The 57,671-nt window shown below is 50.1% G+C and carries 57 protein-coding genes and 1 riboswitch (2 of these 58 running past the window's edge); of the genes, 46 read left to right on the top strand and 11 right to left on the bottom strand.

Going from position 1 to position 57,671, the window contains the following annotated elements; all coding sequences use genetic code 11:
* The 3 genes from feoB to HMPREF9469_RS03315 form a co-directional block, all read left to right on the top strand.
* Window positions 1–783, top strand: partial view of a ferrous iron transport protein B gene (gene feoB, locus HMPREF9469_RS03325; protein ID WP_007859146.1) — the 3' portion only. 1,248 nt of this gene lie to the left of the window's left edge; 783 of the gene's 2,031 nt are visible here — the last part of the coding sequence; the start codon falls outside the window, past its left edge; its stop codon occupies window positions 781–783.
* Window positions 784–796: 13 nt separating this feature from the next.
* Window positions 797–1,102, top strand: a complete 306-nt coding sequence (locus tag HMPREF9469_RS03320; RefSeq protein ID WP_007859145.1) for a DeoR family transcriptional regulator — start codon at window positions 797–799, stop codon at window positions 1,100–1,102.
* Window positions 1,103–1,263: 161 nt separating this feature from the next.
* Window positions 1,264–3,567 carry a bifunctional diguanylate cyclase/phosphodiesterase gene (locus tag HMPREF9469_RS03315; RefSeq protein WP_040415450.1) on the top strand — a complete coding sequence of 768 codons (2,304 nt, stop codon included), beginning with the start codon at window positions 1,264–1,266 and terminating at the stop codon, window positions 3,565–3,567.
* Window positions 3,568–3,768: 201 nt separating this feature from the next.
* Here the strand turns inward: HMPREF9469_RS03315 and HMPREF9469_RS03310 are convergent, their stop codons facing one another.
* Window positions 3,769–4,530 carry an AIM24 family protein gene (locus HMPREF9469_RS03310; RefSeq protein WP_007859141.1) on the bottom strand — a complete coding sequence of 254 codons (762 nt, stop codon included), beginning with the start codon at window positions 4,528–4,530 and terminating at the stop codon, window positions 3,769–3,771.
* Between the two features lie 469 nt (window positions 4,531–4,999).
* Here HMPREF9469_RS03310 and HMPREF9469_RS03305 point away from each other — a divergent pair, with 469 nt between their 5' ends.
* Both HMPREF9469_RS03305 and HMPREF9469_RS03300 read left to right on the top strand, forming a co-directional pair.
* The gene (locus HMPREF9469_RS03305) at window positions 5,000–5,899 is read left to right on the top strand and encodes a MerR family transcriptional regulator (RefSeq protein WP_007859140.1); all 900 of its coding nucleotides are present in this window, start codon (window positions 5,000–5,002) and stop codon (window positions 5,897–5,899) included.
* 87 nt (window positions 5,900–5,986) lie between these two features.
* Window positions 5,987–6,757 (top strand): hypothetical protein, encoded by a 771-nt coding sequence (locus HMPREF9469_RS03300; RefSeq protein WP_007859138.1) that lies wholly within the window; start codon window positions 5,987–5,989, stop codon window positions 6,755–6,757.
* A gap of 35 nt (window positions 6,758–6,792) precedes the next feature.
* Here HMPREF9469_RS03300 and HMPREF9469_RS03295 read toward each other — a convergent pair whose 3' ends face one another.
* Window positions 6,793–7,152, bottom strand: coding sequence for a VOC family protein (locus HMPREF9469_RS03295; protein WP_007859136.1), 360 nt, complete (start codon window positions 7,150–7,152; stop codon window positions 6,793–6,795).
* 167 nt (window positions 7,153–7,319) lie between these two features.
* Between HMPREF9469_RS03295 and HMPREF9469_RS03290 the strand changes: the two genes are divergently transcribed.
* Entirely contained in the window at window positions 7,320–8,231 is a 912-nt protein-coding gene (locus HMPREF9469_RS03290; RefSeq protein ID WP_007859135.1) for an AraC family transcriptional regulator, read from the top strand.
* 87 nt (window positions 8,232–8,318) lie between these two features.
* Here HMPREF9469_RS03290 and HMPREF9469_RS03285 read toward each other — a convergent pair whose 3' ends face one another.
* A complete protein-coding gene (locus HMPREF9469_RS03285; RefSeq protein ID WP_007859134.1) occupies window positions 8,319–8,669 on the bottom strand; it encodes a hypothetical protein in 351 nt (116 codons plus the stop codon).
* A gap of 298 nt (window positions 8,670–8,967) precedes the next feature.
* Here HMPREF9469_RS03285 and HMPREF9469_RS31050 point away from each other — a divergent pair, with 298 nt between their 5' ends.
* The 6 genes from HMPREF9469_RS31050 (at window position 8,968) to HMPREF9469_RS33295 (ending at window position 15,930) form a co-directional block, all read left to right on the top strand.
* Window positions 8,968–9,516, top strand: a complete 549-nt coding sequence (locus HMPREF9469_RS31050; protein ID WP_007859133.1) for a C40 family peptidase — start codon at window positions 8,968–8,970, stop codon at window positions 9,514–9,516.
* A 56-nt stretch (window positions 9,517–9,572) separates the two neighbouring features.
* Window positions 9,573–10,274: a response regulator transcription factor gene (locus HMPREF9469_RS03275; protein ID WP_007859132.1), complete on the top strand. Its 702-nt coding sequence runs from the start codon at window positions 9,573–9,575 to the stop codon at window positions 10,272–10,274.
* Entirely contained in the window at window positions 10,271–11,674 is a 1,404-nt protein-coding gene (locus HMPREF9469_RS03270; RefSeq protein ID WP_007859131.1) for a sensor histidine kinase, read from the top strand. Before HMPREF9469_RS03275 ends, HMPREF9469_RS03270 begins: the two co-directional genes overlap by 4 nt.
* A 355-nt stretch (window positions 11,675–12,029) precedes the next feature.
* Window positions 12,030–12,674, top strand: coding sequence for a GNAT family N-acetyltransferase (locus HMPREF9469_RS03260; protein WP_007859130.1), 645 nt, complete (start codon window positions 12,030–12,032; stop codon window positions 12,672–12,674).
* 69 nt (window positions 12,675–12,743) lie between these two features.
* The gene (locus HMPREF9469_RS03255; RefSeq protein WP_007859129.1) at window positions 12,744–13,655 is read left to right on the top strand and encodes an NAD(P)-dependent oxidoreductase; all 912 of its coding nucleotides are present in this window, start codon (window positions 12,744–12,746) and stop codon (window positions 13,653–13,655) included.
* A gap of 334 nt (window positions 13,656–13,989) precedes the next feature.
* Window positions 13,990–15,930: a hypothetical protein gene (locus HMPREF9469_RS33295; protein WP_007859127.1), complete on the top strand. Its 1,941-nt coding sequence runs from the start codon at window positions 13,990–13,992 to the stop codon at window positions 15,928–15,930.
* A gap of 146 nt (window positions 15,931–16,076) precedes the next feature.
* Here HMPREF9469_RS33295 and HMPREF9469_RS03240 read toward each other — a convergent pair whose 3' ends face one another.
* From HMPREF9469_RS03240 to HMPREF9469_RS03230, 3 genes are all read right to left on the bottom strand, one after another.
* Window positions 16,077–17,840, bottom strand: coding sequence for a sensor histidine kinase (locus HMPREF9469_RS03240; RefSeq protein ID WP_227883999.1), 1,764 nt, complete (start codon window positions 17,838–17,840; stop codon window positions 16,077–16,079).
* Window positions 17,841–17,994: 154 nt separating this feature from the next.
* Window positions 17,995–20,874: an ICP22 family protein gene (locus HMPREF9469_RS03235; protein WP_007859123.1), complete on the bottom strand. Its 2,880-nt coding sequence runs from the start codon at window positions 20,872–20,874 to the stop codon at window positions 17,995–17,997.
* On the bottom strand, window positions 20,871–21,590 hold the full coding sequence (locus HMPREF9469_RS03230; RefSeq protein WP_007859121.1) for a LytR/AlgR family response regulator transcription factor: 720 nt from the start codon (window positions 21,588–21,590) through the stop codon (window positions 20,871–20,873). Before HMPREF9469_RS03230 ends, HMPREF9469_RS03235 begins: the two co-directional genes overlap by 4 nt.
* Window positions 21,591–21,805: 215 nt before the next feature.
* On the opposite strand from HMPREF9469_RS03230, the gene HMPREF9469_RS03225 reads away from it, so the two are divergent.
* The 30 genes from HMPREF9469_RS03225 (at window position 21,806) to HMPREF9469_RS03080 (ending at window position 47,806) form a co-directional block, all read left to right on the top strand.
* On the top strand, window positions 21,806–22,540 hold the full coding sequence (locus tag HMPREF9469_RS03225; RefSeq protein ID WP_007859119.1) for a LytR/AlgR family response regulator transcription factor: 735 nt from the start codon (window positions 21,806–21,808) through the stop codon (window positions 22,538–22,540).
* A gap of 127 nt (window positions 22,541–22,667) precedes the next feature.
* Window positions 22,668–22,994, top strand: a complete 327-nt coding sequence (locus HMPREF9469_RS03220) for a hypothetical protein (protein ID WP_007859117.1) — start codon at window positions 22,668–22,670, stop codon at window positions 22,992–22,994.
* A gap of 37 nt (window positions 22,995–23,031) precedes the next feature.
* Window positions 23,032–23,871 (top strand): MerR family transcriptional regulator, encoded by an 840-nt coding sequence (locus HMPREF9469_RS03215; RefSeq protein ID WP_117450713.1) that lies wholly within the window; start codon window positions 23,032–23,034, stop codon window positions 23,869–23,871.
* 215 nt (window positions 23,872–24,086) lie between these two features.
* Complete coding sequence (locus HMPREF9469_RS03210; RefSeq protein WP_007859113.1) at window positions 24,087–24,929, top strand: MerR family transcriptional regulator; 843 nt, start codon at window positions 24,087–24,089, stop codon at window positions 24,927–24,929.
* Between the two features lie 464 nt (window positions 24,930–25,393).
* On the top strand, window positions 25,394–25,681 hold the full coding sequence (gene eutM / locus HMPREF9469_RS03205) for an ethanolamine utilization microcompartment protein EutM (protein WP_007859111.1): 288 nt from the start codon (window positions 25,394–25,396) through the stop codon (window positions 25,679–25,681).
* Between the two features lie 49 nt (window positions 25,682–25,730).
* Window positions 25,731–26,750: a DMT family transporter gene (locus tag HMPREF9469_RS03200; protein WP_007859109.1), complete on the top strand. Its 1,020-nt coding sequence runs from the start codon at window positions 25,731–25,733 to the stop codon at window positions 26,748–26,750.
* A 4-nt stretch (window positions 26,751–26,754) separates the two neighbouring features.
* Window positions 26,755–27,042: a hypothetical protein gene (locus tag HMPREF9469_RS03195; RefSeq protein ID WP_007859108.1), complete on the top strand. Its 288-nt coding sequence runs from the start codon at window positions 26,755–26,757 to the stop codon at window positions 27,040–27,042.
* 14 nt (window positions 27,043–27,056) lie between these two features.
* On the top strand, window positions 27,057–27,353 hold the full coding sequence (locus tag HMPREF9469_RS03190) for a BMC domain-containing protein (protein ID WP_007859107.1): 297 nt from the start codon (window positions 27,057–27,059) through the stop codon (window positions 27,351–27,353).
* 39 nt (window positions 27,354–27,392) lie between these two features.
* Window positions 27,393–27,713, top strand: coding sequence for a BMC domain-containing protein (locus HMPREF9469_RS03185; RefSeq protein ID WP_007859106.1), 321 nt, complete (start codon window positions 27,393–27,395; stop codon window positions 27,711–27,713).
* Window positions 27,710–29,221 (top strand): aldehyde dehydrogenase family protein, encoded by a 1,512-nt coding sequence (locus HMPREF9469_RS03180; RefSeq protein ID WP_007859105.1) that lies wholly within the window; start codon window positions 27,710–27,712, stop codon window positions 29,219–29,221. The genes HMPREF9469_RS03185 and HMPREF9469_RS03180 overlap by 4 nt, the downstream gene beginning before the upstream one ends.
* A gap of 21 nt (window positions 29,222–29,242) precedes the next feature.
* Window positions 29,243–31,810 carry a choline trimethylamine-lyase gene (gene cutC, locus HMPREF9469_RS03175; protein WP_007859104.1) on the top strand — a complete coding sequence of 856 codons (2,568 nt, stop codon included), beginning with the start codon at window positions 29,243–29,245 and terminating at the stop codon, window positions 31,808–31,810.
* 31 nt (window positions 31,811–31,841) lie between these two features.
* Entirely contained in the window at window positions 31,842–32,795 is a 954-nt protein-coding gene (cutD, locus tag HMPREF9469_RS03170; protein ID WP_007859103.1) for a choline TMA-lyase-activating enzyme, read from the top strand.
* Between the two features lie 73 nt (window positions 32,796–32,868).
* Window positions 32,869–33,222 (top strand): BMC domain-containing protein, encoded by a 354-nt coding sequence (locus tag HMPREF9469_RS03165; protein ID WP_007859102.1) that lies wholly within the window; start codon window positions 32,869–32,871, stop codon window positions 33,220–33,222.
* On the top strand, window positions 33,219–33,734 hold the full coding sequence (locus HMPREF9469_RS03160; protein ID WP_045092126.1) for a EutP/PduV family microcompartment system protein: 516 nt from the start codon (window positions 33,219–33,221) through the stop codon (window positions 33,732–33,734). The genes HMPREF9469_RS03165 and HMPREF9469_RS03160 overlap by 4 nt, the downstream gene beginning before the upstream one ends.
* Window positions 33,735–33,779: 45 nt before the next feature.
* Window positions 33,780–34,922 carry a 1-propanol dehydrogenase PduQ gene (locus HMPREF9469_RS03155; RefSeq protein ID WP_007859100.1) on the top strand — a complete coding sequence of 381 codons (1,143 nt, stop codon included), beginning with the start codon at window positions 33,780–33,782 and terminating at the stop codon, window positions 34,920–34,922.
* Window positions 34,919–35,548: a hypothetical protein gene (locus HMPREF9469_RS03150; protein ID WP_007859098.1), complete on the top strand. Its 630-nt coding sequence runs from the start codon at window positions 34,919–34,921 to the stop codon at window positions 35,546–35,548. The genes HMPREF9469_RS03155 and HMPREF9469_RS03150 overlap by 4 nt, the downstream gene beginning before the upstream one ends.
* Entirely contained in the window at window positions 35,530–36,372 is an 843-nt protein-coding gene (gene eutJ / locus HMPREF9469_RS03145) for an ethanolamine utilization protein EutJ (RefSeq protein ID WP_007859095.1), read from the top strand. Before HMPREF9469_RS03150 ends, eutJ begins: the two co-directional genes overlap by 19 nt.
* A gap of 57 nt (window positions 36,373–36,429) precedes the next feature.
* Window positions 36,430–36,735 carry a BMC domain-containing protein gene (locus tag HMPREF9469_RS03140; protein ID WP_007859090.1) on the top strand — a complete coding sequence of 102 codons (306 nt, stop codon included), beginning with the start codon at window positions 36,430–36,432 and terminating at the stop codon, window positions 36,733–36,735.
* Window positions 36,729–37,004 (top strand): EutN/CcmL family microcompartment protein, encoded by a 276-nt coding sequence (locus HMPREF9469_RS03135; RefSeq protein ID WP_007859088.1) that lies wholly within the window; start codon window positions 36,729–36,731, stop codon window positions 37,002–37,004. Before HMPREF9469_RS03140 ends, HMPREF9469_RS03135 begins: the two co-directional genes overlap by 7 nt.
* Window positions 37,005–37,052: 48 nt before the next feature.
* The gene (locus tag HMPREF9469_RS03130) at window positions 37,053–37,694 is read left to right on the top strand and encodes a cupin domain-containing protein (RefSeq protein WP_007859087.1); all 642 of its coding nucleotides are present in this window, start codon (window positions 37,053–37,055) and stop codon (window positions 37,692–37,694) included.
* A 10-nt stretch (window positions 37,695–37,704) separates the two neighbouring features.
* A complete protein-coding gene (locus HMPREF9469_RS33290) occupies window positions 37,705–38,394 on the top strand; it encodes a BMC domain-containing protein (protein WP_007859085.1) in 690 nt (229 codons plus the stop codon).
* A gap of 25 nt (window positions 38,395–38,419) precedes the next feature.
* The gene (locus HMPREF9469_RS03120; protein ID WP_007859083.1) at window positions 38,420–40,045 is read left to right on the top strand and encodes an acetaldehyde dehydrogenase (acetylating); all 1,626 of its coding nucleotides are present in this window, start codon (window positions 38,420–38,422) and stop codon (window positions 40,043–40,045) included.
* A 15-nt stretch (window positions 40,046–40,060) separates the two neighbouring features.
* The gene (locus HMPREF9469_RS03115; protein ID WP_007859081.1) at window positions 40,061–40,747 is read left to right on the top strand and encodes a phosphate propanoyltransferase; all 687 of its coding nucleotides are present in this window, start codon (window positions 40,061–40,063) and stop codon (window positions 40,745–40,747) included.
* A 37-nt stretch (window positions 40,748–40,784) separates the two neighbouring features.
* A complete protein-coding gene (gene eutM / locus HMPREF9469_RS03110) occupies window positions 40,785–41,069 on the top strand; it encodes an ethanolamine utilization microcompartment protein EutM (RefSeq protein WP_007859079.1) in 285 nt (94 codons plus the stop codon).
* 136 nt (window positions 41,070–41,205) lie between these two features.
* Window positions 41,206–41,412, top strand: a riboswitch (cobalamin riboswitch).
* A gap of 336 nt (window positions 41,413–41,748) precedes the next feature.
* On the top strand, window positions 41,749–42,804 hold the full coding sequence (locus HMPREF9469_RS03105) for a sirohydrochlorin cobaltochelatase (RefSeq protein WP_007859077.1): 1,056 nt from the start codon (window positions 41,749–41,751) through the stop codon (window positions 42,802–42,804).
* 63 nt (window positions 42,805–42,867) lie between these two features.
* Window positions 42,868–43,881 (top strand): hypothetical protein, encoded by a 1,014-nt coding sequence (locus HMPREF9469_RS03100; protein WP_007859074.1) that lies wholly within the window; start codon window positions 42,868–42,870, stop codon window positions 43,879–43,881.
* The gene (locus HMPREF9469_RS03095) at window positions 43,881–45,071 is read left to right on the top strand and encodes an ABC transporter substrate-binding protein (protein WP_227883997.1); all 1,191 of its coding nucleotides are present in this window, start codon (window positions 43,881–43,883) and stop codon (window positions 45,069–45,071) included. Before HMPREF9469_RS03100 ends, HMPREF9469_RS03095 begins: the two co-directional genes overlap by 1 nt.
* Before the next feature lie 24 nt (window positions 45,072–45,095).
* Window positions 45,096–46,115 (top strand): FecCD family ABC transporter permease, encoded by a 1,020-nt coding sequence (locus tag HMPREF9469_RS03090; RefSeq protein WP_007859072.1) that lies wholly within the window; start codon window positions 45,096–45,098, stop codon window positions 46,113–46,115.
* 31 nt (window positions 46,116–46,146) lie between these two features.
* Window positions 46,147–47,247 carry an ABC transporter ATP-binding protein gene (locus tag HMPREF9469_RS03085; protein ID WP_007859071.1) on the top strand — a complete coding sequence of 367 codons (1,101 nt, stop codon included), beginning with the start codon at window positions 46,147–46,149 and terminating at the stop codon, window positions 47,245–47,247.
* 193 nt (window positions 47,248–47,440) lie between these two features.
* Window positions 47,441–47,806 (top strand): response regulator, encoded by a 366-nt coding sequence (locus HMPREF9469_RS03080; RefSeq protein WP_007859070.1) that lies wholly within the window; start codon window positions 47,441–47,443, stop codon window positions 47,804–47,806.
* Window positions 47,807–47,922: 116 nt separating this feature from the next.
* On the opposite strand, the gene HMPREF9469_RS03075 is transcribed toward HMPREF9469_RS03080, so the two are convergent.
* The 4 genes from HMPREF9469_RS03075 to HMPREF9469_RS03060 all read right to left on the bottom strand — a co-directional run bounded on the left by HMPREF9469_RS03075 (window position 47,923) and on the right by HMPREF9469_RS03060 (window position 51,327).
* Window positions 47,923–48,756: an EFR1 family ferrodoxin gene (locus tag HMPREF9469_RS03075; protein WP_007859069.1), complete on the bottom strand. Its 834-nt coding sequence runs from the start codon at window positions 48,754–48,756 to the stop codon at window positions 47,923–47,925.
* 61 nt (window positions 48,757–48,817) lie between these two features.
* Window positions 48,818–49,225: a MerR family transcriptional regulator gene (locus HMPREF9469_RS03070; protein WP_007859068.1), complete on the bottom strand. Its 408-nt coding sequence runs from the start codon at window positions 49,223–49,225 to the stop codon at window positions 48,818–48,820.
* Window positions 49,226–49,249: 24 nt separating this feature from the next.
* Entirely contained in the window at window positions 49,250–49,645 is a 396-nt protein-coding gene (locus tag HMPREF9469_RS03065; protein WP_007859067.1) for a hypothetical protein, read from the bottom strand.
* Window positions 49,646–49,668: 23 nt separating this feature from the next.
* Window positions 49,669–51,327, bottom strand: a complete 1,659-nt coding sequence (locus HMPREF9469_RS03060) for a Na/Pi cotransporter family protein (RefSeq protein WP_007859066.1) — start codon at window positions 51,325–51,327, stop codon at window positions 49,669–49,671.
* Between the two features lie 223 nt (window positions 51,328–51,550).
* On the opposite strand from HMPREF9469_RS03060, the gene HMPREF9469_RS03055 reads away from it, so the two are divergent.
* From HMPREF9469_RS03055 to HMPREF9469_RS03040, 4 genes are all read left to right on the top strand, one after another.
* The gene (locus tag HMPREF9469_RS03055) at window positions 51,551–51,877 is read left to right on the top strand and encodes a hypothetical protein (protein WP_157140247.1); all 327 of its coding nucleotides are present in this window, start codon (window positions 51,551–51,553) and stop codon (window positions 51,875–51,877) included.
* 84 nt (window positions 51,878–51,961) lie between these two features.
* Window positions 51,962–52,900, top strand: coding sequence for a hypothetical protein (locus tag HMPREF9469_RS03050; protein ID WP_416387693.1), 939 nt, complete (start codon window positions 51,962–51,964; stop codon window positions 52,898–52,900).
* Window positions 52,901–53,086: 186 nt separating this feature from the next.
* Window positions 53,087–53,569 carry an amidase domain-containing protein gene (locus HMPREF9469_RS03045; RefSeq protein ID WP_195415296.1) on the top strand — a complete coding sequence of 161 codons (483 nt, stop codon included), beginning with the start codon at window positions 53,087–53,089 and terminating at the stop codon, window positions 53,567–53,569.
* Between the two features lie 332 nt (window positions 53,570–53,901).
* Complete coding sequence (locus tag HMPREF9469_RS03040; RefSeq protein WP_040415434.1) at window positions 53,902–56,340, top strand: response regulator; 2,439 nt, start codon at window positions 53,902–53,904, stop codon at window positions 56,338–56,340.
* Here HMPREF9469_RS03040 and HMPREF9469_RS03035 read toward each other — a convergent pair.
* Window positions 56,337–57,671, bottom strand: partial view of a response regulator gene (locus HMPREF9469_RS03035; RefSeq protein ID WP_007859058.1) — the 3' portion only. It continues 1,185 nt past the right edge of the window; the window shows 1,335 of its 2,520 coding nt (coding positions 1,186–2,520); its start codon lies beyond the right edge, outside the window — the gene reads right to left on this strand; the stop codon is at window positions 56,337–56,339. The genes HMPREF9469_RS03040 and HMPREF9469_RS03035 overlap by 4 nt on opposite strands.

The raw sequence follows: 57,671 nt of genomic DNA, 5'->3' as shown, positions 1-57,671 counted from the left end.
ATCGATAACTGGGGGCAGAGGATCCTTACCATTGCTCTTGCCTGGGCAGTGCCCTGCGCGGCGACCTGGGCCATTGTACCGGTGATATCCAGCGTATTCTTCGGGTCCTGGGCGCCTCTTGTAATTGTGGCGATCTTTGTTGTGGCCCTTGTACATATGTGGATCACCTCCAAGGTGTTTGGCCGTTATCTGATAAAAGGGGAGCGCACAGGACTTATTATGGAGCTTCCGCCTTACCACAGGCCCAGATGGGGCAGCCTGTTCCGGTATGTGTTTGGCAGGACAAAGGACGTGCTGGTACGGGCGCTGAAGGTGATACTGATGATCTCCCTTATCTTCTGGCTGCTGTCCTACACTTCGGACGGCAATGTGGAGCGCAGCGTGATCTACCGGGTTGGCACCTTTATTGAACCGGCGACCCGTATCTTTGGATTGAGCTGGCAGACATTTCTGGCCTTTGTCTCCTCAGCGGTGAGTAAGGAGGCGGCCCTGGGGGTTCTCAGCTCTCTCTATGCGGGAACGGGCACGATTTTTGCCTCAACCGTAGGCGGAGCGGAACAGGCAGCCAATCTGGGGGAAATATTGGCAGCCAATATCGGGCGTGCAGAAGCTCTTGCATTTATTTTTGCAGTCACCTTTAATATCCCCTGCATTGTGGCAGTGGCCTCCACCTATCAGGAGACCCACTCCGCAAAATGGACAGGAAGGATTGCCCTGTACTATGTGGGAATGGCCCTTCTTATGTCGTTTTTGGTGTACCATGTGGGTGTGATCCTATTCTGACAGGAGGATGGCTGTGACAGGACTTTTGAGATTATTGAAGGAGGGCAGGGCCTGGTCCGTGGAAGAACTGGCCGGCCGGCTGGAGACCAGCCAGGAAGACATCAGACGCCAGGTGGAGTATCTGGAGCATACGGGCTTTCTTCGCAGATTGGACAGCATGGGACGGTGTGCCGCGGGATGCGGTTCGGCCTGCGGTTCCGGATGCACACGGGGCCTGGGGATGTCCGGGATGCCGGTGATGTGGGAGGTTATAAGCAAATCTGAGTACCAGGAGATTCCGAGAATACACTATTGCAAAGAGGAGAATGCATTGTTATAATAATACTGAATTGAAAAGTGATGCTGCGGTTTTCAGCTCATTATGATCATGAGGGCTTGGGCAGACTGTTATCAGTCTGCCTTTTTGGTATTTTTGATGGAAAAGGGAGCCACTGCCCTTGTCCGCTGAGGAGCGGATTCTGTCGGGCATATAAAGGAGGAATGGCTTTGGAAGAGGGGACCATAAAAAAGCAGATCATCCTATCCGGAATTTTGGTTGCTGTCATCAGCGGAATACTGATGTTCATAGGCTGTGTTGTCTATGGAAGCATAAAGGGCGCCCAGGAAAAGGAAGCACAAAAATACATGAGAGAGGTCGTGTCGCAGTATAGAAGTATTATCACGGCGCAGATCGATGGTGACCTGCAGACCCTGGATGCACTGGCTGCCTTTGTAGGGCAGGATGAGACAGTGGACTTTGACTTTATACTCCCGCGGCTGGAAGTGGAAAGCCGCCGCAATGACTTTGTACGCATGGGGTTTATATCCACGGATCGGAAGGGGTATCTGATGGATACGAATGGGGAGAAGCGCTATGATATTGATTTAAGTGACGAAGATTTTATACAGGAAACCCTATCCGGCAAACCTGTGGTATCAGAGATAACAGAGGACAGATTTTCAGGTGAGGCCGTTGTTTTTTATGGGGTTCCGGTCACACATAATGGAAATATAGTGGGGGCCATCACAGCCACCCGCCTGGCCTCCGGCTTTTCTGAGATTATCAGCGGGGAGATATTTGGCGGTGCTGCCTATATCCATGTGGTGGATTCCCAGGGGAATTTTATCCTTCGCTCTGAGCATGCAGTCATTGACAGACCCCTGAATAATGTTTTTGATGACGGGGAGATTGCGGAACAGACCCGTTTGTCCATACTTTCCGATATGGCAAGGGGAGGGGATTCCTTTGCCACCTTCCGGTTCCGGGGAAATGACTACTGGGCCACCTTTATTCCGGTTGGGATCAATGACTGGCAGATCTTCTGCCTGGTTTCCCATACGTTCCTGAATCATAATTTCAGTGCGCTGTTCACCGTATGCCTGTGCGTCATGGCCTGTATATTGGCTCTGTTTGTTGTATTGTTTTTGTATATTTACAGTATTTTAAAGAAAGGGGAAAAGACGCTTCAGGTCCTTGCATATAAAGATATTCTTACAGGGGCGGATAACCGGAACCGCTTTGTCAAAGACCTGCCCGACATGCTCCAGGAGCCATGGGACCATGCCATGGTATTGATGAACATTACGGGATTCAAATTCGTCAATGAATTTTTTGGATTTGAAAGGGGAGATCTCCTGCTAAAGCATATTGCAGGCGTATTTCATGCTAACATCAAGGAGGGGGAGCGCTTTTACCGGGATAGTGCGGAACATTTCGGTATGCTGACCCGCTATGACAGCAAAGAAGCGCTGATTGCCGGAATTCAGAAAATACAATCTGAGATCAATGCTTACACGGTGAGCCCCAATCAGGATTACCACATAAACTGTAATTTCGGGATTCATGTAATACGTGCCGGGGATGCAAAGGCCAACGGACTATCCCCGGATGCGGTGATCAACGGCGCGCAGCTGGCGCTTGACAGTGTGAAGGGCAATACAGCCATCCTGTTTGCGTTTTATGATGAAACCATCCATGAGAAGGCCCGTAAAAAAACAGAGATTGAAAGTCAGATGCATTCGGCCCTGTCCAACGGGGAATTCCACATGTATCTCCAGCCAAAGTATTATCTGAGTGATCCCAATGGGGAAGGTCCGGCACAAGAAGACACGGTATCAGGAGGACCTGTTCTGCACAGTGCGGAAGCACTGGTGCGCTGGTATTCAGGAGATGGGACCATACACTATCCGGATGAGTTCATTCCAGTGTTTGAAGAAAATGGATTTATTACAGAGCTTGACATGTATATGCTGGAGGAAGCCTGCAGGAAAGTTTCATACTGGATCCGGCAAGGATATAAAGCAGTCCCCATTTCTGTAAATCAATCCAGAATCTTTTTCTATGATGAGGAATATCTTAATAAGTTCCATCAGATTGTGGACCGTTATCACATCGACCCGTCCCTGATCATACTGGAAGTGACAGAGAGTGTGGCTATGAGTAATTTAGAACAGGTTAAGATGGTCATTAAAAAGCTGCATCATATGGGATTTTCCATTTCCATGGATGACTTTGGAAGCGGATATTCATCCCTTAATACACTAAAGGACCTGGATATTGCGGAGCTGAAGCTGGATAAGGAATTCCTGTCCGAACAGTCCACATCACCCAGGGGCAAGGTGGTCATTGAGAGCATGATCCACCTTGCAAAGTCGCTATCGATCACAACGGTTGCGGAGGGAATTGAGAATGAGATGCAGCTGGAATTTTTGCGGTCCATAAGCTGCGATATCGGCCAGGGGTATTATTTTGCAAAACCAATGCCCATAGAGGAGTTTGAACAGTCCATCCTTCAGATTACATAAATCAACCCGGCAGACAGGCAACGGAATCCAGGGAATCAGAACCCCTTCCTGAGACAATTGAGATCATAATAGAGACCAGACGTTTCAGGTGACATTGGAGCCCCTGGGGGAAGCAGGCAGTCGAAGACGTCCAATAGACAAGTTGATGCATGTCAGGCGCAGCGAAAAGCTGCGCCTGTTGTTTTGTATGGACAAATGGTATTATTTTGCAACAGGGGCCAGAAGAACCTTGCCCGTGCCGCGGTATACATTGACCAGGCCTTCCCCGGAGGCCGCGGATCCGATCAGGGATTTGCCGGAACGCTCCACTGTAAAATTGAGGCTGCCGCTCCAGGCGATTGCCATGTTTCCATCTATCTTAAGTACATCGTTGTCCAGGGTTATCTCCACTAATTCTTCTCTGGGGCAGGGGGACTCCAGACAGAGGACTCCGCTGCCGTTAATGCCCAGGTTAAACAGGCCTTCCCCGCCGGCCACGGCAGAGGAGAGATTGGAACGCATGACCGCTTTATGCTTTAAATTGGAATCGCATGCCAGGAACAGCCCGTCATCCAATACAATGGAGCCATTCCAGTCCGCCAGGTCAAGCAGGATGATATGGCGATAGGTTGGCTCCAGTACCATTGTGCCATCACCTGTGTATTCCGGCTTTATTGCACTTTCGCCAGTTACTTTTCCACGGACTGCTTTGCCGAATAAGTCGCCCACTCCTTTAATTCCAGTGGTGGCATTTACATTTCCTACCATCCACTGCATGGCGCCGGCCTGGAGGGTGATGTCAGCCTTACTCAGGTCGCATACCACCTGGCGTTTGCGGACATTCATGGCCGCGCTGAAGTAAGCGGTTGCAGCGTCCGAGGGCATAACGCTCAGATCCCTTTGATATTCGATTACAGTAAAGGGACCTAACTGGTCAAGTATTTTGACATCATCGTTATTCGTGAAGTTTGAAATATGATACATGATAGCATTCCTCCTAAAAGTATAAGTAGTTTATGTATGTTTTTGATAATAAGCTAATTTAACTGGAAAAAATAGTAGATAAAGTATTAAATTTTTTAAAATGAATGTTCAAAAATTCCTTGACCCTCACGTTACGTGATAATATAAGATAAGGATACCCTCAGTGGACAAGGGGATACACGCCCCAACCGCCGTCTTTTGGCGGCTGGCCGCGTTAACGTCAGTCGGCGTACGTCCAGTACGCCTCCATCCGTTGCCTTACCAGCCACCAAAATACGGTGATTGGGGTCCGAAGGAGTTTTGCGCCTCAGATTTGTGATTCTGCAAGGCACTGGAACGAGGCGTACTGGACGTACGCCGAGCGACAGTAACGCCGCAGAATCACAAATCTGTGGTGCAAAACCGCGTGTCCCCTTGTCCACTGAGGATAAAAATATATCTTTTATAAAAAAAGATTGGAGCTGATAAGATGAGAACCGTAAAAGAGGTTGCCCGGCTGACCGGTGTCAGTGTACGCACGCTGCAGTATTATGATGAGATCGGTGTATTCAGGCCCACCAGGGTTACGGATGCGGGATACCGCCTGTATGATGACGAATCCCTGAATACCCTGCAGCAGGTCCTGTTTTTTAGGGAGCTGGATTTTCCCTTAAAAGACATAAGGATCATTATGGAAACACCTGGTTTTAACAAGATAGAAGCATTCCAAAAGCAGAAAGCCCTGTTAAAGGCAAAGCGGGACCGTTTGGACCGTTTGCTGGACCTGCTTGACAGGCTGGAGAAAGGGGAGACGTGTATGAGCTTTAAGGAATTTGATCTTAGTGAGTATCTGCATATATTGGAGCAGTTCAGGAATGAAAATATGGAGGAAGTTATCCGTCATTGGGGGAGCGTGGAGGAATTTGACCAGTTGATGGAACGCATTAAGGACCACGAGTCCAGCATTGCACAGGACGCAATTAAATATTACGGCAGTGTGGAGGCCTATGTGGAGGCCATGAAGGACAGCATGGAGCATTTCTCGGAAAATATGGAAAAGATGGAGCAGATCAAGGAAAAGGGATATGTGGAGAGAAATCAGATCCTGATCGAACAGCTGTTAAAGGATCTGTCAAAAGATCCGGGATCAAAGGAAATCCAGGACATAATCGGCCAGATGATGAACCTGTTGGATGAGGAGGACAAGCCGGACATGGATCTGGGAGAAAATTATTGGGATGTCATGATCGACAGCTACCTTCATAATTCAGCCCTGATAGAAAACATGGATAAAAAATATGGGAAGGGCGCTTCCGTATTTATGGGGAAGGCGCTTTCCTGCTATATGGAAACATCAGGAAAATGTCATAGAAAAACCAGAGAACTGTAAGCAAAGATTAAAGCTTGAAGGAAAGAAACCTGATATAGTAAAACCAGAAACTTATCTGCCTTTCAAAGGCAGGAGAAAGGCGGATCTATGAGGAGATATACCAGGTTATTTTTCCTTCTGGCCGTTGTGTCAGCGCCTGTCACAGGCTGTGGGGGAAGCAGGACGGAAAAGCCGGTGGCTGCGTTAAGTGAGCTGAATGGGCTTACCGAGGAACAGATTGAGGAAAAAATAATTGGCCTTGAGCAATCAAAGATTGCCGAGGCCTGGGGAGAACCGGTCATGTCGCTGTTTGGCATGGACGGGGATATGTATGAGCTGGATAAGGACAAAAAGGGCCTGATCGTGTATTATGGCGGAGACGGCCGCAGGGTGGTGGATGTCAGGCTGAGCGAAAAGGAAAATGATACCTCCCAGGAGACGGAGCAGTCGGCTCCCTCCATTACGCTTAGGGATGTCCTTTCCAGTACTATGAATGAATTTATAGTTACATCAGGAAATTATACATGGAATTTCAAAAAAGGGGATGAGATGACCGGGGTGATCGCCTGCGGCGCTCATCCTCTGTATGAAGCAAAGGACAAGGAACCCTTAAAACTTCCGCGGTATAGTGGATCTGATCATGTAACCTACAGCATTTCCTGTACCCCAATGCCCAGCCGGGTCACGGTGTATGAATATTCCATAGAGGATCTGGAAGGATCAGATGTCCAGCCCATATCAAGCAGGGCGTATGAGGAGGCCCTGCTGCCTGAACTGAAAGCCGGACGGGTGTACGAACTGTTTGCCCAATGGGACGAGGAGGAACTGGAAAAAAATGGAGGGTATGGAACAGCCAGTTATGTGGTGGTGACGGAATGAAAAGGATCGGCCGTGAGAGGCATCCCAATGCAGGATCACGCGATCAATTCCACAATATTGCCTTCCGGGTCATAGACACTGCTGCTGTAATGTGAGGATCCGGACAAATGTGGTTCGCAGATCACCTCGTGGCCTTCCAGGACCAGCCGGCTGGTCAGGATATTGACACGTTTTCTGCTGCCCAGTCTGAACGCCAGGCTGACTAACGTCTGAACACCGGAGGAATTGGGAAGGCTCCGGCTGCCGGACATTGGTCCCCTGGGCATTAGTTTGATCCGGAAGCCGCCCTTAAAGCACAGAACAGTCCCCTCGCTGTCCGCCACAGCGCCCAGGTATTTTATATAAAAATCCTTCATCTGCTCCGGGTTGCCGGATGAGATTACGATATGGTCCATTTTCACGTTTATCATCTCACTTTTTATAAAGTTTTCTTGTTTCTCTTACTTTTTATATTATAATAAAATGAGGATCATTTCTAATGAAATGCAAGCCAAAAATAACAGAATCTTGTCATTTTGCATGACATGCAGAGGAACACAGGAGGACACACGGGAGAACAGAAATGCAGCTGAACTATCTTGAGGTAAATGGAAATCTGGAGGAGGTCACATGCCACGGGTCACCGGCATTTCCCATGGAAGTCTATCTGGACAACCTGGACCTATATCCAAATCGGATGATCCCGTGGCATTGGCACCGGGAACTGGAATTTGTATATGTTTTAACCGGGACCATTGAATTTCAAACGGGTGCCCGGATCTATGTGATCTCTGAGGGGCAGGGAGGTCTTCTTCCGTCTAATATGCTTCATATGGTAAATCCTTACCGGCAGCAGAGGGGAAGCACTTACTGTGCGGTGCTTGCTGATCCGTATCTGCTCCATGGACTTTCCGGCGGCGCGGTTGAAACACGGTACGTGTCATCCCTTACCGGTTCGGGGGAAGATTTCTTTTTGTTTGACAACAGCTGTTCTTGGCATGGGAAGATCCTGGACTTTATCCATGAGATGTATTTGTGTGACGTAAACCGTCCCGCGGGTTATTTGTGGAAACTGCAGATCCTGGTCCAGCAGTCAGGGCTCACCCTGTTTGAACATCTTGACGAACACCTTGATACAAACCAGGGAAACCACAGTCCCTGTGAGGACATCCGGTATCAGAGAGTCCGTGCCTGTCTGGAATATATCCATCAGGAATATGCAGGAAAGGTCCGTCTGGAGGATATTGCAGATGCAGCCTGCGTCAGTGTCAGCGAGTGCTGCCGCGATTTCAGGCAGGTCCTTGGACAAGCGCCCGTGGACTACCTTATTTCTTACCGCGTCCGTATGGGAGAATATCTTTTGGCTCATTCTGATAAGAGTGTGCTTGAGATCGCCCTGGCTGTGGGATTTTCTGGAAGCAGCCATTTTTCCAATACATTCTTCCGGTACAGGGGATGCACACCTTTGAACTACAGAAAAAGGGGAGGAAAATAAATTGACCCTGAACTGCCAAATCCCTGCTGTCCAATTATGGAAAGCAGGGATTTGATCAACGGTTATTGATGGTGCTATTAATGCTGTTTATTGATGGTGTCTTCTTCCGGCCGAATGGCTGTGTGATGTGCTGTGGGACCGGGAACCATCTGTCCGGCCGCAGTTACCGCGGGAAGATGTGTGGCTGTGGGTTCCGTCAATGGTGCAGTCCGCAACAGGGCAGCCGGAATTGTGCTCATGGCCGCCGTCAATGGTGCAGCCTGTAACGGAGCAGCCGGAGTTGTGCTCATGGCCGCCGTCAATGGTGCAGCCTGTAACAGGGCAGGCGGCAGTTCCGGTATAAGCCCCTGGGGTCGCCGGACCATTGGCAGCCAGGGAACTGATGGGGAAAGCGAACACAGCCAAAACAGTTAATGCAGTGATGATTTTTTTCTTCATATCTAAGACTCCTTTTCTCGCCGGATGTAAACTATTTGGCAATTGGCGGCATTTTCCGCCGCCGTATCAAAGACAGCCGGCCGATGTATCAAAATATATCTGACAAATGTGGGGATAATATGGGGAATCGGATATTGCCCTAAACACCATATATCCGCCATGTTTTTTCATACAATGAAAGTATATAACAACCCTGCTGGTTTGGAAAGAGGAAACTATAAATAATCATATAATCCCCACATTCTTGAGGTAAATTGTAACAGAAATGTAACAATTACGAAAAGAAATGGAGACACTTATGAGAAGAATGAAACTGACAGCAGCTTTTACCGTATTGTTTCTGGCCGCCTCAAATCCTTATACCGTGAAAGCAGATACAATAATAGTTGAAAAACCGTCCATTGTGATGGATGAAACTGAAAAAACAGAGGAACCGGCCATTGACATAGACCAGCCTTCCACGCAGGAGATCCAAGAGGACATTGTGGAAATTCCTCAGGTCAGCACAGGAGAGCAGGTAGTGGCCTACGCATCCCAGTTTGTAGGGAATCCATATGTTTACGGCGGAACCAGTCTGACCAATGGCGCGGACTGTTCCGGATTTGTGATGAGGGTGTACGAGCAATTCGGCGTTTCCCTGCCCAGAACATCCAGGGCTCAGGGACGTGTGGGGATGGATGTGGGCGGTCTGGAACATGCGCAGCCGGGGGACATTGTCTCCTACAGGGGACATATCGGCATCTATAAAGGACAGAATCAGCTTGTCCATGCCAGCAATGCCAGGGAGGGGATCACCATTTCACCGGCAAATTATAAGCCAATCTTGTCCGTCCGCCGTGTGGTATAGTATAATAAATATTTGTGCGCCTCCTGAAAAGGCGGAAGTTTGAATCGGAGGGAAAGATGAAATGTCCAAGAACCATCCTTATTGTGGATGATGAAGAAAAGATAGTGGAAGTCCTTCAGGTCTATCTGAAAAAGGAAGGATATCAGGTGCTGTGCGCTTATGACGGTACCACGGCAATGAAATTGTTTAAGGAAAATGAGGTTTCATTGATATTGCTGGATCTAATGCTTCCGGATATTATGGGGGAACAGGTCTGCAGGTCCATCCGCACGGTTTCCCGTGTTCCCATTATCATGCTGACTGCCAGAACGGAAGAGGCTGATCTGATCAACGGGCTTCAGATGGGGGCGGATGATTATATTTTCAAGCCGTTCAGTCCAAGGGCTGTGGTTGCAAAGGTTGGGGCTGTTTTGAGAAGGGCTGAGGGGGATGAACTGACCAGCCTGCCGGTATCCTATAACCAGGGAAAACTGGTCATTGATTTTGACAATATGATTGTGAAGGTGCAGGGAAAAGAGACCGACTTAACCCCAACGGAATTAAAGATCCTGACCACCATGGCCAAGGCCCCTAACCGTATTTTCACAAGGGAGCAGCTGATTACCTATGCACTGAATGACGACTTTGACGGCTATGACCGGAGCATTGATACATATATCAAAGGAATCCGGTCGAAGATCGAAGACGACCGCAGGTACCCTTCCTATATCCTTACGGTACATGGATTGGGTTATAAGTTTGCCGGAGAAATAGAATGAAAAAAAGTTTGAAGAACATCCTGATCATATCCTATTCCATCATGGCTCTTCTGATCGTTTTGGGATTAAGCCTGTTTTTTAATATCATGGCCGACAGCCTGTTTGAGCAATATGCGATCAAACAGCAGAGGACCCAGATCGATCAGATGATCAGCCAGATTGATCAGCTCTACGATGAAAAGACAGGTACATTTGACCAGAAAGGGATAGAGATCATAGGATATGCCGCCCTGCAGAATGGCCTTATTATCCATGTCCAGGCAGAGAACAGTGAAATGGACTGGGATATGCGTACCCACCGCTCCCATGAATGCGATATGATCCTGAAACATGCAGAAGGAAAGATGAAGGAACGCTACCCCAACTTTAATGGAAGCTACACACAGGAGACATATACGCTGGACCGCGGGGGAACGCCATTCGGCACATTAAAGGTAGGATATTATGGCCCCTATTCACTGAATGATCAGGAGCTGGAGCTGATGGGGAACCTGAATCATTCGCTGCTGGTTATTGGAGCAATTGCGCTTTTAGGTGTGGTGATCCTGGGAACGCTCATTGCCCGCGCTGTCTCCAAACCCATTGACAGCGTGATCTTGGTGGCCCAGAAGATTGCAGGAGGAGAATACGGCGCCCAGGCAAGGACAGGACAGGGGATGCGTGAGACCAGCCATATGGTGGAAGCCATCAATGAAATGTCCCTGGCCCTGGAAAAAGAGGAAAAGCAGAAACGTCAAATCACGTCAGATGTGGCCCATGAACTGCGGACGCCCCTCACCAATCTCCAGAGCCACATGGAGGCTATGATCGATGGAATCTGGGATCCTACCTCGGAACGCCTAAAAAGCTGTCACGCTGAGATTTTGCGCCTGGTCAGGATTGTGGAGCAGCTGCAGGAGCTGTATTCCCTGGAAAACTGCCGCCAGGAGTTAAACCGTACGGAGTTTGAGTTTTGCAGCCTGTGCCGGGAGGTTTTTCATGATTTCGAGATCAGGATCCGGGCAAAGGAGATCGTGATGGAGATCGATGCCCAACAGGGAGACCGGCTGTACGCTGACTATTTCCGGATAAAACAATGTCTGGTAAACCTGTTGTCAAACGCCCTGACCTATACACCGGAGGGAGGAACGATCCGGGTAACATACAGAACACAGGAAGACGGCAAAATCGTGATATCCGTGGAGGATAATGGGATTGGAGTGCCGAAGGAAGAACTGCCCTTCCTGTTTGATAGGTTTTACCGGGTGGATAAATCCAGAAGCAAGAAAACAGGAGGAATGGGGATCGGACTTTCCATCACAAAGGCCATTGTGGAGCAGCACGGAGGCAGGATCCATGGCGAAAGCCGGGAGGGAGGCGGCACCCGATTTGTCATAAAGCTGCCGGGAAAAAATAAATAACAATGAAAAAGGATATGGGTACAGGGAGTCTGTGATCCATATCTTTTTTATTGGAATCCCTGGTGACAGGGCTGTTGGGATCACCCATCTATCATAAAATTACCACATTTGGACGGTATGATGAAACAGTTCCGGAACGCCGTTCCATCGGAATCCATTCCCATAGAAACTTTTTCCATGGAATTACCTGCAGCAGAATCCACTCAGGTGGAACCATTCTCCGGCATTGGGCAATGATAAAATAGAGATGAAACAGGAGAAGATGATGGCTATCTTTTCCTGTTTTTTTATACTATAATACCTTTATAATCGTATATGGTGAAAACGACAGTAATAGATGGAGGGAGATCATACGATGAGTATAAAGTTAAGGCTTGAACAGCCTGAAGACTACCGTCAGACCGAAAATATGACCCGTGAGGCATTTTGGAATATTTATTCCCCAGGATGTTGTGAACATTACCTTCTCCATGTTATGCGCAGCCGCCCCGCTTTTGTGGGTGAACTGGACTATGTGGCCAAGGATGGGGACAGGATCATTGGAAATGTGGTCTGTGTAAAGGGGATCATCCATGGGGATGACGGACAGGATTACCAGGTGCTGAGTTTGGGGCCGATTTCCGTTCTGCCCCAATACCAGCGGTCCGGTGTTGGAAGGAAAATGATCGAACATACCAAAGAAATAGCCCGGAATCTGGGGTACAGGGCAATTCTGCTCTGCGGTGATCCGGATTACTATTCACGCCGAGGTTTTATTCCTGCCGAGGAACTGGGAATCCGGACCGCTGACAATATGTATGCCGCAGCACTTCAGGCCTGTGAGTTGTACAAAGGTGCTCTCAATGGAATCAGCGGACGCTATGTGGAGGATGGAATCTACGAAGCGGATGAATCTGCAGTCAATCACTTCGATCAGGAATTCCCGGAAAAAGAAAAGATAAGCGGCACCCCATCACAGCTTCGTTTTCTGGAATTGGCAGCTATGCGGAGAAGCGTATGATCTTCCCGTTTCTGTAACAATGATAAAACTAAATACAGCAGACGGATGTCTGCCCTTTTGGAGGTGGAAATGATGCAGAAGATAGGCTTTATCGGACTTGGGATCATGGGAACGCCCATGGCAAGGCTCCTTTTAAAAGCAGGATATCAGGTGAATATTTATGCCAGAACGGATGTGCACGTAAAGCCCCTGGCAGAAGAAGGCGGGATTGCCAGACAAACTCCCAAAGAGATTGCTGAGCACAGCGATGTGATCATTACCATGCTGCCGGATTCACGGGTGGTGGAAGAAGTAATGTTTGGCGAAAACGGAGTGTATGAAGGCCTGGATGAAGGAAAGATATTTATGGATATGGGCAGTTCGGATTATGCCAGCACTCAAAGAATCAGCAAGAAACTGGAAAAAAAAGGGGTCAGAATGCTGGATGCCCCGGTAACCGGCGGCGCCAAGGGAGCAGCGGAGGGAACCCTGACAATTATGGTTGGAGGGAATGTTGACACCCTGGAACAGGTGCGTCCTATACTGGAGGTAATGGGAGATAAGATCATACCGGTTGGACCCGTTGGCTCAGGGGATATTGCAAAAGCATGCAACCAGATGCTGTTTGCCCTGAATCTGAGCGCTGCGTCCGAGGTCCTGGCGCTGGCTGTCAAGGCAGGACTGGATCCACAGGTACTGATGTCCGTGGTGAACTCAGGCTCAGGGGAAAGCTTTGCCGGACGTGTAAAAATGGAGAACTTTACATTTAAGCGCAATTTCAAGCCGGGATTTACCACGGATCTTATGGCCAAGGATGTAGACATGGCCCTGGATATGGCAAGAAGCTTGCAGGTGCCGATGAAGTTGGGAAATCTGGCCAGGGAAAATATCCGCGTTGCTCAGAACTGCGGATTTGGATCAGATGACTGCAGTTCCATTGTCCGGGTTGCGGAACAGGAGTCGGATGTGGTGATACAACCGTTTGCCGATAACGATAAATGAGAATGAATGAAAAAGTATAAAAGGCTGCTATGAAGATAGCCGAATTTCATAGCAGCCTTTTGGTATGTAGAAAACAATGCCATGTAATCCCAGCGGTTCTACAGGTGCCATTGCAATGTAAAACCCGCTTGCATTTGCGGCCATTCCAGGAAGGATGCCTTTAATGGTTTATCTGATGTGCATCACCGCTGTCCCTTGGGCTCTGTGTTTTCATGAATGACTTTTGTATCAATAAAATTGACTTATTTCACAAGGCATCCTCTTGTTTTATGTTTTTTGCTATAGTTACAATAAGAATTTGTAATTTAAAGTAATTTAAAGGAGGAAGCAGTGTATGCGGAAATCATATAGCAGGGTGAGGAAGATTAAGGGGTTTGGCCCAAAGGCAGCAGCTTATGCAGTGACCATCTGTCTTGCGGCAAGCAATGCTCCGCTTACAGCTCTGGCTCAGGAAGAAACCGGGAAGACAGAGATGTCGAAAGAAGAGGGACAGGAGGAAACTGGAAACAGAGGGACTGGAATTAAAGATACCGGTGATGAAGAAGCCGGAAGTGAAGGAACCGGGAAAGAGGAAGCCGGAAGTGAAGGAACCGGAAACGAGGAAACTGGGAACGAAGGAGCCGGAAACCAGGAAACTGGGAACGAAGGAGCCGGAAGTGAAGGAACTGGGAACAATGGAGCCGGAAGTGAAGGAGCCGGGAACGAAGGAGCCGGAGGTGGAGAGACCGGGAACGAAGGAGCCGGAGGTGAAGAAACCGGGAATAATGAATCCGGGAATAATGAATCCGGGAGTGAAGGGACCGGGAGCGGGGAAAACGGAACCGAAGGAACCGGAAATAATGGAACCGGGAGCGGAGAAACCGGAACCGAAAACAATGGACCCGAGAGTGGAGAAACCGGAACCGAAAACACCGAGAACACCGAGAACGGAGAGAACTCATCCCATCAAGACGCTCCGGACAAGGATAAAGATTTAGATGAGGGAAATGGTACAGATGATAAGAATTCCCAGGATGATGTGAAGAACGATGATGATCTGATCGATGATCAGGAGAAAAATGAGAACATACCTCCCCAAGACCAGGTGGATCCGGACCAGTTAGACCCGGACCAGATGGATCCGGACCAGTTAGACCCGGATTTGTTAAAACCGGAAGTGGTCCAGCCTCAACTTTTGATGGCAGCAGCCTTAAATAATGTTGTTTCGCAAAACGACATTCCAGAGCTGATAGCGGAAGATGATAATGGTAATATGAAGTTTATCTTAGAGCGGAACGGATTCGATATAGGCGGATATAATGGAGAGACTTATATAAAAAGCAGTTACAGTGGATATAGATCCAGAATCCTTATGGCAGATAGCCGCAGCTCAGATACTCTTTATTTCAGCGATGATCTGAAAGCGGATAAAAACGGTCTGGAGATTTACTTAAGGGCAGAAATCATACCGATTGACGATGTTTCTTATGTCAGATTGACCTACTATGTGGAAAATACAACAGATGATAAAGAAATCGGATTTTCCCTTGGTTTAGATGCAGATACATGTGTGGGCAGGGATGACATGGCAAAAGTTCAACGGACGGATGATGGGATCCTGATGCTGGGACGCGATTACAGCCAAGAGGAAGTGAACGAGTATGTAAATGCTTTTGTTGTCAAAGATGATGATGAAAGTGAGGCTCCCATTGACAGATGGTGGTACGGTTACTATGGAAACCGGTTCAGCAATATATTTGCAGGAGACTTGCCTGAGGAGGATTTGGAAGATATGGACAGCGGTATGGCTTGCTCATGGCTGGATCTGTCATTGGATGCAGGTGAGACGGGTAAATATTCCGTTATCTTTGGAATTGGGGATATTTACGATTATTCAGATGCAGAGATGCCGGATACAGATGATGGCGATGACGGTGAAGGACATGATGATACGGAATACTGGTCGGTGGATGGGGATAAGTGGACATTCAGTTATGGTAATTCTTATCGGGATCAGTGGGGATATCTGTATTATAATGGAAACTACAACTGGTATTACTTTGACCAGGATGGCCATATGGTAACCGGATGGTTTACGGCTCCTGACGGAAGGAAATTTTACCTGAATCCATCAGCAGACGGAAAACAGGGCGCTATGTGTACCGGGTGGAATCAGATTGATGGAAAATGGTATTATTTCAGCCAGGAACAGGGGGCCGGACAAGGGCAGCTGCTGGTAAGGACAACTACCCCGGATGGATATACTGTGAATGAAAAGGGCGAATGGATTGAATGATATTCCCATATTGCAGGTGTCTACAAAGAGAATATGATAACACGGATATAAAAGAGAGCCGGTCCGGCTCTCTTTTTCAACGCAGTAAAATCCTCTGGAACTCCCTATTATATGAAAAAGCGCTCTTATTATATGATTCTATAACTTCATTCCCTTATAAACCTGTTCTGGTCCGCAACATTCCATAATACCACGGAAACTGTAAAATCCGGTTCATTGGGACTGATGAAAAATTGGCCGCCCTTTTTCTTTACAAGGCTGCGGACACTGGACAGACCGATTCCAACGCCCTGGTGCTTGGTGGAATATACCTGTTCTCCGGAAGCCAGAAATTCACCGGACCAATGGTTCTTGACAGTCAGAAGGAGGTTGCCGTTTGCAACTCTGGAATAAACCTTTACCAGGCGCATTTCTTCCGGCAGTTTTTCAGAGGCTTCAATGGCATTTTCCAAAAGGTTGCCCAAAAGGATTCCCAGATTCCACCCTTCCAGTTTTAGTTCAGATGGCAGTGCTACTTTTAAACGCAGGGAAATGTTTTTTTCATCTGCAGCCTGCTGGTAATAATTCAAAATGGCATTGGCTGCCTGATTTTCACATAGGGCGGGACGGGTGGCCTGTTCTGAACTGTCTTCCCAGCCCATGATGTAATGTTCAAGTTCCTCGTATTGATGCTGTCCAGCCAGTTCCTTTATTGTATTGAGGTGATGGCGCAGATCGTGGCGCATCCGGCGTATTTCCGCAAAATTTCCGGTAATGAGCCGGTAATTCTCTTCCTGAAGGGAAAATTGCTTTTTCATCAGACGTACATTTTCAGTCAGAGCAGCACGGTCAGCGTAAGCTTTGACCGTATCAAACCAAAGGCCGCCTCCCAGGATAAGTATGAATGCAAAGCCGGCATTTTCAGTCTGCCATCCAAATCGTATTGGTTCAAATACAGGCAGGGCTGTCTGGAACAGAAGAGACACCGCAATGATACAAAGCCCTGCGAGCAGCAGTCCGTTGATCCGTTCATCGCGCTGTTTATTGAAACATGCGGTTACAATGAGCCAGCTGAAAAGGAGCAGCTTGCAGCTGTCCAGAAAAACAGAATAGGCCATCATTGCATTTAAGCTGTCATTAATCAGAAAAGAGGGGATGACCAGGGTGAGCAGTACAATAAAACCGCCAAGGCTGAGAACAATCCGCTGAGGGCTGCCGCTGATCCTGCATAAACTACAATGAAGGGTAGTGACTGCTAAAAGGAAGAGAAAAAAACTGGTATCTTCCAAACGGTAGGACCAGTATCCTGCACCGAACAAATGGAGCAGGGGATAGGTGGCATGGAGGGCAAACAGAAGGCTGGTTAAAGCAAACAGGATCATCTGTCGCCGTTCTTCTCCGGTCCTTATGCCGATCATAAGATACATGATCCCTATGGTGAATGAGGATATCACCATAATGCAGGTGCGCATAAGGCGGAAGGAGATCAAATCTGATACAGTTTCCATGGTTCCGAATGCGGGCGGATAGATCATACCGCTGTAGTAGTGGATATGATCGGCTGCCTGCACTACGATCTCTGCCTGGCTGGCTGCCTGAAACGTGACCATCCCTGTGCGGATAGCGGGCTGGCCGGAACCGGAAATATCGCCTAAACGGCTGACCAGACTGCCATTGATCCAGACACGGGAGGCGGAATAGATCTCAGGAAGTTCCAAAGCGTATTCATCCGGTTTGGACGGAAGCAGGATATTCAGGCGGTAGGTAGCGGATCCGTGGGGGGAGCCGGTACTGCCTTTGCCTTCAAAACCGCCGTATTGGCCTAAGAATAGATATTGGGGATGATGTCCGTCAAATGTACCTGGGTCCAAACGCTTTTGAGGATAAAATTCCCAGCCATACGTCAGAATATTCAGCGGGTGCGCATCCATGGAAGTACTTAAGTCCAGGACCCCTTGCTTTCCGTAAACAGCAGAGGCGCTATATTTATTATCATATTGATACTGTAGAAAAAAGAGGGAGGCAGCGCATAATACAGCACAAAAAAGCAATACAATGCGCTTCCAATCATAGGGTGTTCTGATATCATCGCCTCCTTGTCATCCAAAAACCGGCAATTCCGCCGAAAAGCACAGCAACAGCGCCGGTAAGCTTTCGTGCAGTGGCATTCCAGACCGACTTGGCAGGTGGTTTCTCCGAAATGTCAGGCGGTTCTGTCCCGGTTGGTGCAGACGGAGCTTTGTGTTCTTTGTTTTGGACATCCGCCGTTGTGTTTGTGTCCGCCGGGTCCTGTTCCGCATTGTGTGGGACTTGATCGGGAATCTCTGTTCCCGGTGTACCCCTGTCCTTCTCCAATACTGCACCAGCGTCCACGGGCGCATCGACAGCCTTGACCGGTCCGATGGAAGGTGGGGATAAGAGGGCGGAATCGGGGATATCCAGGCTATTATATGGGGAAGTTTCCGGCGGAATTGCTGTTATGAGAGTATCCTTTTTAGACGTTGCCCCATTGCTGATAACACTATTTTTAGTTCCATCGCCGCCATGGCTCCCATTACCACCTTGATTCCCATCACCATCCTGATGCCCATCCCCGGAATCAGGGGATTCCTGCCCGTCATGATTAGGAGGAAGCGGCGGATCAGGCGAAGGATCAGGGGAAGGGGGAATATCAGGATCCGGAGGAATCTCCACCGGCGGTTCCTCATTGGACTCATCTTCTGATCCCTCTGTGTCAAACAGTCCTTCCGGGGGCTGCTCCTGCCGGTTACCGCCGCCCCGGTTACCGCCAATATCCGTCCCGAACGAAATACCATAGATATTGTGGTATACACTTAGGGTAGAGGAAAATGATTCACGGTCCGGATCAGCTGACTGTTCGATCTGAAACGTGTATCCCAGGCCATCCAGATGTTTCCGGCTTAAATGGGATACCGAAAGGGAATTGCCGGTCAGAATTACATTTGGCGCATCTGTGATATCATACCATGTATCCCTGCCGTCTAAAGAGCACCAGACCGTCAGCATAGAGGGATCACCCAGGGAAATAACCTGGTCCTGACAGTTGTAAAACTGAAAGCGGGCTGTCTGGTCTTCAAATAGTTTTTCCTCGTCAGCATATAAGAAAAATGCGGCCTCAGGAGAATAGACGGATATTGTAAAAGAAAGCTCAGGCATATGGTCGAAATCCAGAAGATGTCTGTTGGCATCTATTGTCTCGTTTGAAAAATGCCCATGGACCACGGTATCACCCACTTGATCCCAATCAATGGCATTCACTGTTTCCCAATCCCATTCCACAGGGAGCAGAATCTTTTCTTTCCAAAATCCATGGGGGGAGCCTCCATAAAAGACGCTGATCGGATCATATAGGTCCCGGTTGATCCAGTCACTGATTCCCTTTTCTATTTTCAGGTCCAGGAAAAAGGGACGGGGAGCCCCTGTTTTGTACTCAATGATCGGATAGGGGCCGTCCACGGCTGGGGTGGGATCCCAGACACTGCCGCAATCTGGATTCCATTCATCTCCGCCTTGTTCACCGCCGGAGGAAATGATGGAAACCGACTGTATGCTGCCGTCAGCGGTCACCTCCACAATATCCGAATTATGGGGATCATAATCGGAGAGTTTTAAATCAATGGCCTGAAACAGGGAGTCTGAGTAAATGCCGGTAATGGAAAGTTGGTTATCACTGATCCGTACCCTGGAACTTTGAGTGATATTATGCCAGCTTGTACCATTGTCCAGGCTTTCATATAGTTCCATGAACATTAGAGGCAAACGAAAGGGAGTTTCATTCATTCTATATTGGAGCAGAAGCGTACTTCCATTTACCTCGGGCTGGAATGACATGGTTCCGCTGCGGACCACGGCAATTATAAGGGAAGGAGAAGGGATATCGCCCCAATCCAGAGGATATGAACAGGCATCCGTATCCAGGATACCTGTAACGGGATATTCTCCTTCCCTGGTGAAATCAACCTCACTTAGATCCCATTCCACATCCAGATATTCGGGTTCGTCTATATGGCCGTCAGGGCCATCCACATATAATTCCACAACAGCTGGAAGTTCCGCAGAAACATCAAATTCAACACCTGCTGCCCATTCTAAAGGCCAATCATGATGATCGAAATGATAGCCGCAAAAAACATATTCTTCCTCCTGTTTTTTCCTCGGCTCGCTGCGGTTTTGCTCCCTGGAAACACAACTCTCGCCTGCGGACACGGCATCTGGTGCGGTATCCTGATCCTCCAGCTTGTCCTCCGGGTTCTCTTTTTCACCTGTTGTGTTGTCAGGATCTTCCCTTGTGCCATCGGTTGGGTCAGAGGAGCCCTCTTGGTTATGGCCGGGTTTGTCAGAGAAATCGTCTTTATCGCTGTCAGTGTCAGGCTGGCTGGAGGAATTATCTTCATTGCCGTCAGGCGGGGTATAGGAATCATCTTCACTGCCATCGGGCAGGCCGGAGGAATCATCTTTATTGCCGTCAGGCGGGGTATAGGAATCATCTTCACTGCCGTCAGGCAGGCCGGAGGAACCATTTCCGTTGCCGTCAGGCAGGTCGGAGGAACCATTTCCGTTGCCGCCAGGCAGGCCGGAGGAACCATTTCCGTTGCCGTCAGGCAGGTCGGAGGAATCATCTTCATTGCCATTGGACTGGTTAGAGGAATCCTCTTCACCGCCATCAGAGGAACCATCCCCATCACTTTCAGCCTTTTCAGACGAATCCTCCATACGGCCCCTGTGATCTTTTGCATCATCTTTTGCTGGATAAGATCCAATTTCCCCGGATGAGACAGAGCCTTTGTTGCTGGAATCCCCATTCTCACCGGAGCACTGATAGGCATAAGGTGGCGGAACGGGCTGGGCAGCGGCCAGGGAGTAGAGGGATGTACTGCCTGTTGCCAGAGCAATGATGGAAAGGGCAATGGCGGAGCGCAGCATGATCATTTGTTTTTTCATCATTCATCACCTGCCATGGATGCAGTCAGGTACTGTCCATATTCTTTATCGAAAAATTTTTCCCGGGTGCGGCTTAACGGGATTTTCTCACCGGTTATTAACAGGATGTCATTTCCATCCTTTGAGGCGATAAAATCCATATTTAAAATAAAACTGCGGTGTGTCCTCAGAAAACGGGAGTCTGAAAGCTGCCCCATAACATTCGCCAGTGGACAGCGCAGAACAATGTCAGCGGACGCGTGAATGATGGTCTGGTTTCGGAATACTTCAACAAACCGTATGTTTCTCAAAGGCACTTTTATTTCATGTCCGTTGGAAAAGAAAAAGGCGCATCTGGCAGCAGATATCAGCAGCCGTTCGCACCGTTTGAGCGCTTTTTCAACCTGTTCATATGTAACTGGTTTTACCAGATAATGTTCCGCATCCACCTCATAGCTTCTGGAATAATGGTCCCTGCTGATGGTGACGAAAATAATGGCACAGCCATTTCCTTCTGCACGGATTGTTTCAGCCAGATCCATGCCGGAAAGAGGTGACATGTAGATATCTAAAAACATGATTCGGATATCAGGGTCCTGACGTGCAGTGTCTAAAAGCAGCGTGGACTGACTAAATTCCAGAATTGTGTAATCAAGAGCGTTATCAATGGCATATTGCTGGATAAACTGACGAAGCTGGACTCGTATAGACTCATCATCGTCACAAATTGCTATTTTCACAAAAATCCCCCTTACAAATTGTCATAGTATATTTATTTAAGCACAGAACATGGGGAGATGCAAGATTTTCAATGACCAATTGTCTCGTTTTGCATCTGTTTGTCCCGGAGGACTTACGGAAAAGCCCGGCTTCATCTATGATCATGTTATATTTGGTAATATATGGATTTCAGACTTGCTGATTCCAGGACATTCATTGGAGGAGGGGAATACTTATGTTGATTGCAATTTGTGATGATGAGAAATCAGAGAGAGAGCAGGTCGGAGGAATATTGGTACAAAAGATGAAAAAACGGGGAGAACCTTTACAGATTGCATATTTTGAGCAGGGGGAAGACCTGATCGAACAATATGAAAGCGAGGATCAGTATCCGGGATATGACCTTATTTTTATGGATATTTATCTGCAGAGGTTAAGCGGAATGGAGATCATACGCAGGCTGCGCAAACATGACAGGAATGTTGCTGTGATATTTATGTCCTCCAGTCCGGATTACGCCATAGAAAGCTATGATGTATGGGCAGATGGTTACCTGCTCAAGCCCATTGTGCGGGATAAAGTGGAAAATGTCCTGAACCGTTTTATGGAATACCGATATCCAAAGAACAAAAAGAGCCTTCTGATGGTAAATGGGAGTTCCAGCAGACGGATTTCCTATGACGATATCATGTATATTGAAAGCCGGAGGATGAATCTGAGGATTGTATGCGCCAAGGGGGTGGAGCATACTATTCGCAAAAAGCTGGATGAGGTCCAGGCAGAACTGACCCAGCCAAGGTTTTTAAAGTGTAATCAAAGTTATATTGTAAACATGGATTATATTACCCGCGCGGATACGGATTTCACAATGGAAAACGGTGACAGAATCCCCATCAAGGTCCGGGAACGGAAACGGATCAGGGAGAAGTATTTTGCTTATGTGCTGGAGCGGGGATGGGATGATATGTAAAGGTCCGATCATTCCTATAGCTAATTCATCCCCATTGTGCTATAATATCCTCAGTGTGCAAGGGTACACACCCTTCAGATGCCTTGTGCGCTGAAGGTAAGCCCTATTAAATACAAGTGAGGTTGTTATGGAATACGGAAATGTTCAATTTGGAAAAGAAATCAAGTTCTGGTGTTATTTAATGGTCACAGTGGCTGCGATCAATATTCTTGGGTGTGCGCTGCTTAAGGATTATTTTTCCATGGTGACCTGTATTGCGGCGGGGATCCTCTATTATTGGCTGATGATAGGAAGAAAACGTCTGACATTTTATCTGATCCTAGTTTTGTTTGGCGTTCTGATACTGTCCTCGGTCCTGATAAAGGTCAATCTGCTGGCAGCGGTTGTCAGGCATGGGATACCTCCGTTCATCACCTTTATATTACTCAAGAAATACTGGCCTTTTATGAAGTGACAGGGATTCTAAACACAGGGAAGGGATGGGTGGTTTCTTGAAGGAGAAGGAATTATACACCATAGGAGAGGTGGCCGGGATTTGCAATATTTCCGCCAAGGCTTTGCGCTACTATGATAAGATCGGCCTTCTTTCCCCTGACCATATCAGTGAGGAAAATGGTTACCGCTATTACAGCAGGAAGACCCTGCTTCTGGTTCCCGTGATGAAATATTATAAACAGATGGGGTTTAAGCTGGAGGAAATGCAGGAGATGCTGGGCGGAAATACATACCAGTTCCTGCAGCAGAATTTCCACTCCAAGATCAGTGGACTTAAGGATATGGAAAGGGAGATCCAGGGCAGCCTGGCGGCGGTCAAAGACTGGTATGAGCTGATAAAGGAAGCGGAACTGGTCATCCGTCACAAAATCCAGGACGTTTCCGTGCGTTTTATAGATCCCGCATCCTATTGCTATATGGATCAGGATTTTAATTACCAGTATATGGAATCTATTATCAATATCAGCTGGACCAATTATCTGGAAGCGGCGGGACAGAAGATAACAGGACCGGTCATCCTGAATTTTTCTTCCGCCGCCCATAAGATGTCAGGAACCTGTACCAGGGCAAGGATCATGCAGAAGGCGGTATGGGCGGATCCGGAGGATCCGGCTCAGATCATGTGGGGCGGCCGGATGGCGGCGTGCGCTTATCATGTGGGCGGTTATGAGGATATGGGACAAGTGTATGAGAAGATCTTAAAATGGGCGGATATGAGAGGATATGCCTGTGACCAGGGATGCTTTGAGCGCTACGTGATCGATTATTGGACTACCCGCAGTTCCAGTGAATTTGTGACAGAAGTGATCGTGCCGGTGACCCCAAGATCCGGATAAAAACCTTCCCCTTTACAGGAATGTAGCAAGGGAAGGAAACAGGAACGACCAGGTAAAAAGAGAAGGGAAAGGCCCCTTTTTTGGGCCTGGCCGTTCTTTTTTGCCTTATTTTCCGGAATCGGAGGTATCCGGGAATGGATATTGACATTCTACCTAACAGGAAGGTTTATACTAGTATTATGTTAAAAAACTGACAGGGGGTTTGATCGGGGAAGATGCAAAAAGAAAAACTTTATTCAATCGGGGAAGTCAGCAAAATATGCAACATTTCAAAAAAGGCCCTTCGCTTTTATGACCAGATCGGAATTATTGCGCCGGACGTAATATGTAAGGAGAACGGGTACAGGTATTATAACAGGGAGACCCTTTTGACCGTTCCCATTGTGAAGTATTACAAGCAGATGGGATTTAAGCTGGAGGAAATGCAGGACCTGGTGGAGGGGAACACATACTATTTTGTCAAACAGAATTTTATCAGTAAGATCGATGAGCTGAGGATCCAGGAACAGGAGATCCACAACAGTTATGTGGCGGTCAAGGACTGGTATGAGCTGATCCAGGAAGCGCAGCTGGTTTCCAGGAGCAAGGTGCAGGAGGTAGGGGTGAAATACATAAGCACGGCTAATTATTGTTACATGGACCAGCCGTTTTCCTACCACTACATGGAATCTATTATCAATATTGACTGGGTGAACTATCTGGAGAGCGTGAACAACGAGATCGCAGGTGAGGTGATCCTTCGGTTCCCTTCCTGGACGGACAAGATGAATGGGACCAGCACGTCCGCCAGGATCATGCAAAGGCCCATCCGTCCATGTATGGAGGGAACGAACCAGACTGTGTTCGGCGGGAACATGGCGGCCACGGTTTACCATTTAGGCGCATTGGAACAGATTGAGGATGCCTATGGGAAGATACGGGACTGGACAGCTGCCAGGGGATACAAATGCGGCCCGGAATCTTATGAGCGCTATGTGGTGGATTACTGGACCACCAGGAATCCGGAGGAGTTTGTGACAGAGGTGATCGTACCCATTGTCAGCGGTCCCTGTGACTGAGGACAAAAAGCTTCCCCTTAGGGGAAAGATTTATGCAGGACATACGGGGGAAGAATACAGAGATTACCCCTTCCGAATGAAAATAAAGAGACGAGAATGGTCGGATTCTGACGTGCAGGTGCCTGGTCACCTGCTTCTTTTTTTGCCGGTTTTGATGGAATAATCTTCCATAAAACCCTTATATTTCAATGCTTTCCGAGAATACCCAATTCTTTGAAAAATTAAAAAGCAGCAAATAGTTAAAAAAATCTCAAAAAAACGGTTGACATTCCACTAAAGGGCAGGGTCTATACTAAATGCATAGAAAAACATGACGCGTATTTAAAAAGTTAGTAATATTGCTGATTTGGGATGTTTTCTAATTTGTGAAGGCCGAACACAAAATCATTAAAACAAAATATGATAACCGGCTTTTGTGCATTTTGACACTGCAAAAGCGGGCGCAAGAAAAGGAGCAACAGACCATGAAATATGATGCATTGGGAATGATTGAGACAAAAGGATTGGTGGGATCCATTGAGGCGGCGGACGCCATGGTAAAAGCCGCCAATGTTACACTGCTTGGCAAAGAAATGATCGGCGGAGGCCTGGTCACCGTGATGGTGCGGGGAGATGTTGGCGCTGTGAAGGCTGCCACAGACGCGGGAGCAGCTGCGGCCGGAAGAGTGGGAGAACTGGTAAGCGTACATGTGATACCACGGCCCCACGGGGAAGTGGAAACCATTCTTCCGGGAACCAGGACCTCAGAATAGAACATCACAGAACAGAACATCAGAATAGCGACCAAAGGAGATTCCATATATGAACGGAGACAGTGCAGCAGTAAATTATGGGGCGGCAGCCCCTATGACGGCTGATGACAAAATGAAACAGGTGAACAAAAAATTCCGAGTGACGGGAATAACCACAGGGCTGATATCCGGCCTGACCTACGGGATCTACACCACCCTGGTACTGGTGGCTGGATATTATGAGCCTCTTATGGGCGCGGCCGGTGTCCTGGCAGCTCCCTATGTGTGTTCAGGACTCAATGACCTGTTCGCAGGCATCTGGCTGACCCTTTACAACGCAAGATGCGGCAGGCTCAGTGAGCTTGGACGAAGCTTACATACATTTCCCGGCAAGATGATCGTGCTTGGATCCCTGCTGGGAGGACCCATTGCCAACGGGGCTTACCTGGTGGGCCTGGCCATGGCAGGGGCATACGCCATCCCCATTTCCGCCACATGCAGCTTGTTTGGAGCGATCTTTGCGTGGATCTTCTTAAAACAAAAGCCTACCAAGCGTGTCATTGCAGGTATGATGATCTGCGTGGCCGGCGCCATTGTGATCAACTGGGTAAAGCCTGAGGGCAGCCCCAACTTCACCCTGGGCATCATCTGCGCACTGATCGCTGCGATCAGCTGGGGACTGGAGGGAATGCTTTCCAGCTACGGCGGCGCTATGATCGATACGGATGTGGCGGTTAACTTAAGGGAACTGATCTCCGGCATTGTGGACCTGGTCGTGATCGTTCCGCTGGTGGGTGGAATGGCCCTTTTGGGAGGAACCTTTGCAGCAGGACTTCCGCTGATCTGGCTGGCGCTTTCCGGTTTAAGCGCAGCCGTATCCTTTGTATGCTGGTACAAGAGCAATTCCACTGTGGGCTGTGCCATTGGCATGTCCTTAAATGTAACATACGCCTTTTGGGGCGTGCTCTTCTGTGTCATGTTCCTGGGCCAGCAGCTCACATCCACCATTGTGATCGGATCCGTTGTCATCGTATTCGGAGCCATCCTGGTAACTATGAATCCACTGGATCTGCTTAAGAAGGGAGAGTAGGAAAATGCTATTACCGGCAAGAACAGCAGTGCTGAATTATTTGTACAGTGTTAAGAGCGCTGACATAAAAGAAATCATGGAAGCCCTGAAACCCCAGTACGGCGGGGAACGGCAGTTTACAAAGGAACGTTACCTGGATCACGTCATGTCCCTGGAAGCCAACGGCCTTTTAAACTTGGAGAGCTACAAGCTGGATGAGGCAGGGGAACTTTCCCTGCGCTATATCATAAACGAAGACGGAAAAGCAACGGTTGAAAAATATGTGCCGAAGAAATACCGTCAGTGCAGCTGACGGGAGGAAAACATATGAGATATTATGGTGAAGAAGCCCTGGGACTGGTGGAGACAGTGGGGCTGGTGCCCGCCCTGGAGGCGGCTGACAAGATGTTAAAGGCAGCGGATGTGGAACTGATCTCCTATGAAAATGTGGGCTCCACCCTTGTCACCATTATGGTGAAGGGGGATGTGGCAGCGGTCCGTTCCTCGGTGGAGGCAGGAGCAGCGGCAGCAGCCGCCATCGGAAAGCTGACAGCCAAGAATGTGATGCCAAGGCCCATCCGTGAAGTGGGGGATATTGTATCCGTCCATGACATTGACGCCTGACAAAAGAGAGCTTAAAACATGGAGAGAGGAATCGAATATATGGAACGATATGAAGCCATTGGACTGATCGAAACATTTGGCCTGGTATTTGTCCTGGAAGCAGCGGACGCCATGTGCAAGGCGGCGGATGTGGAATTGATCGGCTATGAGAACGTGGCCTCAGGATACATATCCGTCCTGGTGCGGGGGGATGTGGGCGCCTGCAAGACAGCTGTGGAGGCGGGGGTTAAGGCTGTGGAGGCCATGGGAGCAGAGGTATACAGCTCGGTAGTGATCCCAAGACCCCACCCGCACCTGGAAAAGATCATCGCCCGCTACTCACTGGAAAGCCTTTTGCCCGGGAAAGGGTGTGCGTCATGAAATTCGTTGACAAGGACCTGCTTTCCGTACAGGAAGCCAGAATCCTGATGGAACACGCAGAGGAGGCAAGAAAGGCCCTGGCGCTTTTTGACCAGGAAAAACTGGATTTTGGGGTGACGGCCATTCTGGATGGGATAAAAGGCTGTCTGAACGAATTGGCCCTTAAGTCCGCTGAGGAAACAGGTTACGGAAACCAACGGGATAAATACAGGAAAAACCGTCTTATCTTAAGCCGGATACAGGAAAAACTTGCCGGTATGCGCTGTGTGGGGCTGCTGGAGGAGGATCCGGACAGAAAGACTGCAAAGATTGGTGTCCCCATTGGAGTGGTCGCCGCCCTGGTTCCGGCCACAAGTCCGGTATCCACAACGCTGTTCCTGGCAGCGATCGCTGTAAAATCCGGCAATGCGGTGGTGTTCGCCCCCCATCCCAGAGCGGAAAAAACAGTGCAAAAAACAGTGGAAATACTGGCTGAGGCTGCAAAGGAAGCAGGGCTTCCTGAGGGAACTATTTCCTGTCTGAATACGGTGACAAAGGAAGGAACAGCCCAGCTGCTCTGCCATCCGTTTACATCCCTTGTGATCAATACAGGGATTCCCGGGCTGCTAAATGCATCCCGGGAGAGCAAAAAGCCGTTTATCTGCGGAGGGATCGGTCCCAGTCCTGTGTTTATTGAGCGGACAGCCGATGTGAGGCAGGCTGTGAAGGATATTATTGAAAGCCGCAGTTTTGACTGCGGGACATCGGCGGCAGCGGAACAGTATGTGGTGGCCGACCACCAGATTGCAGAGGATGCGAGACGGGAAATGCTGACCTTAGGTGCATACTTTATGAACCGGACAGAGGAAGAACAGCTGATGGGCCTGCTGTGCCGGGAAAATGGCGGCAGGGATCCGGAGTACATGGGCAAGCCTGCCCTATGGCTGGCCGAAAAGGCGGGATTCACCGTGCCTGAAGGCACCAGGGTCTTGGTATCCCAGCAGAAATACATCACTGAGTTTAATCCATATGCCAGGGCGCTGTTATGCCCGGTGCTGGTGTTTTACATAGAAAATGACTGGATGCACGCATGTGAAAAATGCATGGAGCTGCTGGTCAATGAGAGCAGCGGCCATACACTGGTCATTCATTCCAGGGACGAGGATGTGATCCGCCAGTTCATGCTAAAAAAACCTGTGGGAAGGGTCCTGATCAACACGCCGGCATCCTTTGGAGCCATGGGTGCAACCACCAACCTGTTTCCTTCCATGACTCTTGGAGGACTCACTGCCGGTTTGGGAATCACTTCCGACAACGTATCTCCCATGAACCTGGTGTACATAAGAAGTGCAGCCTGGGGCGTGAGGGGGATCCGGGACCTGGATCCATTGGATCAATGGGAAGGCATGGAAAGGGAAAAGATAGAGGAACCGGAAAAAGATAGTAAGGAAGCAGGAAAAGATAATAAGGAAGCTGTGGATGTAGCAGGACTGCTGAAAACCATATTGGAGCAGCTGGAATATAAATAAGCTGAAAGCGAGGGGAATAGATTGGATATTCGTGAATTTTCAAATAAATTGGCGGAAGCCGCAAAGACCATGTCTCCGGAAGAAAAAGCTTCACTGATGAAGATGTTTGAAGCTGTTTCTGACGAGATTACAAAAGTAGGGGCTGACCAGACAGGCAAGGCTTCACAGGGGGCTGCGGCTGACCGGATCGTTACAGAGGGAACCTCCATACCGGACGGTATGACGGCCCGCCTCCAGGCACTGAAGGATAATTACCTTACCCATAAACCAACCATCACAACACACCGGGCAAGAGCCATTACAAAGATTGCCGGTGAAAACCCGGGAATGCCTAAAATCATGCTTCGGGCCAAATGTTTCCGCTATTGCTGCGAGACGGCTCCCCTGGTTATCCAGGACCATGAGCTGATTGTAGGCGCACCCTGCGGCGCGCCCAGGGCAGGAGCATTTTCACCGGATATTGCCTGGAGATGGATGGAGGACGAGATCGACACGATTGGTTCCAGACCACAGGATCCATTCTACATATCAGAGGAAGACAAGAAGATCATGAGGGAGGAACTGTTTCCGTTCTGGAAAGGGAAATCCGTGGATGAGTACTGCGAGGACCAGTACCGCGAAGCCGGTGTTTGGGAACTTTCCGGTGAGTCCTTTGTTTCCGACTGTTCCTACCACGCATTAAACGGAGGCGGTGACTCCAATCCCGGCTATGATGTGATCCTGATGAAAAAGGGAATGCTGGATATTCAGAAGGAGGCCATGGATCATCTGGCAGAGCTGGATTACCAGAACCCTGATGATATTGAAAAGATCTATTTTTATAAATCCATTATGGACACCACAGAGGGCGTGATGATCTATGCCAGAAGGATGTCCGAATACGCAAAGGAACTGGCCCAAAAGGAGTCAGATCCCAAGAGAAAAGCTGAACTGCTGGAAATATCCAGGGTCAATGCCCGTGTTCCCGCCCATAAGCCGGAGACCTTCTGGGAGGCGATACAGGCAGTATGGACCATTGAGTCCCTTTTGGTGGTGGAGGAGAACCAGACCGGTATGTCCATCGGCCGTGTGGACCAGTATATGTATCCCTATTATAAGGGGGATATTGACAGCGGACGCCTGAACGATTTCCAGGCCTTTGAACTGGCGGGCTGTATGCTGATCAAGATGTCTGAGATGATGTGGATCACCAGCGAAGGCGGCTCCAAGTTCTTTGCGGGTTACCAGCCCTTTGTCAACATGTGTGTGGGCGGAGTGACCAGGGAAGGAAGGGATGCCACCAATGAACTGACCTACCTGCTCATGGACGCGGTGCGCCATGTGAAGATCTATCAGCCGTCTCTGGCCTGCCGTATCCACAATAAGTCCCCGAAAAAGTATCTGAAAAAGATCGTGGACGTGGTACGTTCCGGCATGGGCTTTCCAGCCTGCCATTTTGACGATGCCCATATTAAAATGATGCTGGCCAAGGGCGTATCCATTGAGGATGCAAGGGATTACTGCCTTATGGGCTGCGTGGAGCCGCAGAAATCGGGACGTCTGTACCAGTGGACCTCCACTGCTTATACCCAGTGGCCGATCTGTATTGAGCTGGTGTTAAACCACGGCACGCCTCTGTGGTACGGCAAGCAGGTCTGCCCGGACATGGGGGATCTAAGCGGCTTTAAGACCTATGAAGAATTTGAGGCAGCGGTTAAGGAAGAGATCAGGTACATCACCAAGTGGACGGATGTGGCCACGGTGATCTCCCAGCGCGTCCACAGGGAGCTTGCGCCAAAGCCTCTCATGTCCATCATGTACGAGGGGTGTATGGAAAAAGCAAAGGATGTCTCAGCAGGAGGAGCCATGTACAACTTTGGACCGGGCGTGGTTTGGTCCGGCCTGGCCACCTATGCGGATTCCATGGCAGCCATTAAAAAGCTGGTATTTGATGATAAGAAATACACGCTGGAACAGATGAATGAAGCATTAAAGGCGGATTTTAAAGGCTATGAGCAGATCCGCACAGACTGCCTGAACGCTCCCAAGTACGGCAATGATGATGATTACGCCGACCTGATCGCAGCTGATCTGGTGACCTTTACCGAGCACGAGCACCGGAAATACAAGACTCTTTATTCTGTTCTGAGCCACGGAACCCTGTCCATTTCCAATAATACCCCCTTTGGCCAGATGACAGGAGCCTCCGCCAACGGCCGCCATGCCTGGCTGCCGCTCAGCGATGGGATCAGCCCCAGCCAGGGCGCCGACTACAAGGGACCGACAGCCATTATCAAGTCCGTGTCCAAAATGTCCAATGACAGTATGAATATTGGAATGGTACATAACTTTAAGATCATGGCAGGACTTTTAGACACCCCGGAGGGTGAGGAGAGCCTGGTTACCCTGCTGCGCACGGCCTGCATGTTGGGCAACGGCGAGATGCAGTTTAACTACCTGGACAACAACACCCTGATCGAGGCACAGAAGCATCCGGAACAGTACCGTGACCTGATCGTCCGGGTGGCCGGCTACAGCGCTTTTTTTGTGGAGCTGTGCAAGGATGTACAGGATGAGATCATAAGCAGAACCATGCTTACACATTTTTAAGGCGTTTGATGCCATGAATGGAGATAGGAAGATGGAACAGACAAATACGGGAGAGATAGAACGGAAAGCCCTGATCTTTAATGTGCAGAAGTACAACATGTATGACGGCCCCGGAATCCGTACCATTGTGTTTTTTAAAGGCTGTCCTCTGCGCTGTAAATGGTGTTCAAACCCTGAGGGGCTGGACAGGAAAATCCAGGTCATGTTTAAGAGGAATTCCTGTACGGACTGCGGCGCCTGTGTCAATGTCTGCCCGGTGGGTATCCACGTATTGTCAAAAGAGACCGGAACGCATATGATCCGGAGGGATATTGACTGTATCGGATGCCGCAAATGCAAGGACAGCTGTCCCCAGTCGGCACTTGAGATAACAGGAGAGACAAAGACCATTTCCCAGCTGTTAAAGCTGGTGGAGGAGGACTCCGCCTTTTATGAGACGTCCGGCGGCGGTGTGACCCTAAGCGGCGGGGAATGCACTTCCCAGCCCGAGGCGGCCAAAAGCCTGCTTATGGCCTGCAAGGAGGAGGGCATCAACACAGCCATTGAAACCTGCGGCCATGTTAAGACAGAAAAGCTGCTGCAGATCGCCGGGTATGTGGACCTGTTTCTTTATGACATGAAGCATATGGACCCGGTCCGCCACAATGAACTCACAGGCATCAGCAATGAGCTGATCCTGTTTAACTTAAATGAACTGCTGCGCCACAGGCACAATGTAAAAGTCCGGATGCCCATGTTAAAAGGGATCAATGACAGCAGGGAGGAGATCGACCAGATCATCCAATTCCTCCTTCCCTACCGGGGCAGCAAGAATTTTAAAGGGATCGACCTGCTGCCCTATCACAAGATGGGCGTGAATAAATATAAACAGCTTGATAAGCCATACACCATCGAGGGCGACCCCAGCCTCAGCGGGGAAGAGCTGGACCGGATCGAGGGATGGATCAGGGAATACGATTTCCCTGTCAAGGTGGTGCGGCATTGAACGGCAGTACTGACCAGCCACTGATCAGCGGCGGACCGGATGCCGCAAACAGTTGGGAAAGGAGCTGACAGGGATGTGCCTTGCAGATAACAGGGATGTCAGAAGAGTGATTGAGGAATCGGTGCCGGGCAAACAGGTGACCATTGCACATGTGATCGCCTCGCCGGTGCCGGAAGTTTATGAGTGCCTTGGCATTGATGCCCTGGGAGCCATTGGCATTTTGACCTTAAGTCCTTTTGAAACAGCCATCATAGCGGCGGATATTGCGGCCAAAGCATCCAATGTGCAGATCGGGTTCCTGGACCGGTTCACCGGATCCGTGGTGGTTGCCGGGGATGTGGAAAGCGTGGATACGGCCCTGAGAGCGGTAAACAGTACATTGTCAGGGCTTCTGGGATTTAATGTAGCGGAGATCACAAGGACGTGAGGAATAAGCGGATCATGATAATCGGAGCCGGGCGGAGCGGGAAAAGCTCCCTGGGAAGATGGCTGGACCAACAGGATTGGTTCCCGGGCGCTGCCCGGGGGGAAAACCCGGACAGCTGGAACAGGCGTACTCCCACCCTGGTGTACAGGGGCGCGGTCATCGAGGCGCCGGGCGCCTATTTGGAAAGTCCCTGGATGCGCCATCACCTCATAGCAGCGGCCCAGGACGCCTGCTGTGTGCTGATGCTGGCGGATTCCACGGGAAAAAGAGAGATTTATCCGCCGGGATTTGCCAGGGTGTTTCCCTGTACGGTCCTGGGCGTTGTCACAAAATGCGACCTGACGGCTTCGGATGGCAGACGGATGGAGGCCTGTTTTAAGCAGCTTGCCAGGGCCGGAATCAGGAACCCCTTTCTAAGGACCAGCATATTGGACCAGACAGGTCTGAAAGCACTGGGAAGGGAAGTGAAAGGCTGTCTTGAGGCAGCCGGAATAAAAGAGAAAGCGGAATGAAAGAGCCAATGTTATAGAATGATTGACGGAAAGGAGGGACAGAACATGGAAGAATTTATAATGAACACAAAGATCTATATGGGAAAAGCATGTCTTTCCCGGCTGAGCGGCCTGGAAATCAAAAAGGCATATATTATATGCGATCCATTTATGGAGAAATCAGGAAAAGCAGCGGAGATAGCAGGATTGTTAAAAGAGACAGGGGCTGACAGCCGGATCTTTTCAAAGGTTGTGCCGGATCCCACCATCCAGGTGGTGACACAGGGAATTGAGGAAATGGGAGCGTTTGAACCGGATACCGTGATCGCTTTAGGCGGCGGTTCGGCCATTGATACGGCCAAGGCCGTGTGCCATCTTTATGCGGCCATGAAGCAGGAAAAGCGTCCGTACCTGGCGGCAGTTCCCACTACCAGCGGGACCGGAAGCGAGGTCACATCCTTTGCGGTGATATCCGATCCCCAGGCACAGGCCAAATATCCCCTGAGGGATCCTGCCATGGTGCCGGATGCGGCTTTTCTGGATCCTGAGCTTACAGCCACCGTGCCGCCGCAGATCACAGCGGATACGGGGATGGATGTATTGACCCATGCACTGGAGGCCTATGTTTCCACCAGGTCCGGGGACTTTACGGACGCCTGCGCGGAAAAAGCGGTCCGCATGGTTTGGAAATATCTGGAACAGGCAGTGGCGGATGGAGGCAACATGGAGGCCAGAGAGCACATGCACAATGCTTCCTGCCTGGCGGGAGTTGCATTTAACGGCGCTTCCCTGGGAATCTGCCACAGTCTGGCTCATGCTTTGGGAGCGCGTTTCCATATCCCTCATGGGAGAAGCAATGCCATCCTGCTGCCGCACGTGATCGCATACAATGCAGGGCTTGAGGAGACCGGTGAGACAGAGGCGCTTTTGCGTTATGCCCAGATAGCCAATATGCTGGGGATCTCCGCCGGTACAGAGAAGGCCACGGTCCACTGTCTTATACGGCAGATACGGAATCTGATGAAGCGCATCGGCATTCCGGAGCAGGTCACGGAATTGGGAGTAGAGCGTGAAGAATTTGGACAGTGGGTGGAAGATATGGCAGGAAAGGCACTTCAGGACAACTGTACGGCGACCAATCCGAGAAAACCTGAACTGAAAGAATTGGAAGACATATATGGGAGGCTTTGCAAAGGGGGCCTGGGATGAAATTCATAACAGAGGATGACCTGCGCCTGGCCTATAAATCCGTGCCCTTTACCTCCTATGTGATCATGCCGCAGGAACGGCTGACCCCTGGGGGAAGGCAATTTCTCATTGACCGCCAAATCAGGATTTGTGATTCCAACCCGCCGGATCCGGGGGAAGCCGGGCCGGGGAGGAAAGAGGACATCAGGTTATCTGGGGCAGACTGCAAAATTTCTTCGGACACTGCCGCCTTCATCCGAACTGTTCAGGCGCTGCTTTTGCAGACAGGTTCCGACCTGCTGGAGATCAATGTACTTACCGCCCAGGAGATATTCACACTGGAGCGGCGGGTGGCAGGACTTTTAAAGGAGCGCCCGGCCCAAGGTCCGGAATGTATAGGCTGTGCGGGTATCACGCCGGACAACTGGGACTGTCTGCTGGAAGACTGCTTTGAAGTCACCGGATTTCACGCCCAATCCCCCAGAGGGCGTGAGATTGTCCGCCTCCATCTCCTGCGGTGTACCCTGCGCCAACTGGCGGGAAAGATCCCCGAACACCAAAGGAAACTTGTTTACCCTGTGATCAACCGTCTGTCCCAGATGATCTGTCTGGCGTTTGGAGGAAATACATGTCAAAAGAAGCATTAACATTTGAAGCCTGTGACCGGCTGGTCAGGGAGTTTGAAAACGTGATCAAAAAACCTGTAAGAGGACACTCCGCCGTATACTATACGGGTGTGGATCTGGGAACTGCCTGCGTGGTGGTATCGGTCCTGGATGAAGATCTCCGCCCGGTGGCCGGTTCCTACCGCTATGCGGATGTGGTCAGGGACGGAATGGTGGTGGACTACATCGGTGCGATCCGTATTGTAAGGGAAATGAAGGAAGAACTGGAGAAAAAGCTGGGAACTGAACTGGTCTATGCGGCGGCCGCCATTCCTCCGGGCACGGATGCCCTGGATTCCGGCGCCATCAAAAATGTGGTCCAGGGTGCGGGCTTTGAGATCACAGCCCTGCCTGATGAGCCTACTGCAGCCAATGCGGTCCTGAATATACGAAATGGCGCTGTGGTTGATATCGGAGGAGGCACCACAGGCATCTCAGTGCTGAAGGATGGAAAGGTGGTTTACGTGGCGGATGAACCCACGGGCGGGACTCATTTTTCGCTGGTGATATCAGGTGCGTATCAATTGTCCTTTGAGGAAGCGGATGCTTACAAACGGGACCGGAAAAACCACAGGGAACTGCTGCCGGTATTAAAACCAGTGATTGAAAAGGTCTCCGCCATCATCAGCCGCCATATTGAGGGCAGGGATGTGGACGGGATCTATTTGGTGGGGGGAACCTGCTGCCTCACGGGAATCGAGGAGATCATAGAGAAGAAAACCGGGATCCCCACCTATAAGCCGGCAAACCCCATGTTTGTAACACCCCTTGGAATTGCGAAAAATTGCGCGAGCGCCTGCGGATGACGGACGCTGAGCCCGGTCTGCCAAGGAGAACTGAGCAGAAAGTAAAGGAAAGAACCAATGGAATACCGAATCATAAAATCGCCCACCCAGGGCACCATTGACATACTGTGCCGCAGAAAGGGGTCCGGTGCTTCAAAAACCATGGACTACCCGGATGCCATCGGCCTGATACAGGGCAGGATGATTGAAATGGTCTGTGCGGCCGATGTGGCGGAAAAGGCAGTGGGAGTAACGGTGGAGGATATACGGGGCAACTGCCCCCAGAACATGATCCTGCTGGCAATCTTCGGTGACACGGCTTCTGTGGAGGCTGCCCTGGATGAGATACGCAAAAAGGAGAAGGAGGGAAAGGAAGAGTGGTAACTGCAAGACTGATCGATAACATATGGGCCACCAGAAAGGCGGAGGCTCTCAACGGCTGCAAGCTGATGCTGGCCCAGGTGATCGGAGGAGCCAGAGCCGGGGAACAGCTGGTTGTGGTAGACACCATCAGCGCAGGCATTGGAGACAGGGTCATGATTACCACAGGTTCCTCTGCCCGCCGGATGCTTAAGGATGATGAGATTCCGGTGGACGCCGTTGTGGTTGGAATTATAGACGAGGACTGCACCTTTGATATGGAGCATGCATAAGATGCGCTCCTGAAAAGGCAGCGGTAATTGCAGAGAGGAAGTGAGGGTATGAAACAGCTGGTTTGCGCAAAAGACGTGGAAACCCTGAAGGAGGAAGGAAAGACAGAGTACTGTATCTGTGAGGGCGCGATCATCACACCTTCCGCAAGGGATGCAGCTGACTCCTTTGGAATTACATTTTCATATAAAAAGGAAAGCGGTGGGGGAAATGCCCCATCAATAAGCCGGGACATAGACAGCGGCCAGATCTATATGGTGCTAAAGGCCCTGATGGATAAGGGATTGTTAAACAAGGGACTTTTAGACGGGATCCTTGATCCCTACGATTCACAGCGCCACCCAAATGGCCTTAAGGTCGTGCGCGGTGATTCAGTAAAAATGGATGTGTTTGACACAGGAAACCCGGAGGCAAAGGTTTATTTCCAGGAATTGGTAAGCAAGGAGGAATCCCATATCAGCGCCGGTTTTCTGGTGATCGACCACTCGGACTTCCAGTGGGAACTGACCTATGAGGAGATCGACTATGTGATTGAGGGCACTCTGACCGTAACCATTGACGGAACAACGTACTGCGCCCATGCAGGGGATGTGCTGTTTGTCCCGTCCGGCTCTAAGGTGGTCTGGGGGTCACCGGACAAGGCAAGGATATTCTACGCCACCTATCCGGCAAACTGGGCAGACCTGGTATAGGAGGTAGAAGATGCAGGCCCTTGGATTAATAGAAACAAAAGGATTGCTGGCAGCCATAGAAGCGGCGGATGCCATGTTAAAAGCAGCGGACGTCAGTATCCTTGAAACGATAAAAGTGGGCGGCGGGCGCATGAATGTGTCCGTAACCGGGGACGTGGCGGCTGTAAAGGCGGCTGTGGACGCGGCCGGGGCAGCAGTGGAACGCCTGGGAGCGGGACTGCTTCTGTCCAGCCATGTGATTCCCCGGCCCCACGAGGAATTGGAGACAGTGATCGGCGGGCCGCCGCCCGGGAAACCGCCAACGGGCGGCATTGGGGCTGAAGGGGATGCGGAAAGCACAGAGGATGCGGCCGGAGCAGAGGGTGCGGCCGGAGCAGAGGATGCGGCCGGAGCAGAGGATGCAGGCTGCATAAATGCAGCAAAAGACCGGGAATATGCGGACAATGTACAGGATTGGGAGGAACCAACGCCCCCCATTATCTTCACAACCGCCCCGGACCGCCACGCACTGGACTGTCTGGCCGCCGAATCAGGAGCGGAAACAGCTGTTCGGGCTCTTGTCAGCCTGAAGGTAACAGAACTTAGGGCACTGGCAAGGGAGTACCCGGAGCTTGGCATTGGAGGCCGGGAAATTTCCAAGGCAAATAAGACCTTGCTGCTGACGGAGTTTAAGGCATTTTATGACAGGACAGAGCAGTAAATAAGCAAAGAGAGGGAATTCTTACATGGAAAATTTTGATTACGATCTGCAATCCATTCAGGAAGCCAGGGATTTGGCACGCCGTGGAGAAGCAGCAGCAAAACAGATGGCTGGTTATACCAGTAAACAGATAGACCGGATATTACAGAACATGGTCAAAACCGCGGAGGAACATGCCGCCTGCCTGGCCCAGATGGCGGTGGAGGAGACCGGTTTTGGAAAGGTTCTTGATAAGACCTATAAAAATCATGCGGCATCCACCCTTCTTTATAATGATATAAAAGAGATGAATACCGTGGGGATCATATGTGAGGACAAGGATAAGGGAACCATGGATGTGGCGGAGCCGGTTGGCCTGATCATGGGCATCGTACCATCCACCAATCCCACCTCCACTGTTATCTACAAGTCCATGATCGCCATAAAGGCTGGCAATGCCATTGTGTTCTCACCCCACCCTTCAGCTGCAAAATGTACCCTGAAGGCAGCAGAACTAATGGGCCGGGCAGCTGAGGAGGCGGGAGCGCCTGAAGGTGTGATCAGCTGCATTTCCATGCCCACCATGGGTGCCACCAATGAACTTATGCACTGCAAGGAAGTATCCATCATCATTGCCACCGGCGGACCAGGCATGGTAAAGGCGGCTTACAGCGCAGGAAAGCCGGCCATTGGTGTGGGCGCCGGCAACTCACCGGCTTACATTGAAAGGACTGCTGATGTGCGCCATGCGGTCAGGACCATCATAGCCAGCAAGACTTTTGACAATGGAACTATCTGTGCATCCGAGCAGTCCATCATCTGCGAGGAATGCAACCATGACCAGGTGGTGGCTGAATTAAAAGCCCAGGGCGGATATTTTATGACAAAGGAAGAGACCGAAAAGGTGTGCAGCCTGCTGTTTAAAAACGGCCACAGCATGAACGCCAAATTTGTGGGCCGCTCTCCCCGGATGATTGCCGAAAAAGCGGGGATCACTATTCCGGAAGGCACAAAAGTCCTGATCGGTGAACAGGGCGGCGTGGGGGAGGGATACCCGCTGTCCTATGAAAAGCTGACCACCGTGCTGGCATTTTACACGGTAAAGGACTGGAAGGAAGCCTGCAAACTGAGCATGGATCTGCTGCAAAACGGCATTGGCCATACCATGAGCTTACATACCCAGGACCGCGGCATGGTGCTTAAGTTTGCAGCCAAGCCGGCATCCAGGATTCTGGTGAATACAGGCGGAAGCCAGGGCGGAACAGGAATCAGCACAGGCCTTAATGTGGCATTTACGCTGGGATGCGGAACCTGCGGCGGAAGCTCTGTTTCGGAGAATGTAAGTCCCATGCAGCTGATCAATATAAAGAAGGTGGCTTACGGCCTGAAAGACTGCGTAACCCTGATGGAAGATGACAAAACCTTCCGTCCGGGCGCGGCTGTTTCAATGCCTGCTCCGGTTTCCGCTCCCAAGGCGTCTTTGGCCTGCTCAAGCTGCGGAGGGAATATGAGTCCGGCGGCAATCGTGGCAGCCTATGAAGCGAGGAATCATGCAGAGGAACATACGGGCAGCCCGGACCCATCCGGTGCAGCACCTGCATGCGAAGATGAAAAATTGGCAGCCCTGGTGCGCCAGCTGATCACTACCATGAAAAACCAGCAGGATGCGTAAGGAAAAGGAGACAGCATGGATCAGTATGAGGCAATAATCAGGCTTTTGATGAAAGCTGCAAAGGAGGATGCTTTGGGCAGTCAGGCCAATGGTCAGGATAGCGGTCAGGCCGGTGGTCAGTGCCCTGAGAAGGACGACAGGATCCCTGTAGGCATCTCCAACCGTCATGTACACCTTTCCCGTGAAGATCTGTCGGATCTCTTTGGTGCAGGGTATGAGCTGACAAAGATGAAGGATTTGTCCCAGCCGGGACAATATGCGTGCAAGGAGACAGTTACGATTTGCGGTCCCAAGGGTGCTATTGAGAAGGTCCGGATCCTGGGACCGGTGCGCCCAAGGACACAGGTGGAGATCCTGTCCGGGGACTCCTTTAAACTGGGGATCAAGGCTCCTGCCAGGCTGTCCGGGGACCTGGACAAAACGCCGGGAATTACCATTATAGGTCCCAGGGGCTCTGTCCAGACAAAGGAAGGGCTGATGGCCGCGCAGCGGCATATCCATATGCTGCCCCAGGATGCTGCCCGGTTTGGGGTGCATGACGGACAGAATGTAAGCCTGGAAATAGACGGGATCCGCGGCGGCATTTTGAGAAACACCATTGTGCGCGTAACCGGCCAGTCCGGTCTGGAATGCCACATTGATACGGAGGAAGCCAATGCCCTGGGGCTGGATTCTTCTTCCACTGTAAAGATCATTAAATAAAATAAAAACATAATAGAAATTTCAGGAGGACAATCAAATGAAGTATGATGCATTAGGAATGATCGAAACAAAGGGACTGGTAGGCTCTATCGAAGCAGCTGACGCAATGGTAAAGGCAGCAAATGTTACGCTGATCGGCAAGGAGTTTGTGGGCGGCGGCCTGGTAACCGTAATGGTAAGAGGCGATGTGGGCGCCGTCAAGGCAGCCACTGATGCCGGTGCAGCGGCAGCCCAGAGAGTGGGAGAACTGGTGTCCGTACACGTGATCCCGCGTCCCCATGCAGAGGTGGAGGTCATTCTTCCGGCTGTAAAGGAAGTATAGCCGTAACAGGTTAGGGACCAGATCAGGTTTTGGAAATGCTGCTCATGCCAATGGGCAGCATTTTTTGTGGCTGATTTTCAGCGGCATCCTGATACAAGGATTGCATTTTTCGCCATTAAGTGGTAGGATAAAGCATATCGAGTTAAGAACAGCCGGTGCCGGTGTCTGCTTTGGCAGACAATGGATAATAGGGAAACAGGTGAAAAACCTGTACGATCTCGTCACTGTAAGTAAGGAGCGCATGACCTGCGTCATGTACGGTCACTGATCCGAAGCGGATTGGGAAGGCGGTTATGCGTGTTGATCTGCAAGTCAGGAAACCTGCCAGCTGTTGGTACAGGAATACACTTCCAAATCACGAGTAATTGGTTGTGCCGGTCTGTGGTGCTTCGGAGCGTTCCTATGTTTAAACCATTCATATGTTTTAAACGGTGCATACGTTTCAACCGCGGATTTCTGACTCTTAGACATGGACAGATTTTTTTGCTTTGGAGATACATATAGTTTGCAGGGCAGGAGACTTTGGGCGGATACATACACGCAAAGAAAACTTCTGCTGCTTGTTTTTGCGAAAAACTGCCGGTTTGAGATATCATCAGATACTGGGGAGGATCCTTCAGTACATTCCTATACCTTTTATAGACCGATATTGTGTTACAAAAAAAGGAGGAAAAGGAAGATGAAAATGAAAAAACTGGTAGTTTTATTTGCGTTAGCAGCCCTGTCAACCACAGTGATGGCCGGGTGTTCAGGCGGGCAGAAGGAGACGGCTGCCGCTGGCGCAGCCCCGGAGACGACCGCGGAGACAACTGCAAAGGAAACTGATTCAGAAACCACAACAGCAGAGGAAACAATGGCAGAAGAAAACGCAGCTGAAGAGGATGAGGAAAACTACGACACAGGTGATGCGTCCCTGGACAATACCAGAAATCAGGACGAGATCGGTGAGAATGAACTTCTGGTGGTCAGCTTTGGTACCAGCTATAATGATAACAGGCGTCTTACAGTGGGAGCCATTGAGGATGCCATTGAGAAGGCGTTCCCGGATTATTCCGTGAGAAGAGGATTTACCAGCCAGATCATCATTGACCATGTAAAATCCAGGGATCAGGTCTCCATTGATAATGTGGGGGAAGCATTGGATCGCGCGGTTGACAATAAAGTTAAGAACCTGGTGATCCAGCCGACCCATTTGATGAATGGATTGGAATATACGGATCTTGTGAATGAAGTGGCGGAGTACTCGGATGCGTTTGAGAAGGTTGCAGTGGGAGAGCCTCTGCTTACCACAGATGATGATTTTAAGGCTGTGATCAAGGCTATCACAGAGGCAACAGCCGAGTATGATGACGGAGAGACCGCCATTTGCTTTATGGGTCATGGCACTGAGGCGGAATCCAATCAGGTTTACTCTAAGATGCAGGACATGCTGACAGATGCAGGCTATAAGAATTATTATGTGGGAACAGTGGAGGCATCTCCCACGGTTGAGGATGTTCTGGCAGCTGTTCAGGCCGGCGGCTACAAAAAGGTAGTGCTGGAGCCGTTAATGATTGTTGCAGGTGATCATGCCAACAATGATATGGCGGGGGACGAAGAGGGATCCTGGAAAAAGACCTTCGAGGACGCCGGATATGAGGTGACATGCCTTGTCCGCGGACTTGGGGAGATGGAAGCCATACAGCAGCTCTTTGTGGAGCATGCCAAGGCTGCGGTTGAAAGTCTGTCAAAGTAAATCAAAAGGAAGAATGGGCGGTCGGGGAAGTTTGCTGATCGCCCTTTTAAAGGTGGAACGCATATGAGTTTATATAAAGACAGTTTATGTAAGACCTATTTACGTAAGGCCAGTTTATATAGGACACGATTAGCGGCAGTTATATTTGCCATGAGCCTGATGGCTGCCGGCTGCGGGGGAACAGCTTCCCCAGATGATTCCGGTGGGGCGGTGACCGGGGCACCAGGGACCATGGGATCAGCAAAGGAATCGGAAGAGAACGGAGAGTCCATGGAAACCGGAGAGTCCATGGAAACCGGAGAGTCCATGGAAACCGGAGAAGCCAAAGAAAACAGGGAAGCGGATCATGAAAGCGAGCCGGTCTACGGCGATGAATTGAAAGACGGCGTCTATCCGGTTGCGGTGGAGTCCAGCTCCAATATGTTCCGCATCACCGAATGCGAACTTACGGTCAAGGACGGCTCCATGAGCGCGGTCATGACCATGGGGGGCACGGGGTACCTGAAGCTGTATATGGGTACCGGGGAGGAAGCCCAAAAGGCTTCTGATCAGGATTTTGTCCCTTATGTGGAGACAAAGGACGGAGTACATACATTTACGGTGCCTGTGGCAGCCTTGGATCAGGAGATAGACTGCAGCGCCTTCAGTAAGAATAAAGAGAAATGGTATGACCGGGTCCTGGTGTTCCGATCCCAATCCCTTCCGCTGGATGCATTTGCGGACAGTAAGATGACAACGGTTGAGAGCCTGAAGCTGGAGGATGGGTCCTACACCGTGGAAGTGAAGCTGGAAGGAGGTTCCGGGCGGGCCGCAGTGGAGTCACCCACAGTGCTTCGTGTGGAAGATGGAAAGGCATTGGCAACCATTATCTGGGGAAGTTCCAATTATGATTATATGAAAGTGGATGAAGAGAAATTTGAACTGATCAACACGGAAGGCAATTCCGCCTTTGAGATCCCGGTAAATGGCTTTGACTGGAAAATCCCCGTGATCGCAGACACCATTGCCATGAGCCGGCCCCATGAGATCAGCTACACACTGATCTTTGACTCTTCAACACTAAAAAGGGCTGAATGATGAAAAAAAACAGATATTGTTTAATACTGGCGCTGGTTGCCCTGATTTTTTCCGTCCTTTGGGGCTGTTCTCCTAAAAGAGATCCGTTCATAACGCCCCAGGCCGTGACAGCTCAGTCCACAACGCCTAAGTCCGCAGGAAAATGGAGTGAACAGACAATCCGCCGCACCATGGAACTTCTCTATGCGGACCAGTTTTCAGTGGATTATTATGATGACAACTATGCCATGATCACCATTAAGGACAACAGGCGCTACCTGGTGGTGCCGGAGGACCGGGAGCCATGGGAAGGGCTTCCTGATGATGTGACAGTGATCAGGCAGCCCTTAAAGAATATCTATTTGGCAGCCACCTCAGCCATGGATCTATTTTGCAGTCTGGACAGCGTGGACCGGATCACCCTGTCCGGGACAGATGCCTCAGGATGGTATATCCGGGAGGCAAGGAAGGCGATGGAGGAGGGCAGGATGCTTTTTGCCGGCAAATACAATGCGCCGGATTATGAACGGATCCTGTCAGGCTCATGTGACCTGGCCATTGAATCCACTATGATCTACCATTCGCCCGAGGTAAAGGAGCAGTTGGAAAAGCTGGGGATCCCCGTGTTTGTGGAGCGTTCCAGCTATGAGAACCACCCATTGGGGCGGATGGAGTGGGTAAAGCTGTACGGGGTGATGTTGGGCGGAGAGGAACTGGCAGAGTCCTGTTTTAAAGAGCAGGTGGAACATCTGCAGCCGGTGATGGATCAGGAGGAAACCGGCAAGACAGTGGCTTTTTTCTATATCAGCTCCAACGGATATGTGAATGTGAGAAAATCCGGGGACTATGTGGCCAGGATGATCGACCTTGCAGGAGGAACCTATGTGCCGCAGGATCTGGACGAACATAAAAATGCCCTGTCCACCATGAACATGCAGATGGAGGCCTTTTATGCGACGGTAAAGGATGCGGACTGTCTTATTTACAACAGCACGATCGATGGGGAACTGAGATCACTGGATGAGCTTCTGGATAAAAGCAGCCTGCTGGCTGATTTTAAGGCGGTTAAAGAGGGAAATGTGTGGTGTACGGGGAAGAACCTGTTCCAGGAAACCATGGGACTGGGGGATATGATCCTGGACATTCACAGGATCCTTACAGAGGACGAACCCAAACCACAGGAAATGAATTACATATACCGGCTGGAATAAGCTGACAAATAAGGAGTTGCCCCTATGACAAAAAGGACATATATAAGATACGCGGTTTCCTTTGCATTTCTGACAGCCATGCTGATCCTATTGCTTTTCTGGAATATCAATTCGGGCAGCGTCCACCTGTCGGCGGGGGAAATAGGGAAAATACTGACAGATCAAACAGGGGATAGCACCGCCTATCATATTGTATGGGATATACGGCTTCCCAGGATCCTGGCCGTTGTTATTCTGGGAGGGGCATTGTCCGTGTCCGGTTTCCTGCTCCAGACCTTTTTTGCCAATCCCATTGCAGGTCCCTTTGTGCTGGGTATCTCTTCCGGCGCCAAACTGGTGGTATCCCTGCTGATGATCTTCATGCTGGGAAAGGGGATGTCCGTCAGCTCCGCTGCCATGATCCTGGCAGCCTTTGCAGGCGCCATGATCTCCATGGGTTTTGTCCTTCTTATATCCGGCAAGGTAAAGAAGATGTCCATGCTGGTCATATGCGGGGTGATGATCGGTTATATCTGTTCCGCCATAACGGATTTTGCGGTAACCTTTGCTGATGATGCCAATATTGTGAATCTTCACAACTGGTCTATGGGAAGTTTTTCAGGGATGTCCTGGGAAAATATTCGGGTCATGACAGGGGTCGTCCTCCTGTCGCTATTCCTGGTGTTCCTCATGGCAAAACCCATCAGCGCATATCAGCTGGGAGAGGTGTACGCACAGAACATGGGGGTCAATATCCTGAGATTTAGAGTGGCGTTGATCCTGATGTCCAGCATTCTCTCTGCCTGTGTGACAGCATTTGCAGGCCCTATCTCCTTTGTGGGGATCGCGGTGCCCCACCTGGTAAAGAGCCTGTTTAAGACGGCCAGGCCAATCATGGTGATTCCCGGATGTTTTTTGGGCGGAGCGGTTTTCTGCCTGTTCTGTGATCTGGTTGCCAGGACCGTATTTGCGCCCACAGAGCTCAGTATCAGTTCGGTCACGGCAGTGTTTGGCGCGCCCATTGTCATCTATATGATGGTGCGGGGCAGAAAAGGTATGCAGTAGGGTGAAGCTATGCAGTGAGGTGAAGGAGATAATGGCAGAGGATTACATTTTCACAGAAAATATGACAGTGGGTTATGGCAGGATTCCCCTGATCGAACAGATTGAACTCCATGTGAGGCGGGGAGAGATCGTTACCCTGATCGGGCCAAACGGTGCGGGGAAGTCCACGATTTTGAGAAGTATCATCCGGCAGCTGGGCCTTCTTGGGGGGACCGTATACCTGGATGGACAGTCCATGGAGGGAATGACGGAAAAGCAGATCGCAAGACGCATGTCGGTTCTGATGACTGAGCGGATCCGCCCGGAGCTTATGACCTGCAAGGATGTGGTGGGCACGGGCAGATATCCTTACACGGGAAGGCTGGGGATCCTTACGGCTGCGGATCATGAAAAGGTGAGGGAGGCCATGGAACTGGTACATGCCGGGGAATTGGCAGACCGGGATTTTATGGAGATCAGCGATGGACAAAAACAGAGGATCCTTCTGGCGCGCGCCATCTGCCAGGAGCCCGAGGCAATTGTTCTGGATGAACCAACCTCCTTTTTAGATATACGTCATAAGCTGGAACTGCTGACCATCCTTAAAGACCTGGTCCGCGAAAAAAAGGTGGCAGTGCTCATGTCCCTCCATGAACTGGATCTGGCCCAGAAGCTTTCGGATTTTGTTGTATGTGTAAAGGGAAATGCCATTGAACGCTGCGGTACTCCGGAAGAGATCTTTGTGTCTTCCTATATTAAAGAACTTTATGGCATTACCAAGGGAAGCTATCATGCGGAAATGGGCTGTCTTGAGATGGAGCCGGTGAAAGGAGAGCCAAAAGTTTTTGTCATAGGCGGAAACGGAAGCGGTATACCGGTTTACAGGAGACTGCAGCGCCAGGGAATCCCCTTTGCCGCCGGTATCCTTCACGAGAATGATATGGATTATCCCGTAGCAAAGGCCCTGGCATCGGAGGTGATATCAGAAATCCCCTTTGAGCCCATCCGGGATACAACCTACGAGCGGGCAGTCTCTGTGCTAAAATCCTGTGAACAGGTAATTTGCTGCCTTTCCGGGTTTGGGACCCTGAATGAAAAGAACAGGGAGCTGGCTGAAGTGAAAACATGCCTGAAGGATTTGAGAAAGATTTAAAGACCAGAAATTTATGGAAGCTCGATTTTTGTCAAAGACGTGTCGATGGAAAATTTTGGATGGATCGTCCCGTTTGGCTTGACGCATTCATGGGGATATTGTACACTGGTTAATATAGTATTAAGAACTTTGAATACTTGCAACTGTTACTATCAACATTGAATTCTGCAAATGATTAAATGGGGGTATTGGTATGAGACAGGTCTTAATAATAAGTAAACAGCATGAAACCGTAACTGAATTGGCATCGATCATCCGTTCACTGGGATTTAAACATATTGACAGTGCGTCTGACAGTAAGATGGTCCACACAAAGCTTTACCATAATCCGCCCAGTGTTATTATCTGTGACATGGACATGAACCAGGAGGAACTGACTGTAATAAAGAGGATCCTATCAGGTCCGCTTGCCCGTATTGTCCTTATGCTCACGCCAAAATCAAATGCTGATACGCGTTACCTGGAGCAGATGGGCGGCGAGGCGTCACATTTTCTTATGTCGCCCATGGACAAGGGGAAGCTTCATTATGCATTGGACACGATCTTGGGAGCCGAATAGGCTCCCTTTTTTTGATGCCATGCAAGGAATTCTGATGCCTTGGCTTGCGGATTCATGGAATACCCCTCTGCGCGACATGGGAGCATACCCTCTGCGCGATACGGGAAGGATATCCCTCAGCGCGATGTGGGAAGGATATCCTTTATGGCGATCTGGGGATGGTGATACCGGGGGCGGTCTGACAGCGGGCCGCCGATACGGATAGCTTGGCGGGGACACCAGTGAAAGCAGGCCAGGCAATGGATGCAATTCTTTTCCCAGCAGGGAGTGCTGCCTGTTAGGGTGATATTGGAAGCAGGGCATACCCTTTGGCAGATGCCGCACCCGGAACATGCTGCTTGTTCCACATGGAAATGGTTGGGATTTACCACAAGATTAGTGCCGATCATCTTCACGGCCAGAGCCCGCAGACGCTCTGTTGGAACTGCTGCCGGGGGGAAGGCCTGCCTTCGGTTTTTAATAAAGGCGCTGATCTCCTTGATGGAATGGGAAAAACCCTTAAGTCTTTTTTCAGATTCGGCCAGGGGAGTGATCAGCGCATTACCGGGCATGTTCAGGGTGAAGCCGGCGCACAGGCGGTTGCCCTGTTTTTGGAGCTGCTTGTCCAGTGTGGTCAGACTAATGCCGGGAACGCCGTTGCAGGTAGCAATGGCAAATATATAGGCTTCAGGACGGAAGGTCATTTTTTGGATACATGTAAGAAATTCCCTTGGTATATCGGCAAAATAGACAGGAAATATAAAACCCACAGTGTCATCATCCGTATGGATATGGGACATTATGCGGATTTCCCTGAAAGAATACAGGGAGACAGGATCCTGCCTGCCCTGGATAGAGCGGCCGGCCGGTTCCCTGACCAGCTTTTTGGCCGGTTTAACGGCTAGTTCTTTGACCAGTTCCCTGGCGGTAAACAGGCTGTTGCCTGTGGCGGATAGATAATAGATTTTCATGGTTGCGCCTCCTTGTTTAAGTGATACGCAACCATTATACAGGTTGTACTATGGTACAATGTCAAGAAGTTTTTTTCGTAAGTGTCCGAAAGGCTTGGAAAACGGGACATTCCTCAGGTGTATCCAGATGCCCCTTTATGTCCATCAGATTTTCCTTGGTCCGATCCAGGGCCTTTTTCTTTTCCTCTACCTCTGCCAGCTTTTCTTCTATAATATGCTCCAGATCGGCCGTGTCAATGGTCGGACCTTGCAAATGTGAAAATAGTTCTTTGATTTCCCGCAGGGAAAAACCGGCCTCCTTGGCTGTGGAGATAAAATCCAGCAGAACCAGGGTCTCGGACGGATAGGCCCGGTATCCGTTGGCTTCACGCCCGGCTTTTGGAATCAAACCGCTGTTCTCATAGTATCTCAGAGCTTCTCTGTTCAGACGGGCTGTTTTTGCCAGCTGTCCTCTTGAATACGTTTCCATGTAAATGTTTCCTTTCCATATTATTTAGTTTCCCATTGTCCCTTCCCCGGATACCGGGGGGCACAGATACTTGCGGATCAGAAAGATGATGCCCACGGCAGTTACCCCCATCAAGGTTTCCAGGGAACCTGAGTGTACCACCACCATTTCCCTGGCAATGGCAAACAGCAGCACCTCCACCACGGCTTCCGGTGTGTGTTTTACCAGCATTTTTACAAATTCGATCCCCACCACCAGAGACAGGGCATCGCCCAGCGACTGATTCAAATCCAGCAGCCGGGGATTGCTTATAAGTGTGCCGGTCAGGTCCACTGCCAGAAGCAAGGCCCCTACCAGGATGGCTGCCAGCAGGATTGCTCCCACACAAAGTTCCAGAAGGGACGATAGTTTGGTGTAGAGAGCAGCTATGTTATGGTTCATGTTTTACCTCGTTCGCTGTGTGCTTATATGGGTCTTACAGGACCGGTGCCGGCGCCGTTTCCCAGTTTGGCGCAGGCCTGGGCAATGTTTAATGCATGGTCGCCGATTCTCTCGTAATCCGTGAGGATTTCAGAGTATAGAATGGATGTCTCCACATGGCAGGTCCCATTTCCCATCCGTTCGATCTGGTTGGCCCGAAAGAGCATGGTCTTATTGTCAATATCCTCTTCCAGGGCAGATGCCTGGCTTAACAGGTTTTGGGGAGTCAGCCGACTGGTATTGCAGATCAAGTGCATGGCAGCCATGGCGGTATCCCTCATTTCCTTCAGCTCCACATGGGCCTGGGATGTCAGTTCCAGGCCGCGTTCCATCATGGTCTGGGCGTACTCGGCAATATTGACGGCATGATCGCCGATCCGCTCCACATTACCGATAATAGTGAACATCCGGCGCAGTGCATCCACCTCCGAGGGAGAGTTTTCTATGGCGAGAACCTTGGAAATGCGCCGTGATAAACGTGCATTAAAGAGATCAATCTCTTCCTCCCGTGCAGTGATTCGTTCCAGTTCTTTCGTATCCTTATCATCAAAAGCCAGGAATCCTTTTTCTACATTTTCAACAGCCAGGCCCAGCATCTGGTTGATGTCTTCCATCAGCTGCTTCCGTGCAATAACGGATACGCCAAGAACATGTTCGGAGGCCAGCAGCTCTTCAAACCAGCGCTCCTCGTCTGCAGGCTGCTGCGGTCGGTCCGGCAGAAGTTTTTCGGAAATATGCGCAAGCTGGGTGCCAAAGGGCAGCAGCAACAGGGTTGTCACAATATTAAACAGGGTATGTACATTGGCGATCTGTGCCGCGGGGTTGCTGGGAGTAAATGCCGCCATCCATGCAGTAAATGGAGTTATGATGCAGACAGCGGTGAACAGGGCGGTCCCGATGATATTAAACATCAAATGAATCAGTGTGGTGCGTTTGGCATCACGGTTTGCGCCAATGGATGCCAGAGCAGCCGTGATACAGGTGCCGATGTTCTGTCCGAACAGTACAAACACGGCACTGTCCAGCCCGATCAGGCCGCTTACGGCCAGAGCCTGGAGAATACCTACGGATGCAGAAGAGGATTGGATGATAGCGGTGAACACAGCGCCGGCCAGAATACCCAGGAAGGGATTGGAAAATTTTGTCATCAGACGCACGAACGCTTCCGATTCCCTTAAAGGTATCATGGCGGCACTCATCATTCCCATGCCCAGGAAAAGGATACCCAGGCCGGCCACAATTCCTCCTGCAAACTGCACTTTTTTCTTTTTGACAAACAAAATAAGCCCAACGCCCACAAAGGCGATCAAGGGGGCGATCGCCCCGATATCAAGTGCAATCAGCTGTCCGGTGATAGTGGTTCCGATATTGGCGCCCATGATGATCCAGACAGCCTGTTTCAGTGTCATGAGCTGGGAATTGACAAAGCCAACCACCATGACTGTGGTGGCGGATGAGGACTGGATGATGGCCGTGATCCCGGCGCCCACGCACACGCCCAGAAAGCGGTTGGCGGTCAGCCGTTCCAGGATTTGTTTCATACGGTTCCCCGCAGCGGCCTCCAGATTGGTGCTCATCATCTGCATTCCATATAAGAATAGCGCAAGACCACCCAGCAGGCTGAAAAACGATTCGATTTTCAAAGTAATATCCCTCCTACGTAAATTAAAAGTCTGTATTTATACAAAAAGACATAGCCTGCATTGGTACACAAATGCAGGTTATGTCTTTTGATTTTTTTGATTTCATCTGTCCATCTGTGATGTATATGAAGATGTGGCCAGCGTCACTTACGGCGTTGTCCATAAGTATATCATTTCCTTTCAGTTTAAAATACAGAGAATGATCCTGTTCTGATGGAATTATATGAGGGACAGGAACAGATGTCAACATCAGGTCCCCAATATTAACAACACTTTAATGTTGGGTGATTTTCAGAAGGTAGGAATTAGTACTAAAATGGTTGGAAAGGGTAGGATCTATGAGGGTTTTCTGGGACCGGGCGGCCTTCTTGAATCTACCGCCTTCTACTGGGAGACCAGGGGGCTGGCAGACACGTCAAAGCCACAAATCTATCTTAAAAGGAATTGTAAAAATGCCGGCAAAATATTTTTGGTAGTAAAATGTATCTTATGGGTGGTCACCTCCGGGGAGTATGAAGAAACTGTGTTTTTCAGGTTTATTTCAGGTTGATGTGGTATTTATTATATATACCCTCAGTGGACAAAAGGAGGAAGCGATATGACAATTTTAAAACCATTGACAGCAATTACAGCCATGGCCCTGGCGCTGTCCGTTCCGATGACCTCACTGGCAGCATCCAAGATCAGCAGTGTGTCCTTAAAGATATCCTCAGAGATCGAGGCAGGGGACAGCGGCAGCGATGTGGAAGTGACTACCAGTTCCAGCAAGTATGATGTGTCTGATACGGAAGTGACCAACGAGCCGGATGACGAGTGGGAGGACGGGGATAAGCCCAAGCTGAAGGTGACGCTGACAGCAGATGACGACTATACCTTTGCATCAGGATTTTCCAAAAGCGATGTCAGCTTAAGCGGTGATGACGGTAAGGTGACTTCCGTGAGCCGCAGCAGTGATGAATTGGTGGTATACATCACCCTGGATGCGCTGGACGGGGATGATGGGGATTACGATCTGGATGTAAGCGGCCTGGAGTGGAGTGAATACGATGGGACTGCCGACTGGGACGAGGCGGAGGATGCGAAGCGGTATGAAGTGCGTCTGTACAGAGGAAGCAGCGCCGTAACCTCGGTTTTGACCACCTCGGATACCAGCTATGATTTTTCTTCCTACATCACAAAAAGCGGTTCTTATACCTTTAAGGTACGGGGGGTTTACAGCGCTTCCTATAAGGGAAGCTGGGAGGAATCCGATTCCTGGTATGTATCTTCAGATGAAGCGGAAGAGATAAGCGCAGGCAGCAGCTTGGGCAGCCCTTCCGGCACAAGTGACGGCGCCTGGCTGAAGGATGACGTGGGATGGTGGTATTGTAATGCCGATAAAAGCTATACGGTCAGCAATTGGCAGTATATCAATGGTTATTGGTATTATTTCAACGAGTACGGATACATGGTAACAGGATGGGTTTCCTGGAATTCCCAGTGGTATTACTGCAGTGAATCGGGCGCAATGCTTTCCGGCACCACCACACCGGATGGTTATTATGTGGGGAGTGATGGGGCGTGGGTGCAGTAATTTAATTTTTTTAAATAATAAAGGGATCGTAAATAAGCGCTTAAGTTGTTGCTATGTGTAGTAACACTTTCAGCGCTTTTCCTTTTTGATCCTTATTTTAAATCCGATTCCCCCGCCAACCTGAATGATATAATCAATCCCTCCGTCATATGATAGATAATAAATAATGCATTCGGGTGTGCGATGTTGAAAGAAACAGGTTATGACCGGGAGGCGGCTTTACAATACGCCAGGCAGTGGGCTATGGGAAGAAATCCGCGCTATCTGGATTTTGAACATTTGGGAGGAGACTGCACTAATTTTGCGTCCCAGTGTATTTATGCGGGGAGCAGGGTTATGAATTATACCCCCACCTTGGGATGGTATTATAACAGCAGTTCAGACAGAAGTCCAAGCTGGACAGGAGTGGAGTATCTTTACCGCTTCCTGGTAAAAAACAGATCCGTAGGTCCTTACGGGGCAGTGACTGATGAGGGCGGGGTGCAGCCGGGGGATATTGTGCAGTTGGGCAACAGAAACGGGTATTACCATAGCCCGGTCATTGTCGCCGTGGAAGGTGGGCACATCCTGGTGGCAGCCCACAGTTATGATGCGTATATGCGCCCGCTGGATTCCTACGTGTATGAACAGGCGCGTTTTATCCACATACAGGGGGCGCGCAAATGGTAAGTGACAGCATCGTTGAACTTTTGTCTTTTCTGTGTTATGATTGAAAGGTATCAACATGAACAAGGTTAGAGGGAAGCCCAGGAGATAAAGGGGGTGGGAGGATGGCACAGCCAGGCGGGGGAGGAATGGAAGTATTTCCGGCATCCAGCTTAAGCAGCTCCGGGATTTTTGAACCTGCAAAGGCTTTTAAGTGAATGCATGTCCGGCATTCCTGAGAATAGATAGGATCAGATAGTGAATTACGGCTGGGAGGAAGCATTGAGATGGCTGAACTGGAAATTGAAACAATGGAGGATAATGAGGGTCAAATGGAAGGCCGGGCAGCAGGCCCTATGGCAGACAGGGCAACAGGACCGGCAGCAGGACTGGCAGCAGGCCCCATGGCAGGCTATGAATACAGCACACTGATGCATCTGTTGGGAGTCAGTGTGAGCAAACATCTGTTGGATGAACATTTTACCCTGGTTTGGGCAAATGAGTATTACTATAAACTCATCGGCTGGCCAAAAGACGAATATGAGGCAAGGTTCCATAACCGGCCCGACCTCTATTATGAGAATGACCAGGCTGAGTGGAATGAACTTTCGCAGACCGTGCTCAATGCCATCGCGGCCCATCAGACCGGATATCAGATGGTTTCACGGATCCGCCGCAGAAATGGAGATCATGTGTGGGTGCAGTTTTCAACCAGGTTTGCAGACGAATATATCGATGGATACCAGGTGGCCTATTCTGTACTTACCAATATTGATAAAGTGGTGCACATGCAGAAGGAGCAGTCCGTTACATACGAAAGCCTGCCGGGATTTGTGGCCAAATATCAGGTCCGGCAGACAGGGGGAGATGTTAACCTCACCTTGCTGGAAGCAAATTCCCGTTTTTTGGAATACTTTGGGAAAGATGGCAACCGCGTCACAAGCTCTTTATACAGGAAGAATATACAGGATAACATTGAAACCATTAATGAGTATAGGGCAGACATGCTTTCAGGCGCACCGCTCCATTTTGTCATGCATGTGGAGAGCAGATATGGACAGGCTCTGTGGCTTCAGATCAATGCCACCTGTGTGGACTGGCAGGAAGGATGCCCGGTTTACCTTGCGATCTTCATTGATATCACGGATGTGACGGAGATGAGAAGGATGCAGAAAAAGCTGACCGAACAGACAGAAGCCCTGAGGGATGCTCTGACTGTGGCGGAGCGGGCGAACCGCGCCAAGTCGGACTTCCTTTCCCGGATGAGCCACGAGATCCGTACCCCTATGAACGCGATCATTGGTATGACCACCATTGCTGCCGCATATATAGAAGAACGCCAGAGAGTAGAAGATTGTCTGGAGAAAATCGGATATTCATCCAAGCACCTGATGTCCCTGATCAACGACATTCTGGATATGTCCAAAATTGACGAGGGTAAAATGCAGATCGCCCATGAAGTATTTAACCTGGAAACAGTGGCAGAGTCCATTACTTCCATTATTTATCCCCAGGCATTGGAAAAGGGGCTGGCCTTTACCGTTCCGCTGGTGGAACTTACAGATACCGTTCTGGTGGGGGACGCCCTGAGACTGAACCAGGTGCTGCTCAACCTTTTATCCAATGCACTTAAGTTCACACCCGGGGGAGGTACCATACGTATGGAGATCCGTCAGCTGCAGCATGCGGGCACCAGGGCGCGCATGCGGTTTACAGTCGGTGATACCGGTATCGGCATGAGCCGGGAGTTTATGGAACGGCTGTTCACACCCTTTGAGCAGGAGAGCGCGTACACGGGAAAGAGGTTTGGCGGAACCGGCCTTGGAATGGCGATCACCAAAAACCTGGTCACACTGATGGGAGGGACGATCTCTGTAAAAAGTGAGGTGGAAAAGGGGACGGCATTTACTGTGGAACTGGATTTTGAAGTTCCGGAAGGGGAGTGCGGTATACAGGCCCAGAAGCAGCCTGCTCTGGAGTCCCTGAAGGTGCTGGTTTCTGATGATGACAGGGACAGCTGTACCCATACATCTCTTTTGCTGAAGAATCTGGGCATTCAGGCGCATTGGGCCATGACCGGTGAGGAATGTGTGAAAAAGGTTGGGGAAGCGCACCGGGTCGGACAGGACTATGACGTGTGCCTTATTGACTGGAAGATGCCTGATATTGACGGCATAGAGGTGACCCGGAGGATCCGGGAACTGGTGGGTAAGGATACCACCATCATTATCATTACAGCCTATGACTGGAGCATGATCGAACAGCGTGCAAGGGAGGCTGGCGCCAATGCCTTTTTGGCAAAACCTATTTTTGCGTCCACACTTTATAATACCCTGCTCACGGTGACTGGGATCAACAAGGCGGTGATGATCCCAGCCCCTGGGGGTCATCCAAAACACCCGGAACTGGCAGGCCGCCACGTACTTCTGGCAGAGGATAATGACCTTAACAGGGAAATTGCCGTGGAACTTCTGAAGATGACAAGCATTACAGTGGATTACGCGGAAAATGGCAGAGAAGCTTTGGAAAAATTCCTGTCCCAGGGGGACCTGTATGACCTTATTCTGATGGATGTGCAGATGCCTGTGATGGATGGATACCAGGCAACGGAAGCCATCCGCAGATCCGGCCGGCCCAGGGCGCAGACCATACCCATTATAGCCATGACCGCGGACGCATTCCACGAGGATGTGGTACAGGCCCTGGCAGCAGGGATGGATGGGCATTTGTCCAAGTCCATTGACCCAAACCTGCTGTATCAAACCCTTGCTGATATGTTAAGTAAAAATGATTAAGGCTCCAAATATTTCTTGATCTCCTGCATCATAGCCGGAATGTCCAGCGGTTTTGCTAAATGGCTGTTCATTCCGGCTTTTTTAGCCTCCTCCATGTCCTCTGCAAAGGCATCTGCCGTTATGGCAAAGATGGGGATGGCGAGGGCATCGGGGCGGTCCATGGTACGGATCTGCCTGGCCGCGTCATAGCCGTTCATAATGGGCATCTGTATATCCATCAGTATCAGGTCAAAATACCCGGGAACCGACTGGGCAAAAAACTCCACACATTCCTGACCATTGACAGCTGTCTCTACCTGAGCGCCCGCACTTATGAGCAGTTCAAGGGAAATTTCCCTGTTCAATTCATTGTCCTCTGCCATGAGGATCCTTCTGCCGGTAAGGTTTACTCTGTCATCCTGCCATTGGGGATACCCGTCCTCATGGAGGACATGCTGCCGGATACAGTGGTAGAGGGTGGATTTAAAAAATGGTTTCTGGATAAATCCATTGACCCCTGCTTCCATGGCCTCCTTTTCAATGCTGATCCAGTCGTAAGCTGAGACAATGATCACAGGCAGGTCATATCCCGCCTGAAGGCGGATGGCCTGTGCTGCCTGTACCCCGCTTAGATCCGGCATTTTCCAGTCCAGCAGGGCCAGATCGTAATCCCTGCCCTCAAGGTGGGCAGCCACTGCTTTTTCCACAGCCTCCTGTCCGCTGGATGTGATGTCCGCAGTCATTCCCAGTTCCTTAAGAAATTCGCTGGCAGAACGGCAGGTATCTGAGTCATCATCCGCCACAAGGATCCGGATGCGGGGCAATGACATATCCGGCAGGGCAATACCGGAGGGAATGGGCAGATCCAGGTCAACCGTGAATACGGAACCCTGTCCGGGCCGGCTTTCCACAACTATGGTGCCATCCATCCTGTCCACGATCATCTTTGTAATGGCCATTCCAAGGCCGGTGCCCTCTATCTTATTGACCCGGTCATCATGTTCACGGGTAAAGGAGTCAAAAATATGTTCCAGGAATTCCGGGCTCATGCCTATACCGGTATCTGACACACGGAATCTGAGATGAGCCAGGCCTTGACGGCGGGAAGGAAGCTCTGTCACGTCCACGCTGACGGACCCGCCCTCAGGGGTGAATTTTACCGCGTTGGAGAGCAGGTTCAGCAGGATCTGGTTTAGGCGGAGGGAATCAAAACACAATGACTCATGTTCGATCCCGTGGAGCCGTATATCAAAGGTCAGGTTCTTGGCAGCGGCGGAGGGCTGGATGATGCCCACAAGGCTGGTAAAGAGAGGCTCCAGGGAAGCGGTCTCCTGGTTCAGCACCATTTTCCC

The sequence above is a fragment of the [Clostridium] citroniae WAL-17108 genome (assembly GCF_000233455.1).
GTDB classification, from domain to species: Bacteria; Bacillota; Clostridia; order Lachnospirales; family Lachnospiraceae; genus Enterocloster; species Enterocloster citroniae.
This window is presented reverse-complemented; position numbering and strand designations above follow the sequence as displayed.

Excerpts from the sequence above, each read along its gene's own strand:
- HMPREF9469_RS03315 (WP_040415450.1), top strand. The coding sequence starts at position 1,264 with ATGGCTTTGGAAGAGGGGACCATAAAAAAGCAGATCATCCTATCCGGA.
- HMPREF9469_RS03310 (WP_007859141.1), bottom strand. The coding sequence starts at position 4,530 with ATGTATCATATTTCAAACTTCACGAATAACGATGATGTCAAAATACTT.
- HMPREF9469_RS03305 (WP_007859140.1), top strand. The coding sequence starts at position 5,000 with ATGAGAACCGTAAAAGAGGTTGCCCGGCTGACCGGTGTCAGTGTACGC.
- HMPREF9469_RS03300 (WP_007859138.1), top strand. The coding sequence starts at position 5,987 with ATGAGGAGATATACCAGGTTATTTTTCCTTCTGGCCGTTGTGTCAGCG.
- HMPREF9469_RS03295 (WP_007859136.1), bottom strand. The coding sequence starts at position 7,152 with ATGGACCATATCGTAATCTCATCCGGCAACCCGGAGCAGATGAAGGAT.
- HMPREF9469_RS03290 (WP_007859135.1), top strand. The coding sequence starts at position 7,320 with ATGCAGCTGAACTATCTTGAGGTAAATGGAAATCTGGAGGAGGTCACA.
- HMPREF9469_RS03285 (WP_007859134.1), bottom strand. The coding sequence starts at position 8,669 with ATGAAGAAAAAAATCATCACTGCATTAACTGTTTTGGCTGTGTTCGCT.
- HMPREF9469_RS31050 (WP_007859133.1), top strand. The coding sequence starts at position 8,968 with ATGAGAAGAATGAAACTGACAGCAGCTTTTACCGTATTGTTTCTGGCC.
- HMPREF9469_RS03275 (WP_007859132.1), top strand. The coding sequence starts at position 9,573 with ATGAAATGTCCAAGAACCATCCTTATTGTGGATGATGAAGAAAAGATA.
- HMPREF9469_RS03270 (WP_007859131.1), top strand. The coding sequence starts at position 10,271 with ATGAAAAAAAGTTTGAAGAACATCCTGATCATATCCTATTCCATCATG.
- HMPREF9469_RS03260 (WP_007859130.1), top strand. The coding sequence starts at position 12,030 with ATGAGTATAAAGTTAAGGCTTGAACAGCCTGAAGACTACCGTCAGACC.
- HMPREF9469_RS03255 (WP_007859129.1), top strand. The coding sequence starts at position 12,744 with ATGATGCAGAAGATAGGCTTTATCGGACTTGGGATCATGGGAACGCCC.
- HMPREF9469_RS33295 (WP_007859127.1), top strand. The coding sequence starts at position 13,990 with ATGCGGAAATCATATAGCAGGGTGAGGAAGATTAAGGGGTTTGGCCCA.
- HMPREF9469_RS03240 (WP_227883999.1), bottom strand. The coding sequence starts at position 17,840 with ATGGATGCGCACCCGCTGAATATTCTGACGTATGGCTGGGAATTTTAT.
- HMPREF9469_RS03235 (WP_007859123.1), bottom strand. The coding sequence starts at position 20,874 with ATGATGAAAAAACAAATGATCATGCTGCGCTCCGCCATTGCCCTTTCC.
- HMPREF9469_RS03225 (WP_007859119.1), top strand. The coding sequence starts at position 21,806 with ATGTTGATTGCAATTTGTGATGATGAGAAATCAGAGAGAGAGCAGGTC.
- HMPREF9469_RS03220 (WP_007859117.1), top strand. The coding sequence starts at position 22,668 with ATGGAATACGGAAATGTTCAATTTGGAAAAGAAATCAAGTTCTGGTGT.
- HMPREF9469_RS03210 (WP_007859113.1), top strand. The coding sequence starts at position 24,087 with ATGCAAAAAGAAAAACTTTATTCAATCGGGGAAGTCAGCAAAATATGC.
- eutM (WP_007859111.1), top strand. The coding sequence starts at position 25,394 with ATGAAATATGATGCATTGGGAATGATTGAGACAAAAGGATTGGTGGGA.
- HMPREF9469_RS03200 (WP_007859109.1), top strand. The coding sequence starts at position 25,731 with ATGAACGGAGACAGTGCAGCAGTAAATTATGGGGCGGCAGCCCCTATG.
- HMPREF9469_RS03195 (WP_007859108.1), top strand. The coding sequence starts at position 26,755 with ATGCTATTACCGGCAAGAACAGCAGTGCTGAATTATTTGTACAGTGTT.
- HMPREF9469_RS03190 (WP_007859107.1), top strand. The coding sequence starts at position 27,057 with ATGAGATATTATGGTGAAGAAGCCCTGGGACTGGTGGAGACAGTGGGG.
- HMPREF9469_RS03185 (WP_007859106.1), top strand. The coding sequence starts at position 27,393 with ATGGAACGATATGAAGCCATTGGACTGATCGAAACATTTGGCCTGGTA.
- HMPREF9469_RS03180 (WP_007859105.1), top strand. The coding sequence starts at position 27,710 with ATGAAATTCGTTGACAAGGACCTGCTTTCCGTACAGGAAGCCAGAATC.
- cutD (WP_007859103.1), top strand. The coding sequence starts at position 31,842 with ATGGAACAGACAAATACGGGAGAGATAGAACGGAAAGCCCTGATCTTT.
- HMPREF9469_RS03165 (WP_007859102.1), top strand. The coding sequence starts at position 32,869 with ATGTGCCTTGCAGATAACAGGGATGTCAGAAGAGTGATTGAGGAATCG.
- HMPREF9469_RS03155 (WP_007859100.1), top strand. The coding sequence starts at position 33,780 with ATGGAAGAATTTATAATGAACACAAAGATCTATATGGGAAAAGCATGT.
- HMPREF9469_RS03150 (WP_007859098.1), top strand. The coding sequence starts at position 34,919 with ATGAAATTCATAACAGAGGATGACCTGCGCCTGGCCTATAAATCCGTG.
- eutJ (WP_007859095.1), top strand. The coding sequence starts at position 35,530 with ATGTCAAAAGAAGCATTAACATTTGAAGCCTGTGACCGGCTGGTCAGG.
- HMPREF9469_RS03140 (WP_007859090.1), top strand. The coding sequence starts at position 36,430 with ATGGAATACCGAATCATAAAATCGCCCACCCAGGGCACCATTGACATA.
- HMPREF9469_RS03130 (WP_007859087.1), top strand. The coding sequence starts at position 37,053 with ATGAAACAGCTGGTTTGCGCAAAAGACGTGGAAACCCTGAAGGAGGAA.
- HMPREF9469_RS33290 (WP_007859085.1), top strand. The coding sequence starts at position 37,705 with ATGCAGGCCCTTGGATTAATAGAAACAAAAGGATTGCTGGCAGCCATA.
- HMPREF9469_RS03120 (WP_007859083.1), top strand. The coding sequence starts at position 38,420 with ATGGAAAATTTTGATTACGATCTGCAATCCATTCAGGAAGCCAGGGAT.
- HMPREF9469_RS03115 (WP_007859081.1), top strand. The coding sequence starts at position 40,061 with ATGGATCAGTATGAGGCAATAATCAGGCTTTTGATGAAAGCTGCAAAG.
- eutM (WP_007859079.1), top strand. The coding sequence starts at position 40,785 with ATGAAGTATGATGCATTAGGAATGATCGAAACAAAGGGACTGGTAGGC.
- HMPREF9469_RS03105 (WP_007859077.1), top strand. The coding sequence starts at position 41,749 with ATGAAAATGAAAAAACTGGTAGTTTTATTTGCGTTAGCAGCCCTGTCA.
- HMPREF9469_RS03100 (WP_007859074.1), top strand. The coding sequence starts at position 42,868 with ATGAGTTTATATAAAGACAGTTTATGTAAGACCTATTTACGTAAGGCC.
- HMPREF9469_RS03095 (WP_227883997.1), top strand. The coding sequence starts at position 43,881 with ATGAAAAAAAACAGATATTGTTTAATACTGGCGCTGGTTGCCCTGATT.
- HMPREF9469_RS03090 (WP_007859072.1), top strand. The coding sequence starts at position 45,096 with ATGACAAAAAGGACATATATAAGATACGCGGTTTCCTTTGCATTTCTG.
- HMPREF9469_RS03085 (WP_007859071.1), top strand. The coding sequence starts at position 46,147 with ATGGCAGAGGATTACATTTTCACAGAAAATATGACAGTGGGTTATGGC.
- HMPREF9469_RS03080 (WP_007859070.1), top strand. The coding sequence starts at position 47,441 with ATGAGACAGGTCTTAATAATAAGTAAACAGCATGAAACCGTAACTGAA.
- HMPREF9469_RS03075 (WP_007859069.1), bottom strand. The coding sequence starts at position 48,756 with ATGAAAATCTATTATCTATCCGCCACAGGCAACAGCCTGTTTACCGCC.
- HMPREF9469_RS03070 (WP_007859068.1), bottom strand. The coding sequence starts at position 49,225 with ATGGAAACGTATTCAAGAGGACAGCTGGCAAAAACAGCCCGTCTGAAC.
- HMPREF9469_RS03065 (WP_007859067.1), bottom strand. The coding sequence starts at position 49,645 with ATGAACCATAACATAGCTGCTCTCTACACCAAACTATCGTCCCTTCTG.
- HMPREF9469_RS03055 (WP_157140247.1), top strand. The coding sequence starts at position 51,551 with ATGAGGGACAGGAACAGATGTCAACATCAGGTCCCCAATATTAACAAC.
- HMPREF9469_RS03050 (WP_416387693.1), top strand. The coding sequence starts at position 51,962 with ATGGCCCTGGCGCTGTCCGTTCCGATGACCTCACTGGCAGCATCCAAG.
- HMPREF9469_RS03040 (WP_040415434.1), top strand. The coding sequence starts at position 53,902 with ATGGCAGACAGGGCAACAGGACCGGCAGCAGGACTGGCAGCAGGCCCC.